Genomic DNA, 57,499 nt, shown 5'->3' with positions numbered 1-57,499 from the left:
CGCCGAAGTCTGATCCCGCAGAGAAAACCCGCGCCAAAGGATGCACCGATGATCGTCGATTTGAACTGCGACATGGGCGAGGGCTTCGGCATCTATCGCCTCGGCGACGACGCCGAGATGCTGACAGTGGCTACCTCGGCCAACATCGCCTGCGGTTTTCACGCCGGCGACCCGCTGGTCATGCACGAGACCCTGCGCGGCGCCGCCGCGAACGGTGTGCAAGCTGGCGCGCATCCGAGCTTCCTCGACCTCTGGGGATTCGGCCGGCGGCCGATCCACGGCGAGCGACCGGCCGACATCGAGAAAGCGGTTCTCTACCAAGTCGGTGCCCTCCTGGCGCTCGCCCAGGATGCCAGCTGCTCGGTGCGCCACGTGAAGACGCACGGGGCGATGGGCAACATGGCTAACGAGGATGCCGACCTCGCCCTGGCGGTGGCGCGGGCGATCCGCACCCTCGACCGCGACCTGATCTTCGTGGTGATGCCGGGCTTGGAGACCGAGAAGGCCGGGGAGAAGCTAGGCCTACCGCTCGCGCGCGAGATCTACGCCGACCGCGCCTACGCGGATGACGGCACGCTGGTGTCGCGCAAACTCCCCGGCGCCGTGCTGCACGATCCCGATACCGTCACGGAGCGCGTGGCGCGGATGCTGGAGGACGGCGCGATCACCTGCTTGTCTGGCCGGCGCATCCCGACGCGGATCGACACCGTCTGCGTCCACGGGGACACGCCCGGCGCCGTCGTTATGGGCCGCCGCTTGCGCGAGGATTGCGCGACCAAGGGGATCGCCGTGCGCCCGATGGCCGAGGTGCTCGGTGTTTGAGCCCGGCTACCGGCTGCTCGATTGCGGTGACCGGGCCCTGACGGTGGAACTGGGCAAGACGGTCCATCCCGCCGTCAACGCGCAGGTCATCGCCCTGGACGCGGCGCTCCGCGGCGCAGGGCGCTCGGGCCTCCGGGAGACCGTGCCGACCTATCGCTCGCTCCTAATCCTCTATGACCCGGACCTCCTGCCCCGGGCCGACCTCGTCGCGCTGATTGCCGCGCACTGGCCGCCCCCGGACGGGGCGGCGAGGACGCTGCGCCGCTGGCGGGTGCCGGTTCATTACGGCGGCGAGCACGGCGCCGACCTCGCCGACCTCGCCGCCGGGGCCGGGCTCAGCCCGGAGGCGGTGGTCGCCCTTCATGCCGGCCGCGATTACCGCGTCTACATGATCGGTTTCGCCCCCGGCTTCGCCTATCTCGGCGGCCTCGATCCCCGCATCCATGCGAGCCGACGCACCGATCCCCGACCCAAGACCCCCGCGGGCAGCGTCTCGATCGGTGGCAATCAGACTGGCGTCTCGCCGCCCCTGGAATTGCCGAGCGGCTGGCAACTCATCGGCCGCACGCCCGCACGCTCCTACGATCCGGCGCGGGCCGAGCCGTTCCTGTTCACGGCCGGCGACCTGATCCGGTTCGAGCCGATCGACCGCGCCGCGTTCGACGAACTCAGCGAGGCGGCCCGCGCCGGCGAGACCGTCGCCACCCTGGAGCGGATCGATGCCTGAGGGCCTGCGCGTGATCGCCCCTGGTGTCGCCTCGACCCTGCAGGATGCCGGGCGGCCGGGCTACCTCCGCTACGGCATCTCGGGGTCCGGCGCGATGGATCCCGACCTGCTGGCCCTGGCCAACGGCCTCGTCGGCAACCCGTTCGATGCCGCGGTGATCGAAATGGCGATGGTCGGCCCGACCCTCGTCTGCGAAGCTGAAACCTGCCGTGTCGCGCTAGCCGGCGCGCCCTTCGCGATGGCCCTCGGCGGCCGCATCCTCGACCCCTTCACGGCCTGTGATCTCCGGCGCGGCGACCGGCTCACCCTCGGCGCGCCGCGCCACGGCCTGCGAGCCTATCTCGCGGTCGCGGGCGGCTTTGCCGTGGCGCCGATGCTCGGCAGCGTCTCGACCCACACCCGCACCCGCCTCGGGGGCCTCGCCGGCGAAGCCCTCGCCGCGGGCGACCTGCTGCCGTTGCGCGCGCCCGTCCCCGCGGGCCGCCCCCTGACCCTGCCACTAGTCCACCGGCCGCGCCTCGGCGGGCCGATCCGAGTGGTGCTCGGGCCGCAAGCAGACGGCTTCACGCCGGAGGGCATCCATACCTTCCTGTCGGCACCCTACACCCTGTCGGCGCGGGCAGATCGGATGGGCTGCCATCTCGACGGGCCAGCGATCGCGCACGCCGACGGGTTCAACATCGTCTCGGACGGGATCGTGAACGGCTCGATCCAGGTGCCCGGGCACGGGCGCCCGCTCATCCTGCTGGCCGACCGCCACACGACGGGGGGCTACCCGAAGATCGCCACGGTGATCTCGGCTGATTTCGGCCGCCTCGCACAGGTGCGGCCGGGCGAGGCGATCCGCTTCGAGGCGGTGTCCGTCGAGGCCGCGCAGGCGCTGGCTCGCGAGGCGCGGCGGGCGCTGGCGGCGCAGCTGGCCGCGCTCGTCCCCGCCGGCGGCGGGGATCTCGACAGCGGCTTCCTGCTCGCCTGCAACCTCGTCGGCGGCGTCGTGTCGGCGACCGCCTGCGAACCGGCCGCCTGAAGGCAGGCCCACCCCCTCTCACCTACCGAAGGACAGCACCGATGCCCACGCCGTTCCACCTCGCCTACCACGTCATCGATCTCGACGAGGCGCGCCGCTTCTACGGCGGCGTGCTCGGCTGCGAGGAAGGTCGCAGCACGGACACCTGGGTCGATTTTGACTTCTTCGGCCACCAGCTCTCTCTGCATCTAGGCGAGCCCTTCGCGACCACCCGGACCGGGAAGGTCGGCACGCACATGGTGATGATGCCGCACTTGGGCGTGGTGCTGCCGCTCGACGCCTGGGAGGCGCTGGCCGCCCGCATCGAGGCTGCGGGCATCGCCTTCGACATCCCGCCGGTGGTGCGCTTCGCGGGCGAACCGGGCGAACAACGTACGATGTTCTTCTTCGACCCGAGCGGCAACCCGATCGAGATCAAAGGCTTTCGAGAGTTCGCAGGCGTCTTTGCGCACTGACGCCGGCTTGCCGTCCCCCCTCTCGGGAGACGGCAGTCTCGCTCTTCTGTAGCGACCAAAAGTCGATCAGCAGCGCCGATCGAGGGGTGTTTTCAAGCGTCCGTTTCCGGGAAGAACGGCAGGCTGCTGGAACGTCCGGCATGGGCGCAAAGCCGAACGGCCGGTTTTGCTCTCATTAGCTGCCCAGCAGGGCGTAATATGTCCGAAATCGGAATGGCGGCTTCGGGGCAAAACTGCTCGAAAGCAGATGGCCGTCTATCGACACAACGCTGCCGCTCGGACCTCGATTGATCCTCCCTCGGTTCCACGGACACCTCTGATACGCTCCTTGCGAGCTGGGAAGGTGTTTGATGGCGAAGACGAGACGGGAGTTCACGCCGGAGTTCAAACGCGAGGCGGTGGCCCTGCTGGAGAGCAGTGGCTGACCACAGACGCAGATCACGGCCGAACTTGGGATCCAACCCTCCATGCTGAGGCAGTGGCGCACGGCGTTGATGGGAGGCTCTTCACCACCACGGACAGCAGCATCACCGGGAACCGCGGCTGCGAGCCCGGTGGTTTCCCCCTCCGACCAAGCCGCCGAGATCGCTCGTCTGCGGCGTGAACTCGATCGGACGCGCATGGAGCGCGACGTCCTTAAAAAAGCGATCGGCATCTTCGCGGAGATGCTCAAGTGGCGTTCGCCTTCATCGAGTAGCATGCGAGCACCTGGCCGGTGCGCCTCATGTGCCGCGTGCTCGAAGTCTCCCCCAGCGGCTATTACGGCTGGCGATCCCGTCCCGAGAGTGCGCGGTCGGCGTCCAACCGCCGCCTTCTCGACGACGTCCGGCGTATTCATGCCGGGCATCACAGGCGCTACGGCTCGCCTCGGGTGCATGCCACCCTCTGTGCGGAGGGACGAACGGCCAGTCGCGGGCGGGTGGAGCGCCTGATGCGCCGTCATGGTATCCGAGCCCTGGGAGGTCGCCGACTCCGGCCCTGCACGACCGACAGCCGCCACGATCTGCCGATCGCCCCCGACCTCCTGAAGCAACAGTTCTTGGCGGCGTTGCCCAACACAGTCTGGCTGGCAGATATCACCTACCTCCCCATCGGCGAGGGCTGGCTCTACCTGGCCGCCGTGCGCGATCTCGCCACTCGCAAGATCGTCGGCTGGTCCATGCGCGAGCATATGCGGACCGAACTGACGTCGGCGGCCCTGATGATTGCCACCCAACGGCAACGACCGGGGGCTGGGCTCATCTGTCATTCCGACTGCGGCAGCCAGTACGCCGCCGAGGCCTATCGAAAGCAGCTCGTCGGCATGAAGGCGACGCCCTCCATGAGCCGGACCGGCTGCTGCTAAGACAACGCCCCGATGGAAAGCTTCTTCCACACCCTCAAGGTCGAACTCGTCCACCAGCGACGATGGGCGAACCGCGACGAGGCCCGGCGCGACTTGTTCGCCTACATCGAAGGCTACTACAATCGGCAGCGCATCCACTCGGCACTCGGCTACATCAACCCCCGAGCAAGCCGAACGGAACGCGAGATAAGCCCCCTGTCCGTGGAACCGGGGGAGGATCAGACCAGGCGACCCACCGTATACATAAGGCTAGGCTTTGGCCTCGTCCCTGTGTGCGATACACCGGTGCTTGCCTTGGAGGACCGCTCGCCTATTCACCCATCCTCAGCCAGCTTGAGGCCCCTGCGGCGTGCAACTTAGGCGATGCCCGTAGCAGGAGCATCGTGGACCGAACAAAGGTGTTCCCGGACCGAGCATGACGACCTTCGGAAACAGTGCATCCAGCGCCTACGACCTTCTGCTTGCTGAGCTCGAAGACGGTGCGCTGCCGCCGGGCACGCGGCTGCGTGAGGCTGACCTTGCCGAGCGGCTGCAGATCAGCCGCACCCCGGTCCGCGAAGCGCTCAAGCGACTGGAGCAGCAGGGCCTTATCGTCCACGAGCCGCACCGCGGCGCGGTTATCGCCACGCTCGATTACACGCAGGTGGCGGAACTGTACCTCTTGCGCGAGGTCCTGGAGGGGACTGCGGCTCGCCTCGCCGCCCAGCATGCGACCGCCGTGGAGATCAGCGTACTGGCCGACATGGTGGAGCGCGATCGCGCCATCGCCACGCAGCCGCGCGAGTTGGCCCGGACGAACCGCCAGTTCCACCAGCAGCTTCGCAACGCCGCGCGGAACAGGTTCCTAGATCAAACCTTGGAAAGTATGCGGCTCACGCTGGCATTGCTTGCAAACACTACGCTAGCGGCTCCAGGGCGTGGACCGACCTCCGTAGAGGAGCATGCCGCCATCGTGGCGCGCATTACAGCACGTGATCCGGACGGGGCGGAAGCAGCTGCGCGGCAACACATCCTGAACGCCTTCCGCACCCGCATCAAGGTGCATCAGCAACCGCCCCGCCCGTAGTGCTTCTAGGAGAGTGCTGGCGCCCCTTCCGGCGCCTTGGCCTTCCGACGAGACAGAATGACGGAACCCAAGCTGACCAAGGCAGCGAAGGTGAGCCACAGGGCCGGCGCGGCCCGGTCGCCAGTCTGATGGATCAGCGCCGTTGAGACCAACGGTGTCAGTCCGCCAAACAGGGCGGTTGCCAAGCTGAAGGCGAGCGAAAACCCGGCCGTGCGTACCCGCGCAGGCATGATCTCGGCCAATGTCGGGATCATCGCCCCATTGTACAATCCGAAATAGGACGAGAAGAGCAGCACGGTGGTCAGCAGCTTGGGAAAGCTAGGGGCATCAGCCAGCCAGTTCATGCCGGGGTAGGCGGTCAGGATCGCAAGCACCGGGATGAGGAGCAGGAGTGGATAGCGCCCGATTCGGTCGGAGATATGCCCACCGATCGGAAGCCAGATGAAGTTCGAGATGCCGACACAAAGCGTGACGATGAGCACACCGGTCGTATCCAAATGCAACGCTTCGCGTCCGAAGGTGGGCGTATAGGCGGTGATAAGGTAGAATATCGTCGTGGTCAGCACCGACATGCCCGCGCCGGTCAGCACGATCCGCCAGTTTTCGGCGATGATACGCAAAACTTCCGCGCCGCTATGGGCATGCTTCATTTTCTGGAATTCTTCTGTTTCTGCCAGGCTCTGGCGGAGAAACAGGATGACCGGTATAATCGCGCAGCCGATGAGCAACGGGATACGCCAGCCCCAGGCGGTCATCTGCTCGGTCGTTAGCATCGCGCTCAGCGCGGCCCCAATCAGTGCAGCGACGACCACCGCCGGCTGTTGGCTCGCGGACTGCCATGACGTGTAGAAGCCGCGTCGGCCCGGGGTGGCGATCTCAGCCAGATAGATGGAGACGCCGCCGAGCTCGGCGCCGGCGGAGAACCCCTGCAACAGCCGTCCAGCCAAGATGATCAGCGGCGCCAATATCCCGAGCGTTTCGTAGCCGGGCGTGATCGCGATGGAGAGCGTGCCCGCCGCCATTAGCCCCAGCGTTACGAGCAGACCTTTCCTGCGGCCGTGCCGGTCGATGTAGGAGCCAAGTATGATCGCCCCCAAAGGGCGCATGAAGAAGCCAACGGCAAACGTCGCCAACGAGAGCATAAGGGACACAATGGCGTTATCCGCCGGGAAGAACGTCTTGCCAATGTAAAATGCATCATAGCCATATACAAAGAAATCATACTGCTCAAGAAAATTTCCACTCGCGACGCGAAGCACATCTCCAATTTTCTTGCGGCGCTCTTCTTGAGTCAGCATGACGCTATTTCCTGCCTTGCGATAATTTTATTGCTGGCGCCGCCTTCAGCTTGGTAGGGCGAAGGTTTTCATGGCGCAGTCTTCCAAGACGGGCAAGACGTGCTTCCCATTCGAGTTCGCGTGTCGGTGCAGGCTAGTGCGACGTCCCGCTTCTCGTGCTCGCCGAGCCTTTGCCCCTCAGGACGCAGCCTTCGGCGAGGTCTTCGCCAAGGCCCGGGCGGCGGAGGGCGAGGGTTCGTGCAGGCTCTCGCGCTCCTTCGCCGAACGGACCAGGGCCGCGTAGCGGTACAGGCCGTGGACGAATTTGCCGTAGGGCATAGTGAGGAAGAAACCGAACACCGCGCCGAGGTGGATAGCGAGCAGCGTCCCCATCGCGGGGGTGGCACGGAAGACCAGCAGCGCGAGGCCGGTGACGCCGAGCGCCAACAGCATCAGGATGAAGGCCTGCTCCATCCCACGCCCGCTCTCCTCGCATAGGATCGGATCCCGGTCCGCCTTGGCGCGCAGCAGTCCTAGGGGGCCGATCACGAGGCCGATGCCGCCCAGTGTGCCGAGCACCACTGGCAGATCCCAGATGGGATAGGGTGCCTCGCGGCCGAGCAGGTAGTGATACAGCGTCGCCGTCGAGGTCGAGGCGAAGCACAGCATGAAGCCGTAGAAGGTGAGGTGGTGGTAGAGCCGACGCCGGTCCTTGGTAGGCTTTTCATCGACGTTCATGCAGCCCGCACCGCCGCCGTCGAGGTAGCGCAGGCTGAGCGCGTCCCGCGAGGCCTGGGCGTTGTAGTCGGGCACACGCAATGTCTCCCGCGTCTCGCCGATGTCCCGCCAGAAGGCCCGCAGGCCCATCCCCATGGCGACGAGGGTGTAGAGGAGGGCTGCACTAAAGACGAGCGCCATCGCGTTGTGCGGCATTAGCCGGTAGAACGCGCCTTCGCCAGTCTGCTTGCTGAACAGCGTCCCTGGGTCGTTGCTGAGCATGAACCCGAACAGGAAGACCGCTACGGACAGCGCGGCCACCGTTGCGATGGTCACGCCGTTCCGGGCGAAGGCGGGGGCAAGCGCCCGGGGCCACGCGTACCGTGCGTAGGACTCGTTGCGCACCTGCGCCAGCACCTTCGGCACGTTCACAGCAAAGGCGTGCGGCGGCGAGAACTGGCAGTCGTAGAAGCAGGCGCCGCAAGAGTGGCAGAGGTTGGCGAGGTAGTTGAGGTCGCCATCCGCGAAGGAGCGGCGCATCTCCATGGCCGGGAACACCGCGCAGAGCCCCTCGCAGTAGCGGCAGGAGTTACACACGGTCATCAGCCGGTCCGCCTCGGCAAGTGCTGCGGTGGCGTGGTGTAGCGTGGTTCCGGCTATCTTCGTTTCAGTTGCGAGCATTGCGCGCGGCCTCCCGCCCGGCGATGCGGCCGAACACGGCCCCGATGGTCATTCCGATTCCGGCGGCGTAGCCCTCGCCAAGGACGTTGCCGGCCATGATCTCGCCGGCCGCGAAAATGTTCGCGGCAGGGCGCCCATCCGCCATCAGCATTCGGGCTTCCTTGTTCACCCGGGTGCCGAGATAGGTGAAGGTGATGCCCGGCCGCACCGGATAAGCGTAGAAGGGCGCCACCTCGATCCGCCGGGCCCAGTGGGTCTTCGGAGGGCTCAATCCCTCCGTGCGGCAATCGTCGAGGATCTTGTCGTCAAAAGTGCCGGGCTGTACCGCCGCGTTGAAATCATTGACCGTTTTTCTGAGTGCGTCGGGATCGAGGCCAAGTTCGCAAGCAAGTTCGGGGATCGTCCCCGCCGCGATCGGCGGGTAGAGTGAGGGCATGAACAGCTTCAGCGAGGACGCGTCGAAGATGATGTAGGCGATCTGGTCCGGCTGGGCGGCCACGAGCCTCCCCCAGATCGCGTAGCGCTTAGGCCAGATGTCCTCGCCCTCGTCGTAGAAGCGCTCAGCGTTCTTGTTAACGACGATGCCGAACACCACGCAGTCGAGCCGGGTGATGATGCCGCCGTCGTATTTTGGCGCTCGGGCGTCGATAGCTACTGCGTGGCACTGCGTCGGGTCGCCAACCTCCTGCACGCCCTTGTCGAGGAGCAGCTTGAGGATCGTGCCCTTGTTGTTGCCGGTTCCGCGGATGAGAAAGTTGTCGGCGGCCTCGCCCCAATACTGTTTCAGCCACGTGATATTCGATTCGAACCCACCCGCCGCCGCCACCAAGGCGCCGGCCGTCACCATCTCGCCGTCCTTCATCGTCGCGGAGATGAACATGCCGTCCTCAATCACGAGGTCGGTCACCTCCGCCTCGTAGCGGATCTCGACGCCGAGCCGTTCGGCCGTGGCGTAGAGGGCGTTGAGCATGGCGCGACCGCCGCCGAGGAAGAACGAGTTCGTCCGGCCGAGCGAGAGGGTGCCGCCGAGGGAGGGCTGCCAGCGCACGCCCTGCTCGGCGATCCAGGTGAGCATCGCCTTCGACTCGTGGATCATGTGCCGGGCCAGCACCTCGTCAGTCTTGCCCTTCGTGACGCGCAGAAGGTCCTCGAAGAACTCGTCCTCCGTGTATGGGCCGGTGAGGATCTCGGTCGCCTCGTCGTGGGCGCAGCGCATGTTGCGGGTGTGGCGGGTGTTGCCGCCGCGCCAGAAGGCGCTCGACGCCTCCAGCACGAGGACCGAGGCGCCCTCGCGGCGAGCGCTGATGGCGGCACAGAGCGCCGCGTTGCCGCCGCCGATCACCAGGACGTCGTAGCGATGTTCGACCCGAGGCAGGTTGGCCTCCCGATTTTTAGTATCGTTATGCGCCTACGTACACCGCCTTACTGCACGATGGAAGACGCTGGTATTGGATTGCACTGGATTGTTTTTATTTGGAAGGTTATGGATGGGCTGGCGGCATTTTGCTGGGACTATTGACGCCGCGGCGCGCCACGGATGCCCGGAAGCGAGCCCAGGCGGAAAGGGTGCGGGCCCTGGCTCGTGCATGAGCATGCGCGCCGCCATGCAGCGGGCCGTCGACACCTGGAATATCAACCTGCTGCGCCTCTGGCGCGGCCGCAACCCCTTCGAGGCTGACGACAACGCGCGACCGGCGGCATGCCCGCCCCGGCCACCCTTCTCGCGCTGGCTTGCTGAGCCGCGGACCCAGCGCACCAGAGTTTGAAAACAGGCCTTTTTGCAAATATCATTTACAGTATTAATAAGAATGGCGGATCCAGCAGATAATGATGTCTTTGTTCTTGATTTCCGAGTTAAAACCAAGATTCGTACGGTCGCAGCAGCGCAGATGCAGCCTGGAATCTTAATCGTTCTAGCGGCGTTCGACCATCCTCAGTTAATTACCGGATAGCCGCTTTTTCCAAAGTAGTGCCCGAAAGCGGAACGACAGAAATCCACCCAACCGAGCCGTTCAGAGGCACCTGCCTATTCGACAGGAGCTGACCGGAACTGGCCGACAGCGGCCGGTCCGCTTCGGGGAAAAAGCACTGGAGAAGCGGACAGCTTTTTGATGACCCAATTCAGCTGTTCGGACGGCTGTCGGCGCTCCCCCAAGGCGGCCGTCCGTTAGCCAACTTGAAATTTCGGAAGAGGTGGACATATGAAGTTGAGTCGTTACTCGAAAGCCGACAATATACTAACGCTGTACCAGCTAACGACTGCGATCTGGCCACGAAAGTTCGGATTTTTATGTAAAATTTCTAGGCGCATCCAAAAACAATAAGTTGATTCTAAAGGGATTACTTTTGCTGGAACATCAGCAAATCGATGTAGACCGTCTGGCGCCTGGCTCGTCGAATCGGCACCGAAAGCCTTGCGATCTCATTGGAGCTATTCTAAAAAGGCTAGAGCGTCGCGGATGGCCTACGTCGTATGGTCGATCAGGAAGGCTTGTTCTGGCTCAGCGACGCGCAGTGGGCTGTCATTGCCCCCTACATGCCTAACTCAGTCGCCGAGCACCTAGACGACCGTCACACCGTGTCCGGCATCATCCATGTGTCGCTGACAGGATGCCGGTGGCCAGATTGCCCGGCAGTGTACGGTCCGCGCGGCTCCGTCTATCGACGTTTCAGTCGATGGCGCCATCGACCCTTCTGGTCGGCCATGCTGAAGAAGCTGTCCGATGCCGGGTGGACCGATGAAGCCTGCGCCCTCGATCCCGTGGCGATGGCGCGATCACGTCCACGCCGGCGTGGCCTGAGGATCGACCGCAAATGGCGCCCCCCCCCGGAGCGACCATCTGACGACCGACACACCACAGATTGAGTGGTGCGCCGCAGGCTCAACGCATGGCAGGCGAACTGCAGGAGTGTCTCCTCACCACTTATAGCTGATGCTCGCCAATACCTGTCTCGCCTGACCGTAAAAACAGGCGTTGACCGTCTGACAGGACGAGACGAAGCGCCGATCAGCGATGTTCGTTGCGTTCACCTGGAAGCGCCAACGATCCCAGTTGTAGTGAACCTGCGCGTCGAACAGCACGTACTCAGGCACGTGGAAAAGATTGGCCTGATCCGCGAAGGACCGACCGATGTAACGCGCACCGCCGCCGAACCCGAAGCCGCGCAGCTCGCCTGTCGGGAAGGTGTAGTCGAAGAACACGTTGGCGAAGTTCTCCGGGGTGTTCACCGGAACCTTACCGATGAGGGTGGGATCACCGTTCTTCTCGTTGGTCAGCCCGTAGATTGTGTACGAGGCGGACACGTTGAGGCCGCTGAACACGGTGGCGGTGAGCTGCGCCTCGAATCCGGTCGAGCGCACCTCGCCGAGCTGCGACTGGAACTGTGGGTTGGTTGGGTTCGCCGTCAGCACGTTCTGGCGGTGGATGTCGAAGCCGGCCAAGGTGACGAAGTAGCCCTGGCCCGGCGGCTCGAACTTGACGCCACCCTCGATCTGGTCACCCGTCTCGGGCCTGAACGTTCGGTTGTTGATGTCGGTGCCGATCAGAGGCTGGAATGAGGTCGAGTAGCTGACGTACGGCGCGAGGCCGAAGTCGAAGTTGTAGATCAGCGCCGTACGGTAGGTGGTCGCGGTATCATTGCGACCGTCGTTCCGGGCGCCATTGGTGAGCTTGTCGTTGATCCGGTTCTCGGCGAAGTCCTGGCGAACACCGACCAACAGGGTCAGTTGGTCGGTGAGCTTGATCTGATCCTGCCCGTAGAGGCCGAGCTGCTTGAAGGTGTCGAAGTTGACCTGGTAGGGACCCGGCGTGCCGGCGGGACCACCGTAAGCAGGGGCCAGGATGTTGAGGTCCGGCGCGGAGTAGAACGGGTTCGCGCCGAAGTTCGTGCCCTGATTGTCGCTCAGGCGGTAATCCTTGTAGTCGACACCCATGAGCAGATCATGGCGGAAGAAGCCGTCGAAGAAGCGCGCCTCTGCCTGATTGTCGACCTGGAAGATGTTGACCCGGTCCTTCACGAGGAACTGGTAGCGGGCGAGCTGGGTCTGCGTCGCGTCTCCGAAGGCGTAGCCGTTGCCGATGTACGAGTTCTGATAGCTGTCGCCGAACGAGTAGCGCAGGTTCTGACGGAACGACCACGTGTCGTTGAAGACGTGCTCGAACTGGTAGCCGAGGAACGCCTGATCGCGCTGGAAGGTGTTGAAGTCGCGATCCCCGACGTTGGTCGAGCGCAGGATGCGCAGGCCAAGCGCCTGCGGGCGAACCGTGCCGGCGTAGGGCAGGAAGTTCGCCGACACGCCGGTCGTGTCATGCTGGAATGCGGTCAGGACCGTGAAGGTCGTCGCCCCGTCCGGCTTGTAGGTGAACGCGGGTGCGATGAAGTAGCTGTTGTCCTGCAGACCGTCGATCTGCGTGCCACCGTTGCGGCCGTATCCGGTCAAGCGATAGAAGTAGTGCCCCTCCTTGTCGACCGGGCCGCCGACGTCGAAGGCGGCGTACTTCTGACCATACGAGCCGCCGCCGACCTCGACGTAGCCGAACGGATCCTCGGTCGGGCGCTTGCTGACCTGGTTGATGATGCCGCCGATCGGGCCGGCGCCGAACAGCACCGCAGCGGGCCCGCGCAGCACCTCGACGCGCTCCAGCCCGAAGGTGTCGTAGCGGAAGTAGCCGAAGCCGTAGTTCAGCGTCTGCAAGCCGTTCAGGTAGAGGCCGTAGTCGCTCGCCACGAAGCCGCGCAGGAGGAAGTAGTCCAAGCGCGTGTCGTAGCCGAACGGGCTGGCGTAGGTGCCGGCCACGTACTGCGTCGCCTGGGATAGGTTCTGCGCGTTCTGGGCGTCGAGTTGCTGGCGTCCCACGACGGTGATCGACTGCGGCGTCTCGATCAGCGGCGTGTTGGTTTTGAGAGCGGTGACGGAGCGCTTGGCCACGAAGCCGTCGATTGGCCCATTCGGGTTCTCGGGCCGGCCGGGTCCCGGTTGTCCGGACGAGACCGGCCCATAGCGCTCACCGGCGCCCCGGCTCTCGACACTCAACTCGTCGAGCTGCACGCTACCTGCGTTCGCCGAGACGCCCCGTCGCGGCGTGTTCGCCTCCTGAGCGGAGGTTCGTCCCATCGCGCCGCCGAGCACCGCGAGGGAAGCGCCCGCGAGGGCGAGCCAGCGTACCATGGTGTGTTGAGTGCTAATGATCTTCATAGCCCCGAGCCCGATCCAAGCAGCCGCCCGCGCTCGCCGCAAAGAGATGCGACGTGGCTGCCTTGTTGTTTGAAATTGTTATAAACTGCTGTTTTGCTTTACTTTTCTGCTTAACGGATACGGTTGAGACACAGGATGGACAAGACGGTTAGACCCCAACTTCGGTGGATACGGTGGACCAGTTGCAGCGAGGTCACAGCCGCGGACCGGTCACCGCACACCTCGCATCGGCAAACTTAGCGCAACGGCGTGTGAGGCTTCGGTCGCGAATAGTAAGCATCACAGGTTGATGCCACTGAAGATTCTATGCGACCGCCGAGGGTACAGCTGGCGACTAATTTATCTTCATTCATCCCATCCAGGCAGCCGTCCTAGAATCGTTGCGCCATCGCGATCACGCGACGCTGAGACCGCGCGGTGAGTTCGAGCCGCAGGGTGATGATGGGGAGGGGATAGTCATAGTTGCGAACGAGAGCGGGGCCTTCGTCGCCCAGCCACGCTGCTTGGCTGCAACCCTGCGGGCGAGGTGCCGAGCGATAGTGGCTGAGGATGCGGTGGGTTCGGTGTGCGGTTAAGTCCACGTTGAGCGGGAAGGTTTATTCCCTGGTCGAACCGTTGGTGTGGTCTGAGGCGGTTGGACGAGGTCGATGGAACGGTCAGCGCAGTCCACGGATACGTCATCGGCGGCGGCCGATGAGCATGAGGCGGTGATCGGAGCTGCCGAGGAGGCGGTCCTAGAGCCCCTGGCAGACTTCCCGCACATCGACCTGCGCTCGGGCGTGGAGCCGTGGGAGAAACGTCGCGCCGCCGGCAAGATCCTGCGCCTGGATCTACCGCATTCGGCTCATGCCGTGCTCGATCTCGCCCGCGACCGTCCCGACCCGGTCACGCTCATCGAGGCGGCCCACGACGGGCGACAGTCGCACCTGCTTCCGCTGCGGGTCGCCCGCATGGCGTCCTCGCCGTTCGCCTTCCTACGCGGGGCTGCTCAGGTCATGGCCTGGGATCTCGCACAGGGACCTCGCGGGGCGATCGACGTGGTGATGAACGGAGATGCCCATATCTCGAACTTCGGCCTGTTTGGCTCACCCCAGGGCGAGGTGGTGCTCGACCTCAACGACTTCGACGAGGTCACGGTCGGGCCGTGGGAGTGGGACCTGAAGCGCCTGTGCGCGAGCATCGAGGTCGCCGCGCGGGATGCCGACGTCCCGCCGGCCGAACGGCGGCAGGCGGTACTGAGCGCGGTGGCTGGTTACCAGCACACGATGGACGACCTCGCCCCGCGCGGTTCGCTCGACGTCTGGCAGCGCGCGGCGCGAGCCGAGGACCTCGCTTTCGCCGGCATCGAGATCGACGCGCGTTCGCAGGCCGTGGTGCGCAAGGCTGTCGAGAAGGCGCGGCGGAAGAACAACACGAGCTTGCTCGATCGAGTGGGCGAGCGGCGCACGGACGGCGGCTGGCGCTTCCGCGAGGAGCCGCCGATCCTCGTCCGCGTCGACGAGGCGACGCGCGAGGCTGTCACCACCGGCCTGGAGCGTTACGCCGAGACGCTGCCGCGCGAGCGGCGGTTCATGCTCAGCCGCTACCACGTGGTCGACGTCGCACACCGCGTCGTCGGCGTCGGCAGCGTCGGCACCCGGGCGTACGTCGCGCTGCTGTGCGGCAACTCGGACCAGGACGCGCTCTTCCTCCAGGTCAAGGAAGCTGTGCGACCGGCCCACGCGCCGTATCTACGCGGCATGCCCAAGCCCTACGCCGACCATGAGGGCGAGCGCGTAATCTACGGCCAGCGCCTGCTGCAGGCGGTGGGCGATCCGCTGCTGGGCTGGACGAAGATCGATGGTCGGCCGTTCTACGTGCGCCAGATGAAGAACATGAAGGGCGAGATTCCGGTCGCGCGCATGACCGGCCGGTCGCTGCTGTACTTCTCGCACGCCTACGGCGCCCTGCTGGCCAAGGCCCATGCGCGGACCGGGGATGCGGCGGCGATCGCGGGCTATTGCGGCCACGATGGCCGCGCTGACCTGCGGGAGGCCCTCGCCGATTGGGCGATGGCCTACGGTGACCGGAACGAGGCGGACTATCAGGCGTTCCGGACGGCCATCGCGGCGGGCAGGCTCCGAGCGGCCGACGACCCACATCTTTGATCTGGCGCATGCGTCGACGGGCTGATCACTCGGACGACGTCGTCATCCCGGATCCGTCGGCCTGATCAGATCCCAGCCCACCGTGTTGATGCTCGGCGGGATCGGCTCCGTAGAGCGTCGTCAGGAGCGCCGAGAGGTCGGAGAAGGACAGCCCGGCCTTCTGCACCACGCGGTCGGCCTGCCCGGCCAGCTGGCGGAAGTCGTCCGCCGTGACGTCCTTGGCCGTCAGAACCACCACGGGAATGTCGTACCACTCCGGGCGGGTGCGCAGCAGGCGCAGGAAGCCGAAGCCGTCGAGTTCCGGCATCATCAAATCGAGCAGGATCAACCGCGGCCGGTGCTCGCCGACCGCCGCCAGGCCCGCTCGGCCGTCCGCCGCCGTGACCACCTGCCAGCCGTCCCGGGTGAGCTGGGATGCCATCAACGCGCGCAGGTCGCCGTCGTCGTCCACGACCAGCACCGGCCCGTCATGGTCCTTCGGCCGGAACCGCTCCATCGCTTCCTTCAATTGTACCCAGTCGACCGGCTTCTGCAGGTAGTCGGTCGCCCCGAGCGAGAACGCGAGGTTCTGCTCGTCGAGCACCGTGACCATGATCACCGGCAGATCGCCGAGCTCCGGGTCGGCGCGCAGGGTGCGCAGCACGGCCCATCCATCCATGCGCGGCATGGTTACGTCCAGCAGGATCGCGCGCGGACGCCGCGTGCGCGCCTGCTCGAGCCCTGCCATTCCATCAGCCGCCGTTGCGACGTGGAAGCCTTCCTTGGCCAGGAAGCGGGCGAGCAGGTCACGGGTGGCTTGATCGTCGTCGATGACCAAGACCTCGCTGCCGGCTATCGACTCGGCCGAGGGTTGCGGCGCCCGCGGGGATCTCGCCTGCGCCTGTCTCTCCTCGCCCTCGGCCACGCTCGCCAGCAGCGTCAGGGTGAAGGTCGTACCTTCACCCTGACGGCTCTCGACCGCGATGTCGCCGCCGAGCATGTGCGCGAACGCCCGGGTGATCGCCAACCCGAGCCCCGTGCCGCCGAAGCGCCGCGTGGTCGAGGCGTCGGCCTGACTGAAGCGCTGGAACAAGCGTGACGCCTGCTCCTCGCTCATGCCGATGCCGGTGTCGGCCACCGCGAACACCAGCCGATCACCCTCGGCGTCCGTCTGCCGGCGTGCCGACAGCGTAATTTCCCCGCCTTCCGTGAACTTTGCCGCGTTGCTCAGCAGGTTGATCAGGCACTGGCGCAGCTTGGTCGCGTCCGTGTACGCACCGCCAAGCCCGTCCGCGATGTCGAGGACCAGGGCGTTGCCCTTCTTCTCCACCAGGGCTTCCACCGTGGCGGCGACGTCGCGCACGGTCGCGGCGACGTCGATACTTTCCGGGTACACCTCCATGCGCTCGGCCTCGATCTTCGACAGATCGAGCACGTCGTTGATCAGCCCGAGCAAGTGGCGCGCGTTCGCCTCGATCTTCTTCATATCGGGCAGCAGGTCCGCCTGGCCGGCGTCCTCCATCTCCTCCTGCAGCATCTCCGAGTAGCCGATCACCGCCGACAGCGGGGTGCGCAGCTCGTGGCTCATGTTCGCCAGAAACTCGGACTTCGCGCGGTTGGCCTCCTCGGCGGCGTCCTTCGCCGCCGCGAGGACGTGCTCGGAGCGCTTGCGCGCGTCGATGTCGGACACCACCACGACAGCGCCGATGAGCGCGCCTTCGGCATCCCGCATCGGCGCGCCGGCGAAGCCGACCCAGGCGCGGGCACCGTCGCCGCGCTGATAGTCGACCTCCAGCTCGGACTGTGGCTCGCCGGCGCGCACCACCTGGATCAGCGGCCACTCGCTCGGCTCGACCGGCCGGCCATTCTCGTGGAAGCCGACCCAGCGGGCCGGTCCCTCGCCGGGTTGCGCGGGCAGCACCCCGTGCCCGAGGATCGTCTCGGCGCGGGCGTTGTGGCCGGTGATCCGTCCGGACGGCGCGTCGGCGATGAGCACGCCCACCGGCAGTGTGTCGAGAACGCTCCGCAGCAGCGCTTCGCCCGCTCGGACCTGGGCCTCGGACAGGACGGCCGTAGTTACGTCCGCCACGACGAGGCCGACGCCGGTGGCCACAGCCGACCCTTCATCCTGGCTCAGCGGGTAGAAGCTCATGCGGAAGTGGCGCATCCCGCCCGGCGCGCTCTCGCTCGCCACGCTGACCGGCACGTCAGCGCTGACGAGGCCGTGGTCGCGCGCCGCCTCCAGCAGCGGGGTGAGCTGATCTTCCAGCTTAGGGAGAAGCGTCCAGATCGGTGCGCCGAGATCCGCGCCGAAGCCGCGCTCGCTCATCGTCGCCAGGGCGCGGTTCATGTGACGGATGTTAAACCCGCCGTCGAGGAAGCCCAGCCCGACCGGGGCATTGGCGAGCACGCCCTCGAACAGCCCGCTGCTGCGTTGGCTCTCGCGGCGCCGTACTATCGTGAGGCGGACCAGCAGCACGATCGCGAGGGTCGCGCAAAGCAGGCTGAACGCCGTCAGAGCGGTGTAGCGCAAGCTGTCGCGACGGTCGTTCTCCGCCGACGCCTCCGCGGCGGATCGGTTGGCCGTCGCGGTGGCGGCACGGATCGCATCCATCAGGCGCTTGCCCGCGCCGGTCTCGATCAGGGCTTCTGCGCTGTCGAACCCCTGGTCACGCCGCGCGATCACGACCCGGTCGGAGAACACCGTCTCATCGCCGATCAGCTTGCGCACGGGAGCGAGTGCCGCGATCGCTGGATCGGAAGAGCCACCGTCGAGATTGTCGAGGAAGGCGCTCTCACCGGGGATGCGGCCGAGAGCATCTGCATAGGGTTCGAGGTACTCGGGCTTGCCGGTGAGCGCGTAGCCGCGCATGCCGGTCTCCAAATCCTTCATCGTCGAGAGCAGGCGCTCGCTGTGGCCGATCAACTCTCGGCGGTGCAACCGTTCGCGACGAGCGGCATCGCCGGCCACGAAGTTCCACCCGACCGCCGTCAAGGCCAGGGCGAGCAGGGCGTAGGCGAGCGGCGAACTGGGCAGCCCGGCGAGCGGACGCGCGCCCCGCAGGCCTGGATGCTGGATCAGCGGGTGGGTGTCGGGCATGCGAGCTACCTGCGCCCTCCACGATCGGGCATCGGCAAGTCGTAGCCGGGTTCACACATGATGCGCGAGCCCTGGCATCTAATTCGAATTTGCAATCAAAGCGCCCTGCGATGGAAGCGACTACAGGGTCTCTTCGTACCTCGTACGGTCGCAGATACCCATGTTTCTAGGTCTGGCTGAAACCGGCCGGTCTGCTTCGAAGCCGTTTTGTCGGGAAAAGCGGACGACCTCCTACCGACCCGACCCTGCCGCCATGACCGTTGACAGCCTTCCCCGGCAGAGCGAGCGTACGTCTGCCATTCGGCAGGTTCGGTCTGGGGTGGAAACCGCACCCTGCTATTTCGCCCTAAAGCGAGCGCGGAGTGCAGCGTTCCAATAGGGCAAGAGCATTGGAACTGCCGCGCTGGAACGTGGCAGCTTGGACAGCATCAGCTCGACGAGAAATTCGGCTTTGTGCCGAGCATCCGATCGGCTCTATCGATCGGCAGTCGTGACGACACAGCAATAAAAAAGCCAGCTCGAAGGCTGGCCCCGCGTTCCCATGAGGGATGCGACGAGAACGGTTTACTCGGCCGCAGTCATCTCTGCGGTGAAGTGACCACACCAGTCCTCGGACGAAACCACCGGCCACAAGCCCTTCGCCTCCGGCGCCGGCTGGCTGATCGGCGGGTTGAAGCGGCACAGGCCGGCATCACCCTGAGCGGAAGCGCCGTTACCTTTGTGCTCGTCGAAAAACTTGCAGCTCTCGCAGTGCGCGTTGGCCATGTCGGTGTCCCTACTCGATGGTCGATCCGTCTTGTTGCGAATTAGAACAGATCCAATCTGGCAGGTCAACGGCGACAGCGTCAGCCGGTTCCGGTTCGGCTGAAGGCACCCTGTGGATGACATCGACGTCAGGATGGTTGTGAAAGCCCTCTCTTCTGACTGCACATTCGAGGCGTTCGCGACGCCGCAAGACGTGCGGCGGTGTGAGTACGCGACGACAGGCGGACGCAGGCCAGTTCCCTGCCGCCCGCCCGTGGAGCCTCGGTCGGGCGGTCGTGTGAGGGTCGGTGCATTGCGGGGGAGCTGGACACCGCGAGCGCCGGCCCATGGCCAACGATCGTGCAATCGGACGCAAATTCCCTTCGCGCTGTTCAGTGTTACGCAGCTGGCTTTAACCTAGTGGCGTGAGCCTGATGTCCATGGGAGAAGGCCGTCCATGGTGCGCCTCAACGAAATCAGAACCGGCGAAGTCGCAGTCGCGGCACCTGCAGCCGATGACGCCGGATTGGTCTACATCGGTCGTATCCACACCCCCTGGACCGATCGTCTCGCTTGCCCACGACAAGGCAGGTCGGATGGCCCGATCTGCCGTATCGAGCTGTTTGAACCTTGGGGCGCAGCGCTAGACGGGCTAGCAAAATTCGCTCGGATTGAGGTGCTGTACTGGCTCGATGCTTCCCGACGAGATCTTGTGCGGCAGAGCCCGGCCAACAATGGGAGCACGCGCGGCACCTTTGCTCTGCGCTCGCCCGTGCGGCCGAACCCAATCGGAACATCGATCGCCACGCTCATCGCCATCGAGGGCAACATCCTGACGGTCAGAGGCCTCGATTGCCTCGATGGCACACCACTCCTCGACCTCAAGCCAGACCGGACCCTCTTCACGCCGATCGCCCCGCCGCAACCGGGTGATTTCGAGACCGACGACTGACGCCTCGACTGGATGCCTGAAACGCATGTGCCAGGGGTGATCCTGCCAGGCTTTGGGCTATATCCGAACAGATATAGCGCTGCTCTAGCCGTCTGGAGGCATCATTGCCCGCCACCCGTCTCACCATACCCTCGCGCATCCTTCGGCAATTAGCTCTCCTCGGCTGCCTCACGCTGTCATCTACAGGCGGAGCGTGGGCTGAGCCGATGCAGGTCTATGCTGCTGGCAGCCTCGTGGCTGCGCTCAAGGACGTGATCGCTGCCTCAGGCATCCCTGCCGAGGCGGTGGCGGCACCGACCTTCGGGCCGGCTGGACTGCTGCGAAAGCGGATAGAGGATGGCGAGAAGGCAGACCTCTATCTCTCAGCCGACCTTGCCAGCCCGCGCCGCCTTGTCGATGCAGGTAGGGCAAAGGATGTCGTGCCGTTTGCTCGTAACACGATGTGTGTGCTCGCCCGCGCTGATCTTGGTCTGACCCCGGACAACCTCCTCGATCGCCTGCTCAAACCCGACCTGCGGCTGGCAACCTCGACGCCAGGCGCCGATCCTGGCGGCGATTACGCCCAGGCCGTATTCGATCGAGCCGAGACCGCACATCCAGGGTCCAAGGCTATGCTGGAGAAGAAGGCGCTGAAGCTGCTCGGCTCGCCCAATACGATGGTGCCGGTGGCGGGCCGTAGCCCCAGCGCAACCGTGTTCCTAGGCAACAACGCGGACGCGCTGCTGTACTACTGCAGTGGCCAGAGCGGTACCATGAAGGAGGCGCCCGGCCTCAGCCTCGTGCAGCTTCCGCCCAACCTGTTGGTGCCGGCGACCTACGCCATGGCACTGATCACCGACAACCCGGACGCGATGCGCCTCGCCCTGTTCCTCGTGTCCGAGAAGGGGCAGGCGATCCTCGCCCGCCACGAACTCGGGCCGATCAGCGGGCCGTGAGGCAGTCGAGACAGGCGGCCGACGCGGCTACTCCGCCGGGAGCAGATCGAGCTTGATCTGCTGGCTCGGCGCGCGGCCGATCTCGATCGTCACCGGGCCGGCGTCGAGTGCGAAACGCAGGCTCTTGCGGATCTCCGGGCAGCCGGCCTTGCCGCTGATGCGCTCGGGCTTGAGCGTCGTGCGCCCATCCTGGCTGACGTCGATCCAGGCCTCCTCCGACAGCGTCAGTTGATAGGTGCCGGCGGATGGCACCGTGGCCGTGATGAAGCCCGCGAACGTCCCTGGCTTCGCGGTCCTCTCAGATTGAACCGGCAGTGTCACCTCTGCCGCCGGCTTCAACGACACCTGCGCCGCCCCCGTCCCGCCGGGTAGAGCCGATCCAGATGCGAGCCCGGCCAAATCGGGCGCCGTGAACGCAGCACGATCCCGCGCGACCGACCATGCGAAGCCCGCACAAGCCGGCGCATCCTCAGCGACCGCCGGGCCGATGCAGCAGACCGTCAATGCGACGGTGAGGAGAACGCGGGATCCAGGCTTCATCAGTCGACGGCAACCATGACGTCGGACGCCTTGATCACGGCATAGGCCGGACCGCCCACCGTGAGGTTGAGGCTGTCGACCGCTTCGTTGGTTACGGCGGCGGTGACGACCTGGCCCGGCATGATCTCAATCTTGACGTGCGCCGTGGTGGCGCCCTTCTCGATCGCCGTCACGGTGCCCTTGATGATGTTGCGCGCGCTGATCTTCACGGTGTCCGCCTTCCTGGCCCATTCCGGATCGCTTAATTCTTGCCATCCTCGATGACGCTGAAGCCCTGAGCCTCGAAGAAGGGCTTTGCTGCTGCGCTCCGGAGGTAGTCCAGGAAGCGCTTCGCGCCGTCGCCCTTCGCGTCCGCGGTGACGGCGAACGGGTACACCACGGGCGGGTGGCTGTCCGCCGGAAACACGCCCACGACCTTCACGCCGGGATCCGACTTCGCGTCGCTCTCGTAGACGACGCCGAGCGGCGCCTCCCCGCGCGAGACCAGAGCCAGGGCCGCTCGGACGTTGTCGCTCTGAGCCAGACGAGGTTGAATGCTCCCCCACAGACCGAGCTTTTCGAAAGCGGTCTTAGCGTACTTGCCGATCGGCACCGAGTTGACCTCGCCGGTGGCCAGCCGCCCATCGGAGCCGAGCGCTTTGGCGAAGCCCTCTGGCGTGAAGGCAACCGTGTTCTCCTTGGCGTCGCGCGGCGCGATCAGGACGAGGCGGTTGCCGAGCAGGCTCACCCGCGTGTCCGGACGGATGAGGTTCTTCTTGGCGAGGTAGTCCATCCATTCGAGGTCGGCCGAGGCGAACAGGTCGGCCGGCGCTCCGGCCTCGATCTGCCGGGCGAGGGCAGAGGACGCCGCGTAGCTTGCCCGGATCTCGATCCCAGATTGTGCTGTGAATGCCTTGCCGGCATCATCGAGAGCGTTCTTGAGGCTGGCTGCTCCGAACACAGTCGTGGTCTCGGCCGCTTGGGCTGCTCCAACGGTGAGGAACAAGGTGGCGATGAGGCCGGAGCGGATCAAACTGCGCATGCGGAAGCGGTCCTCGACGTCGGATGTGCCAGCAGCGCTATATCAAGCAGAATATATCGCAGAAAGCCATCGATTGCGCTGCGTTCGCGACTGCTCCACCGGTCGACGCGTCGGTTCGTGGCATGAGGCGAGGGAGAGACCCGATGGCAAGCCTGAGCATTCGTATCGACGTTGGGCCCGACAATCGTATCGGCCCCGGTAAAGTGCAACTCCTGGAGATGGTTGCCGAGCACGGCTCGATCAGCGCAGCCGGGCGGGCGCTCGGCATGTCCTACCGGCGGGCATGGATGCTCATTGAGGCGATGAACAGCGGTTTCGGGCAGCCGGTAGTCGAGGCGCAGATTGGCGGTAAGGCGGGAGGCGGGGCACGCTTGTCTACACTCGGAGTCGATCTGGTCGCGCATTACAGGGCGATTGAGCGTGCTGCCGACCGGGCGGCCGCGCCCTTCCTAGATCGGATTGCTGCTCCCGAGCGAACCGCAGACGACCTGCCGGCTATGACCTCCCCCTAGGCAAGCCGATTGTTTTTGGACAGAGTGTTATATCCGAATGGATATAACGACTGCCGAGACGCCGATGCCGCCAATCGCTCACCTCGACGGTCCAGCGCTGCGCGCCCTCGCTTCCGTCACCCGTCCGCCGTTCGTGCCGCCGCCTGAACCCGACTCGGCGGATAAATCGCGGGACCGGATCTGGGAGCTTGCCGAGAACCTGCACTGCTCGATCGTAGGCACCTGCCTGACCAACTCTGAAGCCCGCGCGATCCTGGCCAAGCTTGGGCGTGCCGACGCTCGGACGATCAGTGAGCACCACCTGCACGGAGAGATCGTCCAGATAGCCGGTCGCAAGGACGGGGGTGGCCGTCTGCTGCAAAAGACCCTGGACCGGCGGCACGAGCGGGAGATCGAACGCTTTGCCGAGGCGCGCACCGCTGACGCGGTTCGGGCGCTCTGGAAGTCCTCGCTGGAGCGTGGGGCTATCCCTGGCGCCTATTGGGCAGCGATCACCCACCCAGCCACCGACTGGCCACTCGTGCAGGAAATCTTCGGCGAAGTGCACATGCTCTCGCACCTCGTCGGTCAGTCGAACCGGGCCGACATCCGCCGCCTGCGCCATCTCGAAGAGGAGTTGGGCCGACGCGATGAAGCGCTCGCGGCACGGGACGAGCGCATCATGGCGCTCATGCGCGAGCGCGACGATCTCAGGAAGCGCACCCGGACGATCGAAATCGAGCGTCCCATCCCGGCTACTACGACCATCGAGCCACCGTCCACGCGCGGCCTGGAGGTGCGGCTGGCCCGGGAGATCGCGCATGCGACCGCGTTGGAGGAGCGGCTTGCGGTGCTGGCTGGCGCAGCCGAACGCCTCAGCGCTGATCTAGCCACGGAGATAGCCCGCCGATCAGTTGCCGAAAGGGAACTGGCTGCCCTCGAAGCGGCTCTGGATGTTCCGAGCGTGGATACAGCCGATAGCCAAACATCGGGACGGCTAGACGGACAGGTCATCCTCTATGTTGGCGGCCGGCGGCGTCAGGTGGCCAATCTCCGCCGCTTCGTGGAGGCCAGGGGCGGCAGGCTGCTCAACCATGACGGAGGTATCGAGGACAACCTGTGCCTTCTGGCGGGGCTGGTTGGGCAAGCGGATCTAGCGGTGTTCCCCGTGAGTTGTGTCAGCCACGAGGCGAGCCTTCACCTGAAACGATACTGCGAAGCACAGGCTAAACCCTTCCACCCGGTGCGGAGCGCTGGCCTGGCGAGCTTTATGCACGTCGTCACGCCGATGGCGAGCTCGCCGTAGACGATCAAGCAGATCGCTCGGGGGTCACGGGCAGACCGGAAGAAGCTTCTAGGTTTATGTCCTCATTGCATAGCGTACATAAGCCGCTCTCCAACTTGCCGGACATGATATGACCACGTGACAGATTGGTTTGGCGATCCTGACGACGACAGCCACTCGCCCATCAAAAGTGAAAGCTGGATGCTATTGTACATCACAGCGGCTCTAATCGGCATATGTGCGCTTGGCGTGATCGGCACGATGCTACATATCTTTCCCGCGTAGAGTCCAGAGTCTGCTTTCGACCCAGGCTGTGTGAAAACGCAGGCGCGTTCCGGAATCGCAGATCAATCTTCTCTGCGCGAGGCATCCCTGCCCTCCAAATGGCGGCCTTGAAGACAGTAGGGTGCCCTTTCCGATATCGGGCAGGGAGCCGGAGAGAAGGTCCTTCTACCGCCTCCACGTTTTCACGCAGCGTCGACCCTTCTAGGACCTCGGAAAGGTCTGCTTACCGGCACTGGGGCGCTTATTGAGCAAAGCTTTCTATGCCGACCCCATACGTTCCATCGATCGTGCCATCGAAGAGGGCATTTGATCGGCCATGACGGACAAGATCCTCTCGGCCGCCGCCAGATTGAGACTGTAGCCGTCCCCTGCGACGACCTCGTCCCGACTATCGAGGAGGATCAGGCCGCCGCGGTTCCGAATATAAGACTGACGCCAGCGCGACTTCGACAACTTCAGTCCGAGGCTCTTCGCCTGCTTCCGGAGCTGCGCGAGACGAAGGGTGTCCTGGTAAGTTGGGGTCAGATCGATCTCGTACACGGCATCCTCTCACGCCCGTATCACCTCAGCCGCAGCCCGCCATGCAGCGCGCCGCGGTCGTCGTGCTGGTGTAACGGTTCAGCACTCGAATACCCAGCCGTTGAAGGGGGCGCCTCTCACCACCGGTAGATCAGGCTGCCAATGACCGTCGCCGGCTGGTTGCGATTGCAGAACCCAAACGAGCAGGTCTGATAGTTCCGATCGAAGATGTTGTAGCCGTTGAGCTGCGCACGGAAGCCCTTGTACTTCGGGTCGAGCGCCGCGAAGTCGTAGGCCACCAAAGCGTCGTAGAGCGTGACGGCAGTGTTGCGCACCGTGTTCTGATCGTCGGCGAAGCTCGCACCGATGTAGCGGATGCCACCGCCGATCTGAAGGCCGCGCAGAGGCGAGGACGGTGGGAACGCGTAGGTCAGGAACGACGCGTAGGTATCCTGGGGAATGCCCGAGACGAGGTTGCCAGCGAGCGACTGGCCGGTTGAGGAGACCGAGTTCACGAACCGGATGTCGACGTGGGTGTAGGCGATCGTCAGGTTGGTGCCTGGGGCGAGGTTGGCGGTCGCCTCGGCCTCGAAGCCCTTCGAGCGCACGGCACCGCCGGCGGTCTGGAACGCGAGGGAGGACGCGTCGGGGATCAAAATGTTCGACTGTGTGATGTCGAAGCCGGCGAACGCGGTTTGGATGTTGGTGCCGGGGATCAGGTACTTCACGCCCGCCTCGATTTGATCACCGGTCGCCGGCTTGAACGCCTGTCCGTTTCGGTCGAGGCCCACCTGCGGGGTGAAGGTCGTGGCGTAGCTGGCGTAGGGCACGAGGCCCGGCGCTAGGACGTAACCCAGTCCGACCCGGCCCGTGAACGCGCTGTTGTTCTGGCGTGAGACCGCGCTGTCGGGGGTCGTGAAGTTGTCCTGGAAGACCCAATCGTGGCGTCCGTTCAGGGTGAGGATGAAGTCGCCAAACTTGGCCTGATCCTGCAGGTAGACGCCGATCTGCTCCTGGGTCTGACGCGCGGCGGACCCGAGGGTCGGCGTGGCGATGAACTGTTGGCCGTAGTTCCGCGTGATCAGGTTCAGATCTGGGGCAAGGCCGAAGCCGAGGCGCTGGCTCAAGCTGTACCGCGCATAGTCGACGCCCCCGACCACGGTGTGAGCGATCGGGCCGGTGGCGAAGCGCTCCTCCAACTGGTTGTCCAGCGTCTGCTGCACCAAGCCTTCGCGGATGTAGCCAGTGTCGCGCGTGCCGATCGTGTTTGCGTCGTTTATGCCGTTGATATCGACGTACTTCCCGCTGAGGAAGACGCCGTAGTGCCGGAAGTTCTGGCGGAAGACCAAATCGGGCGTGATGAAATGCTCGAAGGCGTAGCCGACCCGATACTGCGTCTGGTCGAGACCGGCGAAGCGCGGGTCGCCCATATAGTACGGGCTCGCCCGGAAACCTGGGTAGTTGTAGTAGAACGTCGTGGCTGGCGTGTTGGTCGTTTGAAACTCACTCAGGAACGTGAACGTCGTGGCGGCATCGGGTTTCCAGGTAAAGGCGGGCGCGATGTTGAACCGGTCGTCGTTGGTGCCGAGGCCGATGAAGGTGCCTGCCTCGCGACGGATGCCGGTCAGCCTGTAGGCCATGGTACCGCCCGAGCCCTCGACTGGGCCACCGAAGTCGAAGTTGCCCTGGACGCGGTCGAAGCTACCGGCCTGGAACTGGACCTCGCCGAATGGCACGAAAACCGGGCGCTTGCTCGTGATGTCGAGGATGCCGCCCGGCGAGCCGAGGCCGTAGAGACCGGCGGACGGCCCGCGTAGGATGGTCACGGCCTCCGCGCCGTAGGGCTCGATGCGCGGGAAGATGAACCCGCTGCCGATTACGCGCAGGCCGTCGCGATAGGTGCCCTGGTTGGTGAGCACGTCGAAGCCGCGGATGAAGATCTGGTCGAAGCGCGGATCGAAGCCCGACCGGGCCGATATGGCGCCGGGGACGTAGTTGATCGCATCGCTCAGGGTCTGGACGTTGCGGTCGTTGAGCTGCTCCCGGGTGACGACGGAGATCGATTGCGGCGTCTCGATGATTGGCGTGTTAGTCTTCGTTCCCGCAGTCGTCACGCGGGCGGTGTAGCCGGTGATGCCGGACGGACCACCGCCACCGCCGCTGGTCGCGGCCGTGCCGCCGTCGCCCGCACTGAGGTTGAGGCCGCCGGAGCCCATCGGTCCCGGGGCAGAGCTGCCGGGTCCTGCCGCGTCGACTGAGATCTCGTTGAGCTGGATGGTCCCGTCCTGCGCGCTCGCATTCCCAGCGAGGGTGGTGGTGGCGAGAAGGACGGCGAGGAGCGAGGAACGATAAGGCATAGATCACGCTGACACGCGCCTTGAACGGCGCAACGCCCGAGTGATCACCGTTCACAGATCCTTGGGCAAGCCAAAAACGTGTTATAGATCACACACTTATAAAGGTTCAAATCTGAAGGCGTTCTAAGCTAGAGCTTATCGAGCACCTGCTGGTACTGCGCGAAAGCGAGCTGCGCCAAATGGTGTTTGACCGAGGGCGATCCTTAAAAATACCAACTGCATCACCCCGAACGACTGAGCCGGGAGCGGAGTTGAAGGTCCGCTTCCAAGCGTTACGTCAAATCCCGCTTCCCACCCGCTGCAGCCGTTGCACCCGCCTCCAAGGCGATTGCTGCAAGCTCGTGCACCGAACCCCACTACCAAAATCGGTCCAATAGGGCCCGCTCCTGTGGAACGGTCCGTACCAAGAATCATAAGCGTTCCATCGGGTGGTCTCTGCCTTTTGGAACGCAAAATCGCACACATCTGAGATCCTTCTAGAACTCGGCGGGATTGCCGCGGGACAGACACGGTGAAGGACTGTTCGGCCATGTCGGCAGCCGCTTCCGTACCGTTAGATCATCCCGTAGGCCGCTCTCCGAACGTCGGTGGTAACGTCTGCTTGTGGGAACTCGTGATAACCCATCGAATGGCCGGGATGGGCGCAAAGCCGAACGACCACTTTTGCGCTTATCGGCGATCCGGCATGGCGATGTCTGGCCGAGAGCGGACCAGCGGCTTTCAGCCCCAAAGGTTGAGACGCGGCCGCTCGGTTGCAGATCTAGGCCGACACGACGCGCGATGCGTGTTGAGTTTGACCGACTGCTGATGCCTGGCCGCCACTCTGGTCGTGGAGATCCGTTCCGGCCGTTTCCGGCATGAGCAGCGCCGCGCAGAAGGCGACCCCGTAGGCGCAGAGGGCGCAGGCGCCCATTGCCGTCCCCAGCGGCAAGCTCGCGGCCAGGATGCCCACCGTGGCGGGCACGACCGAACCGAAGCCGCGACCGCCCCCGAGGCAGAAGCCCTGGCCGCTCGCCCGGATCGAGGTCGGGAATAGCTCCGCGAAGGTCGGCAGCATGCCCGAGGCCAGAGCCCCCTGGAACGCGCCTAGGAAGAAGCTCAGGACGATGGTCGTGCTGAGGCCGATCGGCGCGAGCAGGAGAATCGCGACGTTGCCGGACTGCAGTACGAGGAAGGTCATGAAGGCGGGGCGGCGGCCGATCCGGTCCGAAAGCCATCCGAAGAGAAGCGGCCCGACGAGGGAGCCGAGGATGTTCATCGCGAGATAGCCGATGCTCGACTTGATCGAGAGGCCGAGCGCCGTGCGCAGGTAGGTCGGCAGCCACGTGATCATCACGTAGGCGCCGCCGAAGATGCCGGTCGACATAACCGCGGCCGCGGCCGTGCGGCGCAGGTGCCGGCCGGTGAAGATCGTCCAGAACGGCGGCGGCACGGCGCCGTCGCGCTGCGCCGCCCGCGTCTCGGCGTAGATGCCGGATTCAGGCACCAGCCGGCGGATGAAGAACACGAGTCCTGCCGGGATGATGCCGATGGCGAAGAAGACGCGCCAGCCCATCTCCTCGGAGAACAGGGACGCGATGACCGGCAGCATGCTGACCGAGATCGCGTAGCCGACCGCGTAGCTGCTCTGGACGGAAGCCGCGACGCGCCCACGCAGGGCCGGCCGGATCACCTCACTGATCAGGACGCCGCCGACCGCGGCCTCGCCGCCGTAGCCGAGGCCTTGGAGGAAGCGGACGAGGGCCAGGGACCAGACGTCGCTCATGAACGCCGCCAGGCAGGTGAAACCCGCGACCATTAGGATGGTGAGCTGCAGGATCCTGACCCGTCCGATCCGGTCGGCCAGGATGCCGGCGGCCCAGCCGCCGACCGCGGCCCCGGCGAGGGAGGCCGTGGCGAGGTATCCAGCCTCGGCCTGCGTCAGGCCGAGCGTCGCGATCAGTGCCGGGATGACGAGAGCGTAGATCGTCGTGTCCATGGCATCGAGGCCGAACCCCGCGAAGCAGGCCCAGTAGGTTCGGCGCTCGGTCTGATCGAGCGTGTGGTACCAGCCGAGCTTCATCATGGCGCGTCTCCTCCAGCCATACGGGATCGTGTGCCGCCCGGGCTGCCGGCCGGGCGCAGGCACGGTTCAGCCGGTGCCGTCTCTTCGCGAACGATCTGCCGGCGCCTGTCTCTCGTGTTCGTCAGTCCAGCGGGTCGTCGCGGTACTCGAGGCCGGCGGCGGCCAGCGCGTCGCGCATCCCGTAGAGGTCGAGGCCGAGCTCGCCGGCCGCGAGCCGGGCGCGCTTGGCGACTTCGTTGGCGGCCCGCGCGTCCGCCTGCGCGGCGACGGCCTCGGCGTCGGCATGGGGCACGACCACGACGCCGTCATCGTCCGCCACGATCGCGTCCCCCGGCCGGACCAGGGCGCCGGCGCAGACCACGGGGACGTTGACGCTGCCCAGCGTCGCCTTGACCGTGCCCTTGGCGGAGATCGCCCGCGACCAGACCGGGAAGCCCATCTCCTTGAGCGTGCGCACGTCGCGGCAGCCCGCGTCGATCACCAGGCCGACGCCGCCGCGTGCCTTCAGCGAGGTGGCCAGCAGGTCGCCGAACATGCCGTCGGTGTTGTCGGTCGTGCAGGCGACTACCAGGACGTCGCCGGGGCGGCACTGCTCGATGGCCACGTGCAGCATCCAGTTGTCGCCGGGCTGCGCCAGCACGGTCACGGCGCTGCCGGCGATCGCGGCGCCCTCCCAGATCGGGCGCATGTAGGTCTTCAGGAGGCCGGTACGCCCCTGCGCCTCGTGGACCGTGGAGACGCCGTGCCGGGCGAGCGTCGCGGCGACGGCCGGCGCGACGCGGGGGATGTTGCGGACGACGACGGTCCTCATGCCAGTTCCTCCAGCGTCATCGGGAAGAGGCGCTGATAGGCCTCCCCGTAGGTCATCGCGGTTCCGGAGTTGCGGCCGCCCTGGACGCCGCGGTTGAGCGCCACGCGGGTGTAGTATTCCCAGAGGTGCTTCTGGGCGGCGAGCACCTGGAACGCGCGGAACTTGGTCTCCCACACGGCATCGATGTTCAGGATGACCTGGGGCTTGAAGTTGCACTGCTCCGGCTGGTGCGGCTCGAACAGGAACACGGGCGGCGCGGCGTAGCTGCGGTCCGGGTCCGGCTTGTGCCCGGCGGCCTGGGCGATCACCCGGGCCTCCTGCGCCACGTGGGCGGCGACCGGATGGTCGAAATTGTAGGGGTCTTCCAGGGCGTGGGTCAGCACGAAGGCCGGACGCTCCTCCCGATAGACGTCGACGAGCCGGTCGAGGACGGCCTCGCCGACGCGCAGGGGATAGTCGCCGACGTCGAGGAACTCGATTTCGGCGCCGAGAATGCCGGCCGCCTCCTCGGCCTCGGCGCGGCGCTGGGCCTTCACGTCCTCGATCCGCACGCCCGCCTTCTTCCAGGCCCATTGGCTCTCGCCGCGCTCGCCGAACGACAGGCAGACGATCTTCATCCGGTAGCCCTTGCGTGCGTGCAGGGCGATGGCGCCGCCAGCGCGCCAGACGAAGTCGCCCGGATGGGCTGTCACCACGAGGCCCGATCGCGCTGCGGCCGCCATATCTCATCTCTCCCGGAGCGTGCGTCGCCTCTCGCGCACTATTGTGCATGCAGAGCTATCGCCGGCCGCCCGAGCAAACAAATGATTAGATTGAGGCTATTGATGCGCGTCATCGAATAATGCCCGCGGGTTCGGGCATGCCGGCGCGATGCCATCCGGGCGGTTCCTTCCTGCCGGGCGGGCGGCGCGGTCAGAGCGCGTTGAAGTACGCCCGGATCATCCGGGCCAAGCTCTCCGCCACCGGTGACAGGGTGTGATTGCGGCGCGTCACGATGCCGATCGTCCGCGCGATGCTCGGCGCCCGGAGCGGCACGGCGACGATCTTTCCCTCTTCGGCGGCCTGAAAGGCGAGGCGCGGCACGACGGTCACGCCCAGGCCCCCGCGCACCATGCCGATGGCGGTGGCGACGCGGTGCACCTCGTAGGCCCAGGTCACGTCGGCGTAGCGTCCCCCCAGCCCCGCCGCGATGAGCAAGTTGTTGCCGGTCTGCTCCCCGATCCTGATGAGAATTTCACGGTCCAGCTCGGACCACGTCACCACCTTTGCGTCGGCGAGCGCGTGATCGGCCCGGCACACCAGCACGAAGGCTTCCTGGTGGATCGGGGTGATGTCGAGGTCGTAGTGCTGCGCCGACATGATGGTGATGCCGAATTCGGCCTCGCCCGCCCGCACGCGCTCGATGATCGCGGTGGCTGATTGATCGAGGACGCGCACCAGCACGCCCGGGTGAGCGGCGCTGAAGCCCCGCAGGATGGCGGGCAGGTGGTGACCGGCGATCGTCGGCAGGCAGCCGAAGCGGACGACGTCCTGGCTCTCGCGGCCCTGCCGCCGCAGGGTTCCGAAGATCTGGGACAGCTCGTCGACGATGCGCTGCGCGCTCGGCAGAAGCTCGACGCCGGCGGGCGTCAGCGTCACCTGCCGCGTCGTCCGTGCGACGAGCCTGACGCCGAGTTCGTCCTCCAGCTTCTTCAGGCGGTGGCTCAGGGCGGCCTGCGAGAGGCTGAGGCTGGCCGCGGCCCGGTTGAAGCTCCCCCAGTTGGCGATGCTGAGGAAGGCCTGAAGGCCCAGGAAGTCGATCCGCTCCATCACCCCTCGCCGTCGAAACGCGGCGCCAGCATTCGCACGGACGGAGAGGCCGCCGATACGGATCGGCCCGCTGCCGGCCGACCACAAGGCGACGCCGCGGATGCCGCCGAGGCTCAGGCGAAGAGGCCGGTGCAGACCGCGCGCATGTCCGGGACCGCCTCCAGGTTTCGGACGGCGGACACGATTCGCCCGACCCGGTCGCGCGGCAGCCCGGCGAAGTCGGCGCAGCCCTCGAACTTGGCCACGGTGTCGTCGAAGCTCATCGGCTTCTCCGGGCTGCCGCGGGCGAAGTCGCCCTGACCCGAGACGGCGCGCCCGTCTGTCAACTGCACCTCGACGTAGCTACGCATCTTGTCGGCGCCGGCCGCGTCCGCGTCCGGGTTGTTGTAGAAGGTGACCCGGTCGATCATGGCCTGCAGCTCTGGCCGGTTGACCACGTCGTCCTGGAACTGCCCGAGCCCCGCCTTGCCGAGCACCAGCAGCACGGCCATGCAGTACTCCATGCTGAACTTGGCCTGCAGGCCCGTCCTGGGCCGGTGGTGGATCAGCGTGTTGAGCATCTGCCGGTTGGCGCCGACCCGGACCTGAGCCACCTCCTGCGGCCGGATGCCGTGCTGCGCGATGAGAGCCGCCATCACGTCCATGGCGGGGTGCGTGAGCGAGCCCGAGGGATACGGCTTGATCGACACGCCGGGCGAGAGCAGCGACCACGGCCGGCCCAGGCGGCCGACGATTGCCCCGGGATCCCAGCCGCCCCCGAAGGCGGCGAAGAAGCCGCGTTTGGCCTCGAGGATGTCCTCGGCCGCCGTCCAGCCCAGGGCCGCGAGGTCGGCCGCCACGATGCCCGCCTCGGCGCTGTGGCCGGCCTGGAACGGCTTGGTCATCGTGCCGAAATTCTCACGCAGGCCGCCGGCCTCCGCGCCGACCACCCCGAAGGCGTTGCGCAACTGCTTGGCGTCGAGGCCGCGCAGCTTCCCCGCGGCCGCCGCCGAGCCGAACACTCCGCACATGCTGGTGGAGTGGAAGCCGCTCTCGTAGGAGCGGGGCGCAATCGCCTCGGCGAGCTTCGTAGCGACCTCGACGCCGAGATGGTAGGCCAGCATGAAGTCGCGGCCGGACTTGTTCAAGGCTTCCGCCAGTGCCAGGGCGGGAGGCAGAGTCGGCACCGTGGGGTGGGTCAGCAGACCGTAGACGCGGTCCTTCGCGACGGCGAGCTGCGTGTCGTCGAAATCGTCGGCGTGGATGGCGACGCCGTTGGCGAAGGCGGCGAAGCGCGGGGCGGCGTGCTGATCCGTTCCGAGCACGGTGGACAGCCCGTTCAGGACGCCGAGCTCGGCGAGGTAGCGATGCACGATCGGGCCGGTCTCGGCCTTCTGGCCGGCGATGGCGAGGCCGAGCGCGTCGAGGATGTGCTGCTTGCCGAGCGCGATCAGCTCCGGCGGCAAGTCCTCGTAGCAGGTCGCAGTCACGAACGCGGCTGTCTCCGCCGTCACCTCGGCGGTGCCGGCCGGCGCGGCCGGCGTGTCGGCGGCGAAGGCCCGTCGGGGCGCGACGGGCAGGAGACTCATCCCGGCGCCGAGCGCCGCCAGGCCGGACAGGAATCGCTTGCGGCTCAACGTCATCGTCGGATCCTCCTGGCTCAGCTCTCGTCGCCTGGCGCGGAACGCACCGCCCCTGATGCGCTCATGGGTTCGCTCAGCTCAGGCGCAGCAAGGCCGCGACATCGCGCATAGTCCCAACCGTCTCGAGGGCGAGGACGGCTTCGATGAGCCGGGACGTCTTGTCCGCGCCGAGGACCGGCGCCATTAAGTCGCGGCACTTGGTGATCACCTCCGCGCGCGGCATTGGGTTGTCGGCCGTGCCGCGGACCGCGAGCACCTTGTCGGTCAGCACCGTCCCGTCGTTCAACACGATCTCCACGATGGCAGCGCGCGCCGGTTCGAGGCGCTCCAGCTCGTCGCTCGGGATCAGCCGGACCTTGGTGCGCAGACGTAGGACCGTCGGATCGACCATGCGGTCCTTATCGTGCGCCGCCTGGAACGAAGCCGTCCCATCGAGCAGCATGATCGCCACCATGTGCTGGAGGCAGATGTCGGGCATGTCGCGGTTGTCGACGACCCGCGCCTCGGTGTGGGCCACGCGGACGGCAACCGAGGTCACCGCTTCGGGGTCGATGCGACGTCGCTGCAGGATGTTGCTCAGGGCATCCAGCGGCGCCTGGATCGGGGAGCCCACGGTCCATTTCTTGATGTTGGTGCGGGCGATCTCGTAGCGCGCGCCGAGTTCGGCCGTCAGCTCATCCAGGCGGGCATCGGGCGCGTAGGCTAGGAAGTAATTGTCGGCACCCGAGAAGATGTCGTCGATGCCGGTGCATCCGGCCTTCACCATCAGCGCCGCGGTGAGGCCGCTGCGCGCGGGCATGCCGGCGAACACGAAGGATTTCTCGATGTGCTGCGTGTCGCGCGTCCAGGCGCCGATGCCGGAGGATTGCTGGGCCGCGTAGTCAAGCACCCAGCGCATCCGCTGTGCGTCGAGCCCGGCGGCGCAGGCGGCGGCGGCCGCGGCCCCGAAGGTGCCCGCGATAGCGTGGGTGCTCTTGTGGCTGGTGTTGCGGAACGGGATCGCGTCGAAGCTGAGGGTGACCCGCGGGCCGACGTCGTAGCCCAGCGTCACGGCGCGCAGGAAGCGCGTTCCGTCGATCCCGAACTTCTCGGCGGCGGCAAGGGCCGCCGGCACGATCGGCGCGCCCGGATGAGATTGCGAGAACTCGTTCGAGTCGTCGGTCTCGTCCGAATGCGCCAGCATGCCGTTGACCAGGGCTGCCACGAGTGGGTCGGCCGTCGTTTTGGCAGCAACGAGGGTAGCCTCGCCCGAACCGCCGTAAGAGGCCGCGAAGTTGTAGGCGGCCTTGGCCGGCAGCAGGCCGGAGCCCGACACCATGGCGGCGAACGTGTCGAGGATGTGGTGCTTGGCCGCCTCGACGACCGCGTCTGGCAAGGCCCGGTCCCCGGCCTCGGCCATGTAGGCGCTGAGCTTCGCCATGACCGGACTGATCGTGCCTGTGGCCGCCAGGGCGCGCAACGGCGCGGTTCCCAGGATGGCAGCGGCGGCGCCGCGCAGCAGGGCCCGGCGGCTCGCCTGCATCGGATTGGTTCTCGGTGACATCGGGACTCCGGGCGGTTCGTGCAGCGCGCGGCTCAGGCGCGCTCGGGGATCGGCGAAAGGACGGGCTCGCCCGCGAAGAAAGCGGCGAGGTTGGCCACGACCTGATTGATCGTCGCCTCCAGAGTCTCTGGCGAGCGGCCGGCGATGTGGGGCGACAGCACGACGCTCGGCAGCGCGCACAGGGCTTCCGGCACCGCAGGCTCGCCCTCGATCACGTCGAGGGCCGCCCCGGCGAGGCGGCCCGCCCCCAGGGCCTCGATCAGGGCCTCGGTGTCCACGACCGAGCCGCGCCCGACATTGACGAGGAAGCCTGTAGGGCCAAGGGCGTCGAGGGCCGCGCGGCCGACGCAGTGGCGGGTCGCGGCGCCGCCCGGCAGCGCCACGAACAGCACGTCCGCCCAGGCACAGAGATCGCCCAGGCTCGACGCGTAGTCCCACGGCGCGTCAGGGACAGGCCGGCGGTTGTGGTAGCGAACCGCCATGTCGAAGCCGGCGCAGCGCCGGGCGATTCGGCTGCCGATCCCGCCAAGCCCCAGGATCCCGGCGCGCTTGCCCTGCGCCCCCGGCCGGGCGGTCCCGCCCTCCCGCCAGCGGCCCGCCCGCACGGCGGCATCGAACCGCGGAATGTCGCGCAGCACCGCCAGGAACAGGCCCAGCGCGTGATCGGCCACGCAGGCCGCGTTGGTGCCGGTGCCGTGCGTGATGACGATCCCGCGCGCCCGGGCCGCCGTCAGGTCGACACCCTCGTAGCCGACGCCCTGCGCGCAGATGATGCCGAGATCCGGCAGCGCGTCGATCAGGCCGGCCGGGATCGGCGTCGTCCCGTTCGTCACGATGGCCCGGATGCGTTCGCCCGCCCGCGCGGCGACCTCAGCGCGGGCCTCGGGCGTGAGGGCTTGGTGCACGGTGAAGTGCGCCTGCAGCCGGTCGAGGGCGAAGGCCGCGAGGTCGATCGCCAGCAGCACGTCCGGCCTGAGCTCGTCCGCCTTGTCCCGTGATGCTTCACTGCTCATGTGCTTCGCCGCCTCGGAGGTTCACGGGGTCGGCCCGACGGGGATCCGGTGCAGGCGGTCGGGTCCGAGTTCGGACAGGGTGTTCACGCTGAGCAGGCCCATGTTGCGGACGACTTCGTCCTTCAGGATCGCGATCGCGCGCTCGACCTCGGGCTGGCCGCCGACCGCGGCGGCGTAGAGGAACGGCCGTCCGACGAACACGAAGGCGGCGCCCAGCGCCAGCGCCTTCAGCACGTCGGTGCCGCGGCGGAAGCCGCTGTCGATCATCACCGGGATCGTGCCGCCGAGCGCCGCGACGACCGCCGGCAGGGTGCGAAAGGGCGAGACCGTCGCGTCGAGCTGGCGGCCGCCATGGTTCGACAGGATCACGCCGTCGGCCCCGAGATCCCGGGCCACGACGGCGTCGGCTGCCGCCATGATCCCCTTGATGACGAGCCGGCCGCGCCAACGCTCTCGCACCAGCCGCAGGTGGTCCCAGCACAGGTGGTCACGGTTGCCGAAATCCCGCAGCACCGAGGCGGACAGGATCGGCGCCCCCCGCACCGCGTAGGAGTTCTCGAAATGCGGCATGCCGTGGCGCACCAGCGTGCGCAGGAACGTGCCCGCGGTCCAGCGCGGGCGCGAGAGCCCATCGAGGGCCAGCCGCAGGCTCGGCCGGAGCGGCGTCGAGAAGCCGGTGCGGGTGATGTTCTCGCGGTTGCCGGAAATCACGGTGTCGACGGTCACGACCAACGTGCCGAAGCCCGCCTTCGCCACCCGGTCGACCAGGGCCGCGATCCGGTCGGGCTCGGCGGGCAGGTAGGCCTGGAACCACGCGTCCGGGTTGTGCGGGATCACGTCCTCCATGCGGATGAGGGAAGAGCCGCTCATGATCATCGGCATCCGCGCCGCCCGCGCGGCCGCGGCCAGCACGATGTCGCCGCGATAGGCGGCGAGCGCGCTCAGGCCCATCGGAGCGATGCCGAACGGCGCGGCATAGTCCCGGCCGAGCAGCGTCGTGGCGGCCTTGCGCGCCCCGGCCCCAACCAGGACCCGTGGCACGAACCCGACCTCCCGAAGCGCCCGCCGATTGTCGTCGAGCGCCGCGTTGGTCTCCGCGGCGCCCGCGATGTAGCCGAACACGGGCCGCGGCAGGTGTCGCCGCGCCGCCGCCTCGTAATCCGCCAGGGCCAGCGCGACGGGCTTGCCGCGCCGGCGCGTGCCGGCGGCCGTCTCGGTGGCCGCCGTGCCGGGGATCGCTTCCGTGTGGCCGGGCAGTTTCTGGGCGCCTGACGCCATCGATCTTCCGTTCGGTGCTGGGCCGGTTGTCCCGACGCCCGCAAGACAGCCAAGTCTGAGCCCGTACTTCACAAGTGTGTAAGATTGGCTGCCCGCTGTCTATAGGTGCAGGCGTCCCGGCGCCGTCGAGGCATGCGGCGAATGACGAAGCGGGACACCCGTTTGGGCGTCAGTACCTGTAACAGAGCCGAATCTTTGCTGATCGACGGTTCGTTGTAGACAGAAGCCGGCTTTTCCCTCGGCGCTGCCGAGGCTGCATCAAAAAATTCATATCCGTGCATTGCGGCCGCATCCGAGGCGAGCCATCAAAGGCGCCGGAGTCAAGCCGGAGGACGCCGATGAGCCGCGACTGCCTCGCCCCGAAAGTCCCCGAGCCGCCGACCTTCGCGCTGCCGGACGGCGCCTGCGACAGCCACACCCACGTGTTCGGGCCCTACGCCCGCTACCCCCTGGCGGAGGACCGCAGCTACACACCGCCGGAGAACGACGGCGCGGCCCTGCTGCGTCAGCTCGACGCCATGGGTCTCGCGCGGTGCGTGATCGTCACCGCCAGCGCCTATGGGGTCGATAACCGCGCCATGCTGGATGCACTCGCGCTGGCCCCCGACCGCCTGCGCGGCGTCGCGGTCCTGGCCGAGGGCGTCACCGAGGCCGAACTCGATGCCCTGACGGCGGCTGGCGTGCGTGGCGTGCGCGTCAACCTGTTCCGGCGGGACGGCCATCAGGTCTACCGCAACGGCATGGGGCTGGAGGTTTTGAGGGCGCTCGCGCCGCGGCTGAAGGCGCGGGGCTGGCATCTCCAGGCCTGGCTGCACGCGCCGGACCTGCCCGAGCTCTGGCCGGCGCTGGCCGCTTGCGGCATGCCGGTGGTGATCGACCATATGGGCCGCATGAGCACGGCCCGGGGCATCGACGATCCGGGCTTCGCACGGCTGTGCCGGCTGGTGGCGGACGGGGTGGCCTGGACCAAGATCTCGGGGGCGGACCGCCTCACCGTGGCAGGTCCCCCCTACGACGACGTGGACCCCTTCGCGGCCGCCCTGATCGCGGCCAATCCGGAGCGGCTCGTCTGGGGCAGCGACTGGCCGCACATCAACTATTTCGGCGGCGCGACCGACCGGGGCGTCCCGTCGGATGTGGATCTCCTGCGGGCGCTGCGGCGCTGGACGGATGACCAAACCCTGAGCCGCATCCTGGTGGACAACCCGGCCGCGCTCTACGGCTTCCCGTGAGCGGCGATGCTACCGGGACCCCGCGCCTTCCGGTATCAACGGCTGGTCGGCGGGCGGACAGGCCGGATCATGCGTTTCATAGATGTGAATAATCGCAGCGCGGTGCGGCCCTCGTGACCCTGCGCGCGGACATCCCGCCCGAGGCGCAGGGCGCGGCCGTCAAGTCGGCCCGCCGCGTGGTCGAGGTGCTGGAGCATTTCGATCGCGTCCAATGCCCGCAATCGCTCACTGAGATCGCCCTGGCGCTGGGCTACCCGGCCTCCAGCACCCTGGCCCTGCTCAAGAGCCTACTCGCCCTCGATTATCTCTCGTACGACTTCGAGCGCCGCACCTACAGCCCGACCATGCGGGTCGCCATGCTGGGCGCCTGGGTTCAGGCCTGCGTGTTCCGCGACGGGGTGCTGATCCGCCTGATGGAGGCGCTGCAGGAGGCGACCGGCGAGACCGTCGTGCTCGGGATGCAGAACGACCTCCACGTGCAGTACATTCACGTGGTCCAGGCGCGCCATCTCCTGCGCTATCACCTGCATCCCGGCACGTTCCGGCCGATCCACTCCACAGCCGCCGGGCGCATGCTGCTGGCGCACCAGTCCCGCGACGCGATCGCCCGCCTCGTCCGTCAACTCGACCGGCGCGCCGGGGTGACGCTGGACCTTGATGCCTTCTGGGACGGCCTCCAGGAGGTCCGCGCCGCCGGCTTCGCGTGGTCGGCCAATCAGGTGACCGAGGGCGCCGGGACCATGGCGGTGCTCGCACCCAAGATGGCCGACGGGCGGGCCACCGTCCTCGGCGTCGCCGGCCCCCTGTCGCGGCTCGAGCCGAACCGGGAGCGGATCCTCGCGAGCCTGCGCACCATCGTCGGGCCGCCTCTCGCCGATCCTAAAAATTCACGGTTGTAAATTTTTTGGAAGTAAGCGACCCTCCGGTCAACGCACGCTGATGCGCCGGATCCCGCGGGACCCGCGCCGGACAGACGGGAGGAGCGGATGACGAGCGGCATCGCCGAGCTTCAGGGGAAGCGCTACGACCTCGACCTGCCCTCGATGCGCGATCGGGTCTCGCCCAAGGAATGGGAGGCGCGGGTCAACCTCGCGGCCTGCTACCGGCTGGTCGCGCTTTGGGACATGACCGACATGATCGCGAACCACATCTCGGTTCGCGTCCCCGGCGAGCCGGAGCACTTCCTGATCAACGCCTACGGGCTGCTCTACGAGGAGATCTCGGCCTCGAACCTCGTCAAGATCGATTTCGACGGCAACATCGTCGACAAGCCCGATTTCGATTACGGCGTGAACCGCGCCGGCTTCGTGATCCACAGCGCGGTCCACCGTGCCCGGCACGAGGTCGATTGCGTGATCCACACGCACACACCAGCCGGCATGGCGATCTCCGCCATGAAGTGCGGCCTCCTGCCGATGACCCAGACGGCGATGCGCTTCTCGACCGTCGCCTACCACGATTACGAGGGCGTGGCGGTCGATCTCGACGAGCAGAAGCGCATCGTGGACGATCTCGGCGAGGCCGACCTGATGATTCTGCGCAACCACGGCCTGCTTGTGGTCGGGCCGACCGTGCCGCAGGCCTTCAGCAACATCTACCGCGCGGAACTCGCCTGCAAGGCGCAGCTCATGGCGATGGCGGCGAGCACCGACCTCGTCCTGCCGTCGGATGAGGTCATCGCCAAGACCAACCACCTCTACCGGCCCGAGGTGCGCCGCCCGTTCGGCGTGCTCGAATGGCCGGCGCTCCTGCGCAAACTCGACCGGATCGACCCGACCTACCGGGATTGATCGCCGTGACCGCGGCTCACCCCGGCACGGTGATCGAGGCGCTGGCGGATTACGCGGCCGCCGAGTGCGAGCGATCGCTGCCGGCGGACGTACTGCACCACGCCAAGCGCGCCCTGATCGACTGGTTCGCCGCGCTCCTGCCGGGCGCGCAGCTCCCGCCCGCGACCCTGCTGGCCGCGGCGCTCGCGGACGAGTTCGGGGCGGAAGGCGGAGCCGTGGTGTACGGCACCGGGCGCCGAGGGCCCTTACGCACGGCGGCGCTGATCAACGCCACCGCCTCGCACATCATCGAGTTCGACGACATCTTTCGCGATGCGATCTACCATCCCGGCTGCCCGGTGATCGGCGCGGCGCTCGCGGCCGCGCAGGCATCCGGCGCCGACGGCGCGGCTTTGCTGCGCGCCATCGTGATTGGCTACGAGGTCTCGACGCGCATCGGCGTGGCGGTGCAGCCGTCGCACTATCGCTACTGGCACACGACCGGCACGATCGGCACCTTCGGGGCCGCCGCCGCGACCGCTGCCCTGCTCGGCCTCGATGCCGGGCGCATGGCCCACGCGCTGGCCACCGCCGCCACGATGGCGGCCGGGCTTCAGCAGGCCTTTCGCTCCGACGCCATGTCGAAGCCGCTCCATGCCGGGCACGCCGCGGAGGCCGGGGCGCTCGCCGCCCTGGCGGCCAGCCGCGGCGTCACCGGCGCCCTCGACGTGCTGGAGGGTGAGGCCGGGTTCGGGGCCGCGATGAGCCGGGGCGCGGACTGGGCGCGCGCCGTCGAGGATCTGGGGCGCCGCTACAACATCTGCGCCATGACGTTCAAGAACCACGGCTGCTGCGGCCACGCCTTCGCGGCCATCGACGCCGCCCTGGCGCTGCGGCCGGATCTCGACCTCGACGCCATCGCGGCGATTACCATCGGCACCTACCGGACGGCCCTCGACGTCACCGACCGGCGCGCGGTCGCAACGCCCTTCGAGGGGCGGTTCTCGACGCCCTTCACGGTGGCGAGCGCCGTGGTCCACGGCAGCGTTCGGCTCGATGCGGTCTCGCCGGAGCGCCTCGCCGATCCGCGGGTCCAGGCGCTGATGCGCCGCGTCGCGATGGTGGTCGATCCGGAGTGCGAGGCCGCGTTCCCGGGACGGCGCTCGGCCGTGGTGACCATCACACTGACGGACGGGCGCCGCCTCACGCAGCGGCAGCCGACCCGCAAGGGCGACCCGGACGCGCCGCTCACCGACGACGAGCTGGCCGACAAGTTCCGCGAACTCGCCGCGCCCGCCGTGGGCGCGGCGGCAGCGGCCGATCTCCTCGCGACCCTGCGGACCCTCGACACGGCCCCGGCCGAGGCGGTGTCGCGGCTCGGGCTCGGACCGCCGGGGCCGGACTAGGCGTCCGCGCCGCCAGAACACACCCGCCAGAGCCGCGAGATCGGCCGGCGGCCTCCAGGGAGGAGAGCGCATGGACACGCGGGCAATCCCCGCCGGCCTCGCCGTACAGGACGGCATGCGGTCGGACGCGGTGACGGACCTGGAGCGTGACACGATCCGCCGGATCAACCGACGGTTCATGCCGATCCTCGTCGTCGCCTACATGGTCTCGTTCATCGACCGGGTGAATGTCGGCTTCGCGGCGCTGACGGCCAACCGGGAGCTCGGCCTCTCGGCCACCGCCTACGGCTGGGGCGCCGGGATCTTCTTCCTCGGCTACTTCCTGTTCGAGTATCCGAGCAACGTGATGATGGGCCGGGTCGGCGCCCGGATTTGGCTGTCTCGCATCATGATCACCTGGGGCTTCATCTCGGCCGGGATGGCGCTCGTGACCGGGCCGGTCTCGTTCTGCATCGCCCGGTTCCTGCTCGGCGTCGCGGAGGCCGGGTTCTTCCCCGGCCTGCTCCTGTTCGCCTCGCTCTGGTACCCGAAGGCCTACCGCGCCCGCTGCATCGGCATCATGCTGGTTGGCATGGCGGTCTCGAGCCTCGTCGGCGCGCCGATCTCCGGGCTGCTGCTCGGCCTCGACGGGTGGCTCGGCCTGTCCGGCTGGCAGTGGATGTACATCATCGAGGGGCTGCCGGCCGTTGTCCTCGGCGTGCTGCTGCTGTTCGTCCTGACCGACACGCCCGACAAGGCCGAATGGTTGAGCCGCGAGCAGCGGGACTGGCTGCGCCGGACGCTGGCCGCCGAGCCGGTCCGGGCGCACGCCGCGCGGAACGTCTGGGCGACGATCCGCGATCCGCGGGTGCTGTTCTACGCGCTCCTGTTCTTCAACGTCACGACGGCGAGCTACGGCCTGAGCCTGTGGCTGCCGCAGATCATCAAGGCCGCCGGCCTGACCAACGCCCAGACCGGTTTCGTGACCGCGATCCCCTACGCGTTCGGCACGCTGGCCATGGTGCTGGGCGGCTGGTGGTCGGACCGGCACGCGGACCGGATCGTGCCGACTGCCGCCATGACCTTCCTGGTCGCCGCCGGCCTCACGGCCTCGGTCTGGCTCGCCCAGCCGCTCGCGCAGTTCGCCGCGATCTGCGTGGTGATGATCGGGATCTACGGGCTGAAAGGCCCGTCGCTCGCCCTCTACACGGAGAGCTTTCCCGGCCCGGCGGCGGCGGGCTCGATCGCCATGGTGACGGCGCTCGGCAACCTGTCGGGCTTCCTGCCCCCCTACCTCGTCGGCTGGATCAAGGACGCGACGGGGCACTTCACCTACGGCCTCCTATTCCTGGCCGGAGTCGCCTTCCTGGGGGGCGTGCAGGCCCTGCTCGCCCCCGCCTTCGAGCGGCGCTGCGCTGCCTCTGCGACACGGTAACGGAGGATCCGCGATGCTCGCCACGGACACCGCCCTCGGGGAGGCGCGCCCTGCCCTTCACCACCGCGTCGCCTCGATCCTCGGCGGGTCGGTCGGCAACCTGATCGAGTGGTTCGATCTGCACATCTACACGGCGTTCTCGCTCTACTTCGCGCCGCAATTCTTCCCCGGCGACTCGCCGAACGTGCAACTCCTCAACGCGGCCGGGATCTTCGCCCTGGGCTTCCTGCTGCGGCCCCTCGGAAGCTGGATCTTCGGCGTCTACGCCGACCGGCACGGGCGGCGCACCGCTTTGAGCCTGTGCGTGACCCTGATGTGCGCGGGCTCCCTGCTGATCGCGGTCTGCCCCACCTACGCGCAGGCCGGCATCCTGGCGCCGGCCGTTCTGCTCCTCGCGCGCATGCTGCAGGGCTTGTCGCTCGGTGGCGAGTACGGGGCGAGTTCCGTCTACCTGACGGAAATCGCGGATCCCCGCCGCCGCGGATTCTTCAGCAGCTTCAACTACGTGACGCTGATCTCGGGCCAGCTGCTGGCAACCCTCCTGCTCGTCGTGATGCGGAGTCTCCTGAGCACCGACCAGATCGCCGCCTGGGGCTGGCGCATCCCGTTCGCCATCGGGGCGGCCTGCGCGGTCATCGGCTACGCCCTGCGCCGGAAAATCGACGAGACGGACCAGTTCAAGGCGCTTAAGCGCAGGGGTCTGCCCGAGCGGCCAACCCTGCGGCTCCTCTCCAACCCGCGCGCGCTGGTGCTGGTCGCCGGCATGACGGTCGGCGGCACGGTCGCGTTCTTCACCTACACCGTCTACATGCACCGCTTCCTGTCGAACTCAGCGGGGCTGACGCGGGACCAGACGACGCTGGTCTCCTGCACCACGCTGTTCGTGTTCGCCCTGCTTCAGCCGCTGCTCGGGGCGCTGTCGGACCGGATCGGGCGCAAGCCCCTGCTGCTCGCCTTCGGCGTGCTCGGGACGCTGGGCACCGTGCCACTGATGACCGCGATGACGCGCGTCCACGACGCGTGGTCGGCGTTGGCCCTCCTGATGATCGCGCTGGTCATCGTGTCCGGCTACACCTCGGTGAACTCGGTGGTGAAGGCGGAGCTGTTCCCGACCAGCGTGCGGGTGCTGGGCGTCGGCCTGCCCTATACCCTGGCGACATCCCTGTTCGGCGGGAGCGCCGAGTATGTCGGCCTTTGGTTCAAGCATCTCGGCTACGAGAGCTTGTTCTTCTACTACGTCAGTGCCTGCATCGCCTGCACGTTCATTACGACGCTGTTCCTGAAGGAAGGCGGCACCGCGAGCCTCGATCCGGAGCGGGTCGCGGGAAGCCTTACAGGCGGGGACGACGCGCGCGACCGGTTCCCGATCCGTGACGATCACAGCCAAACCAACCGAGGACTGATTCCATGGCAGACCCCCAACTCATCGTGCAGCGGGACGGGCCGATCGGCTGGCTGATCTTCAGCAATGTCGCCAAGCACAACGCCATGACGTTCGAGATGTGGGGTGGCGTGCCCGAAGCGATCGCCGGCCTTGCGGAGGATCCGGAGATCCGCATCGTCGCGCTGAAGGGCGCGGGCGAGAAAGCATTCGTGTCCGGCGCCGACATCTCCGAGTTCGAGACGAAGCGCGGCTCCGGTGAGGCCCAGATGGCCTACAACGCCGCCGCCGACGCGGCGACCGCGATCATCCAGACCTGCTCCAAGCCGACGCTGGCCATGGTGCGGGGCTACTGCATCGGCGGCGGCCTCGCCCTGGCGCTGGCCTGCGACCTGCGCTTCGCCGCCGAGGGCACGCGCTTCGCCATTCCCGCGGCCAAGCTCGGGCTCGGCTACCGCTACGCCGGCATGCGCCGCCTCGTCGACGTGGTCGGGCCCTCGCGCGCCAAGGACATCTTCTACTCGGCGCGCCAGTTCGACACCGCCGAGGCGCTCGGCATGGGGCTGATCAACCGGGTCGTGCCCAGGGAGGCGCTGGAGGAGGAGGTCCGCGCCTATGGGACCGGCGTCGCCGCCAACGCGCCGCTGACCATCGCGGCCGCCAAGCTCGCCATCGACGCCGCCACCACCGAGCCCGGCCCGGACGCGCTTGCCGCCATCGACTGGGCGATCAAGGCCTGCTTCGCCAGCGAGGATTACCGGGAGGGTCCGATCGCCTTCCGCGAGAAGCGGCCGCCGAACTTCAAGGGCCGCTGAGCGGCGCCCGACCTCCACGTCACGCGAAACCGGGAGACGCCCATGCCCTCTGCCACCGCGCTGAGCCGCTTCACGGTACTGGATCTTACCCGCGTGCGCTCGGGGCCCACGGCCGTGCGCCAGCTCGCCGATTGGGGCGCCGACGTCATCAAGATCGAGCCCCCCGGGGGCGACCGGATCGGCGGCAACCGCGACGGCTCGGATTTCCAGAACCTGCACCGGAACAAGCGCAGCCTCACCCTCGACCTGAAGCACCCCGAGGGCGTCGCCGTGCTGAAGCGGCTCGTCCGGTCGGCCGACGTCCTCGTCGAGAACTTCCGACCGGACGTGAAGGACCGCCTCGGCATCGGCTACGCGGATTTGGCGGCCGAGAACCCCCGGCTCGTCTACGCCAGCATCTCCGGCTACGGGCAAGACGGCCCCTACCGCATGCGCCCCGGCCTCGATCAGATCGCGCAGGGGATGGGCGGGCTGATGTCGATCACCGGCGAGGTCGGCGGGGGGCCGGTGCGGGCCGGCATCGCGGTGGCCGATTCGAGCGCCGGCCTGTACTGCGCCCTCGGCATCCTGACGGCGCTCCTAGAGCGGGAGCAGTCGGGCCAGGGGCAGTGGATCCAGACCTCGCTGCTGCAGGCCCAGATCGCGTTGCTCGACTTCCAGGCGGCGCGCTGGACCATGGACCACGAGGTCCCGCCGCAGATCGGCAACCACCATCCGACCGCGAGCCCGATGGGCGCGTTCCCGACCGTCGACGGACACGTCAACATTGCGCCGATCGGCGAGGCCATGTGGCGGCGCCTGTGCGGCGTGCTGGGCCATCCCGAATGGGCCGAGGATCCGCGCTTCGCCGACCAGCCGGCCCGCAGCCGCAACCGCCACGACCTCGCCGAGGCGATCGCCGCGGTGACACGGACCCGGAACGCCGCCCAGTGGGTCGAGGCCCTGAACGCCGCCGAGATCGCCTGCGGCCCCGTCTACACGATGGATGAGGTCTTCTCCGACCCGCAGGTGCAGCATCTCGGCATGGCCGAGACGGTGGAGCACCCGCGCCTCGGGCCCATCGGTCTGGTCGCCCAGCCGATCCGGATGTCCCGCTCGGAAGGGCACGTGCGGACAGCGGCGCCCGATCTCGGCGCGCAGAGCGACGCGATCCTGAACGCCTTCGGCTTCGACGCGCAGGCGGTGGCGGACCTGCGGGAGAAGCGCGTGATCTGATGACCCGCCAGCCCGGCGCCGAGACCGGGCGGCCATCAGGGGAGGACACCATGCCGGATCGGAGACGTCCATGGACCGCTTGAGCCTCGCCGCGGTCCCGGACCGCACGCCCACAGCCGCACGGATGACATCGAGCACCCGGGTTTTCTGGATCACCTGGGCGGGCTGGATGCTCGATGGCTTCGACTCGGCCATCTACATCTTCGTGCTGGTCCCGGCGGTGTCGGACCTCCTCGCGGCCGGCGGCATAGAGCCCGCCCGCGGCACGATCGCGCTCTATGGCGGCTACTTCTTCTCGATCTTCATGCTCGGCTGGGCCTGCTCGATGTTCTGGGGCTGGCTCGCCGACCGGATCGGGCGCGTGAAGGTGATGTGCCTGACGATCCTCGTCTACTCGGTGTTCACCGGGCTCTGCGGCCTCGCGGGCGGGCTTGTCTCCTTCGCGGTGTTCCGGTTCTGCGCGGGGTTCGGCGTCGGCGGCGAGTGGGCGGCCGGCACGCCGCTGCTCCACGAATCGGTGAGCGAGCATCAGCGCGTGCGCCTCGCGGGCTGGCTCCACACCGCGACGCCGACCGGCCTGCTGCTGGGCGCGGCCGCTTCGTTCCTCGCCCCGGTGATCGGCTGGCGGGGCATGTTCTTCCTGGGCGTGCTGCCGGCCCTCCTCGTGGTGGCGATCCGCGCCACCGTGCAGGAGCCGCCGCGGGCACAGCAGGCGCGGACCGAGTCCGGCCCTGATCAGCCGGGCCTCGCCGCCATGTTCACGGGGCCGCAGGGCCGCTCCACCTGGGCGGCCGGGCTGATGATGTCCTGCATCATCCTCGGCCTGTGGTCCTCGACCTACTGGGCACCGACCCTGGTGATCAGCAAGCTCGTTGCCGCCGGCTCGACGCCCGCCGCCGCCCAGAAGGTGGCGGCGATCAGTGGGATCATCACCAACATCGGCACGCTGATCGGCTGCCTCGCGATGCCGTTCATCGCGACATGGTTCGGCAGCCGCCGCCGGACGGCCACGGCCTTCTTCCTCGGCGCCTTCACCATCAACCTCGTGGCCTATCTCGGCGCCGCCGTCTGGCTCGACAGCGTGACGCTGTTCATCGCGCTGCTGCCGCTCGTCGGCTTCTTTACCAACGCGGTGTTCGCGCTCTACACGATCTGGCTGCCCGAGCTGTTTCCGACGCGCCGCCGGGCCTTCGGGTCCGGCTTCGCTTTTAGCTTCGGGCGCATCCTAGGCGCTCTCGGGCCGACGATCGTCGGCAGTCTCGTGGTCGTGACAGGATCGTATCCGGAAGCTCTGGCAATCATCTCGCTAATCTATCTCATTGGCTTGCCGACAATCTGGATGGCTCCTGAGACCGCGAATAAGGAGCTTCCTGTCTGAGAGCGGAATTATCTCCTAGATCCAACGATCTGGCAGGTCTGGATGTTTCGTCCGGGCATTATGGGGAAAGTCTACACTATCGTATAGAATGCAAGCATCTGGTGCTGAGGATTGATTACCTTAATTGGTCCGCTTGGTCTGGTCTAATATGGTTGCGGGGCGCGCAAGCCAGCAATTGATAGAGGAAACGATGCGCCGCTGGATCAGCGGCTAAAATTCAGGAGCCAACTGTCACCCGATGTACATTGCTGCCTGTAGGGCATGATTGACGGGCACCCCGGCCGGGGACATCCTCGCGATCAATCCGCGGCCTAGAAAAATGGGCCGAAGAACAAGTGGTTGGCCAGCCAATAGGCCTGCCTAGGGAACGAGGGAACGTCCTTGATCAGTCGCCGCACGTTCGCAGGTGCCGTCCTCGGCGCGCCGGTAGCTCTGCCGTTCCTGGCACGATCGGGCTTCGCCGCAACACCGACCCACACACTGAAGCTCACCTTCGCCGACACGCAGGCGCATCCGCTTTACGCTGTGCTGAAGCGCTTTGCCGAGAACGTAAACAAACGGACGGACGGCGCTGTAGAAATCCAGGTGTTCAGCATCGGTCAGCTCGGCAGCGGCACCAACATCATGACCGGCATGCAGACCGGCATCATCGATCTTTGTGCGCACACCTCTGGGTTCATCGGGCCGCTCTTCCCACGGTTTCAAGTGGTGGACTTGCCCTTCCTCTTCCCCGATGCCAAGAGCGCGGAGCGCGTCCTGGACGGGCCGATCGGCGGCCAACTCCTCGACCTCATGCCCGCCAAGGGCATTTACGGGTTGTCCTACGGACACTGGGGTTGGCGCGTCGTATCGACCGTCGAGCGAAAGGTGCCGGAGCCGACTGATATCAAGGGGCTCAAGATCCGCGTCCAACCCGGCGCGATCTTCGCGGCGATGTTCCGCACGCTCAGCGCGAACCCGATCGCAATCGACCTCACGGAAGTCTATCTCGGGCTATCGCAGCACACGATCGAAGCTATCGAGACGCCGATGATCTCGGTCGCGGCCGGCAAGCACGATGAGGTCGTGCGAACGATCAATACGACCAATCACGTCTACAACGTCGGGGTCCTCATGGCGAGCAAGGCCAAGCTCGACGCGTTGCCCGAGCAAGCGCGAAGCGCGATCAGGGCGGCGGCGCAAGATCTGACGGGCGATTGGCGCACCACGATCGCGGCGGCGACCGACGAGACCGCCGCACGCTTCAAGGCGAAGGGCCTGGCGATCCTGCCGGTGGATCAAGACGCGTACCGCAAGCAGGTCGAGCCCGTGTACAAGCAGTTCCGCGACATCATCGGGCCGGATCTGGTCGATGCCGTGATGAAGGAGGTCAGGAAGGGTTAGCCCCGTGGCCGCCGGAGAGCCCGCGCTGGCCCGCGGTGCGATCGAGCGGACACCGACCACGCTCGCCCTGTCGCCCTACGCCGCGCTCCGCCTGTACGGTCGAGGGCTCGACCTCGTCGAGTGGCTCTGCCGCACCCTCCTGGTCGTGGCGCTCGTCGGCGAACTCGGGATCATCCTCTGGGACATCACCGCCCGCTCGACGATCGATCTGTCCCTGTTGTGGGCGGACGAGGCAGCCAAGCTCTGCCTGACGACGCTTGCCTTCATCGGGGGCGCCTTAGCTTACCGGGCCAAGCATCACACCACCGTCGAGTTCGTGCGCCAGCTGCTGCCGCCCGGTTGGCGCGAGCCCGTCGCGATCGCGATCGACGGTCTCGTCCTCGTGACCGCGGCCACGGTCGGCTACGTCTCCCTCGACCTTCTATCGATCACCGCACTGTCCACGACCCCGATCCTGCAGATTAGCGCCGCGTGGTTCGTCGTACCGCTCAGCGTCGGTATGGGGCTCGTCGTCCTGTTTGCGATCGAGCGGTTCGCGACGGATTACCGCCCTGCCCTCGCCTGGCGCACGCTGTCCGGCGTCGCTGTCACTGTTTCGATCGTGCTCGCCATCACCGCGCTGCCGGCCATCCCGCGCCCCGGTCCACAGGCGGCGCTCGGCCTGATGCTGGTCCTGTTCTTCGCCGCCGTCCTCCTCGGTCTACCGGTCAGCTTTGCGATGCTGCTCGGCTCGCTGTTCTTCCTCCAGCTGACCGGCACGGCGCCGCTGATCGCAGCAGCGCAGAACACCGTCGACGGGACGGGCAATTTCATCCTGCTGACCCTGCCGTTCTTCATCTGGACGGGCCTCATCATGGAACGCGGCGGGATTAGCCTCCGGCTGGTTCGCTTCGCGATGGCGCTCGTCGGCCATTTGCGGGGCGGTCTGCTCCAGGTCGTCGTCCTGACGATCTACCTCGTGTCCGGCATCTCCGGATCGAAGGTCGCCGACGTCGTCGCGGTCGGCTCGGTGCTGCGAGGCGAGCTGAAGAAACAGGGCTACGGGCCCGAGCGGAGCGCGGCGGTCCTGGCAGCCTCTGCGGCGATGTCGGAGACGATCCCGCCGAGCCTGGCGATGCTGGTCCTCGGCTCTGTCGCGCCGATCTCCATCGGGACACTGTTCATCGCCGGCCTCTTACCCGCGGCCGTGATCGCCGTTCTTTTGATGATCTTGAACTGGGTCCTGGCCGTGCGTGAAGGGGCACCGCGCATGCCGCGCGCGACCGGACCCGAACTCGCCCTGGCGGCCGGGGCGGCCACGCTGCCGCTCGTCATGCCGGTCCTGATGGTCGTCGGCATCCGCTTCGGTTTCGCCACCCCGACGGAAATATCGGCGGTCGCCGTGCTCTACGGTCTCATCCTGGCCTGCGGCGTGTACCGCGCCTTCGGGCTGCGCGATCTCGTGCGGATCGTCGTGGAATGCGGGGTGCTGTCCGGGATGGTGCTCTTCATCATCGCCGCGGCCGGCTCGTTCGCCTGGACGCTCACCGCAGCGAACCTGCCGGTCGCCCTGATCTCGCTCCTGCACGCGCTGGGCGACAGCCGGGCGGCGTTCCTGATCGGCTCGCTCGCGCTGCTCGTCGTGGTCGGATCGCTGCTCGAAGGGCTACCGGCGCTGATCATCCTCGGGCCGCTGCTGATCCCCATCGCGGGCCAGTACGGGATCGACAGCATCCACTACGCGATGGTCATCATCCTCGCGATGGGGATCGGCATCTTCATCCCACCGATCGGCATTGGCTTCTACATCGCATGCGCCGTCGCCGAGAGCCGCATCGAGGCGGCCAGCCGGGCGATGATCCCCTACCTCATCGTGCTCGTCCTCGGCGTGCTCGCCGTGGCGTTCATACCCTGGTTCACCCACGCCCTGCCCAACCTCGTCGGATCGCGCTGAGCCCCATGACGGACGATACCTGCCTCGCCCCCGATCCGGACGTGCGTCCCCCGACCTTCCGGATGCCGCCTGGCGCGACCGACACGCATTTCCACATCTTCGGTCCGAACCGCCTCGAGCGACTCGTGCCGCAGCGTGACTACACGCCGCCGGAAGCCGCGGCTGCGAGCGCGCGCCGGCTGTTTGACGCACTCGGCATCGAGCGGATCGTCGTTGTCCAGGCGAGCGTCTTCGGCCTCGACAACCGTGACCAGCTCGAGGAGGGCGCCGCAATCGGGCTACCGATGCGCGCGGTCGTGGTGGTCGGTCCGGATGCCTCCGAGGCGGAGATGCGTGCCTTGCACGAGCGAGGCGCGCGCGGCATTCGCTTCATCATGGCCCATCCGGGCGGTCTCGAACCGTCCGGGATCGAGCGGGCCGCGGCCCGGGCCTCCGAGATGGGCTGGCACCTCCAGTTTCTGCTGAAGCCCGCGCACCTCGTGAAGCTGGAGCCGCGCCTGCGGCAGCTCTCTTGTCCGGTGGTGATCGATCACATGGGGTTTCTCGCGCCTGAGCAGGGGCTCGAGCAGCCGGGGTTCCAGGCCCTGCGGCGCCTCATCGAAGCTGGGACGGGGTGGGTCAAGCTGTCGGGCGCCTATCGCCTGTCTCAGGGAGGCCCGCACTATCCGGAGCTTCGCCCCTATGTGGAGGCCCTCCTCGCGCTCAGACCCGATCGTCTCCTGTGGGGGAGCGACTGGCCGCATGTTGGGTTGAGAAGCGGGATGCCCAACACGAGCGACCTCTTAGAACTGTTTGGTTCCTGGGTTTCCGACGAGGCTGACCGTCGGCGCATTCTGGTCGACAACCCGGATGCGCTCTTCGGCTTTTGAGCGCCTTGACAGGGCGGCATCGTCGGTCGCGATGGATTGGTCCACCGCACCATCGGCCTCCGGGGTGAGGAACGGTCTTCCCTCCCCGTCCCCCGGGACGGAAAGGCCGGAGTGGGGTCGACCGTCGCCTTACGGAGCTTCAGGCGCGCGGATCGGGCAGGGACGCGAACTCCATCCTCTCCGGGGATCGCCCCGAACTCAGGCGCCTACCCAATGGGTCAGCACGTTTCGCTGCGCGGCCTGGATGTGCTGACGGGCGCTGGCCTCCGCACGTTGACTGTCGCCGTCCGCGATGGCCGCCACCAGCGCGGTGTGCTCCTGCTCGGCTTCGACCACGCGGTTCGCGTTGCGCCGCCGCGTGTTGCCGACGAGCGCCAACAGGGCCGCCATGGAGCTGAGATGCTCGGCGAGGTACCGGTTCCGGGCACAGGTGTGGATCGTCAGATGAAGATCGCGGTTGTGCCGTGCGCCGGCCACGGGATCGGCCGCAGAAGCGCGCTCCTGTTCTAGGATATGCCGCATCCGCGCGATGTCGACCGGCGTCGCGTACCGCGCGGCCAATGAGGCCGCGGCGCCCTCGGCCCATTCGCGCGCCGTGTACAGCTCCGAGACCTGCTGCTGATCCAGTGCCGCGATCCGGATGCCGCGATGCGACTGCATGCTCAGCAGTCCCTCCGCCTCCAGGCGCTGCAGGGCATCCCGGAGCGGCGTGCGGCTCATCTCAAGCCACGTGGTCAGATCTGCCTCGCGCACGAGCGAACCCGGCGCCAGCTGACCGTCCTGAATCGCCGTGAAGATCGCGTCGTAGGCGCGGCGGCTCAGCGGCCGGTCACCACCTGGACTTCCGGGCAGCCAGGATTTCTCAGCCTCCGACCGCAGTTGCCCCTCCATCACACTCCCGCTTCCCGCCTCGAACCCTAACGTCGCCTCGCGCTGGACTCAACCGTATACAATTGTATATGAATTGACGGGCACTGGTTGGATTCGCGTGCAGCGGCCCGTGAAGCCTTCCGAGTGTGGTCCTGCCATTTCGGGATTTGCGGGCCTCCATTCCTGGCCGTTCGACCCGGTACGCCAAACGAGAGCGACACACAGAAGGTCGCCGCCCTGCACGATCCGGCCCGTAACGCGCGGGCCTGGAGTAAGTGAAACATCACTCGGGAGTAGACATGCCGTTCAGGCGAGGTTGGATCGCGCTGCTCCTGTTCGCGCTCGCAATGATCAATTATATTGATCGCGTAACGTTATCTTTTGCTGCAGGGCCGATCGCGAAGGAATACGGGCTGGATCCGGTTTCTTTGGGGTATCTATTTTCGTCGTTCCTGTGGACATACGCGCTGTTTCTGATCCCGATGGGCCTGCTGGTCGACCGGTTCGGTGCCAAGCGCATCGCGGGTTTCGGGCTCACGCTCTGGTCGCTGGCGACGGCGGCGACCGGCCTATCGACCGGCTTCGCCTCGCTTCTCGCGACACGTCTCGCGATGGGGGCGGGTGAGGCGACGAGCAATCCCGCGGGCGCTCGCGTCATTCGCGAATGGATGCCGGCCGGCGAGCGTGGGGCCATGAACGCGGCCTTCAACAGCGGGTCCTACGCGGGGCCTGCCCTGTGCGCGCTCGTGGCTGGTCCCATCATCGAGCACTTCGGCTGGCGCGCGCTCTTCTTCGCCGCCGGGGCGATCGGGCTGCTTTGGCTGATCTGCTGGCTCAGCTTCTTCTCCCGCCCGGAGGACGCGCGCTGGCTGAGCGAGCCTGAGCGGGCCAAGATCCTGGCCGAGCGGACCGGCAACACGGCGGCCGCGGGCAACCGCACGGGCCTGATCGGTATGCTGTCATCCGGGCCGACGCTGTGGGGGCTGGCCCTGACGATGGGCTGCAACGTCTACTCGCAGTACCTCTTCCTGACATGGCTGCCGAGCTATCTGCAGGCCACCAAGGGGCTCACGATCGCCAAGACCGGTCTCTACGCCGCGATCCCGTACACGGTGGCCGTGGTGCTCTGCATCGTGATCGGATTTCTCAGCGATCGTATGATGCGGGGCGAGGTCGGTGGCGGTCGGCGCCGGTACGTCATCGCGTCCACGATGATGCTCGCGGCCACCGTCCTATTCGCGCCCTTCGTCGACGCCGTGTGGCTGATCCTGGCGCTGATCGCGGTATCCCTGACCGGCATCGCCTCGACGACGTCGCTGACGTTCTCCCTGGTCAACGACCTGCTGCCGAACCCACGCGATATCGGCGTCGCCATGGCCTTCGTCGTGGTCGGCGGCAACGTCTTCGGGCTGATGGCGCCGATCGTGACCGGGTACGTCATCCAAGCGACGGGCAGCTACGACGGCGCCTTCTACGTCGCCGGTGCCCTCCTCATCTGCGGCGCGGCCTCGGTCCTGACGCTCACCCGCACGCCGATCGGCGCGCGGCGATCCGAAGCCGAGTCCGAGGTCGCTCCCCTGTCGCAGCGGATCTGAGGCCATCATGTTCGCTTTCGTCGGATCACGCACGACGGTCGAGCGCAAGGCGCGCGGCGAGGGTCTGTCGGTCTACGCGGTCCTGCCCAGCGGCACCTGGGAGCTGCGCCATGTGCTGCGTGGTCTGACCAACCCGTCCTATCTCGCCCTGAGCCGAGCGGCGGATCGGCTCTACGCCGTGCACGGCGACGGAGAGAGCGTCAGCGCCTTCGCGGTCGCGCGGGACGGTGCCGTTTCGCTCCTCGGCACACGAGCGACCGAGGGGCTAAACCCCGTCCACCTCCTGATCCACGAACACGCGCGCTCGCTCCTCGTCGCGAATTATGCCACCGGGAGCCTCGCGCGCCTGCCGATCCGCGCGGACGGCACGCTCGGCTGCGTGGACCAGCGCCTCGAACTGCCGGGTCAGACGGGCCCGCATCGAACCCAGCAGACGGGGTCTCATCCCCACCAGGTCGTGCTGGACCCGACCGGCGACCGGGTCATCGTGCCGGACAAAGGCTTGGACCGGGTGTTCGTCGTCGCCGTCGGACGCGATGACGGCCGCCTCGCACTCACTCCGGACGGACCGCCACCCGGCCGCGAGGGCGCCGGGCCGCGCCATGCCATCTTCGATCGTTCCGGCACCATCCTCTTCGTGGCGAACGAGCTCGACTCGACGGTCACCCGCTTCGCCTATGAGGCGGGCAGTGGCCGGCTCTTGCCGCTCGAGGTCGTCTCCACGCTGCCGCCCAGCTGCCTCAAGACCAGCCACGCCGCCGGCATTGCGCTGACCCCGTGCGGGCGCTGGCTCTACGTGTCGAACCGTGGCGACGACAGCATCGCGGTGCCTGACAGCTTCGGTGAAGCGCGTGCGCCATGCCTCGCTTTCGCCCCTGCTAACGTCGGCCGGCGTTGGCAGGTCTCCGCGCGCGAATGTCGTCTCGAGCGTGACCACGAGCAGCATGGCGACGCGCCAGATCGCGTCGACGGCGGCGGTCTCCTTCAGCCATGCCGCCTGACGGTCTCCGATACCGCTGCGGATTAGCGACACCGTGTCGAGGGCGACGAATGCCTGTGCCGAAACCGAATAGAAGGGCTGACGAAAGCGGAAGTAGAACAGCACCGGATAGAAATGGTGTGCCTCCTTCATCTCTGACATGGAAGCCGCCAGGTCGGCCAGGTGGGTGTAGCCTGAACTGAACTGTCCCTGCGGCCCGAGCCGTGCCAGGAGCTCGGCCGCATCGGTGCTCTCGCCCGTCAGGAGATGCAGCTTCAGCCCGAGGGCGTTGCGCTGCCGAAGCGCGCTGTAGACCTGCATCACGTAGGTCAGGACCAGGGACGTCGCCGACATGCCGACGAGGGAGTTCACGAGATAGAGGACGCGGTAGCTGTCGGTGACCGGCTTGAAGTCGCTGGCCCCCACGATGGCAATGCTGCTGCCGCCCGCGTAGAGGGCGGTCATGAAGTCGGCTGGCGTCTCGCCGCCGCTCGCCCGAACCGTCACGCCGAGCGCGGGGTGGATGATCAGGCCGGCCCCGAGGGTCAGCCCCAGGGCCCAGAGCAGGACGTAGACGATAAGGATGACCGGGCCGCAGAAGGACAGCACGGCGGCCCTCTTCCGTCCGGCCGCATTGGCGGCGGAGCGGAAGATCGCCCAGGTGAGATGGGCGATCCTGTCCGCGATCAGGCCGGTCCCGATGCGCGCGTAGAGTACCGTCAGGAAGATGTCGGCGAGGACGAGGCCCATGACGAGCACGCCCGATGCCTGTTCGAGGGCGGGTGGGATCAGGCCAGCCATCGTTCCGACCTCAGGCGTTGATCAGGGTCCAGGGACGCATCGCCTCCGGGCCGATGATATCGAGCGGCGGTTGGAAGTCTTGTGCCGCCCCCCTCATCGCCTCCGTACGACGGCGGAAGCCGCTGCGGCGGCGATAATCGCGTCGGACCTTCTCGGACGGAGCGAGGGGGGCTTCCGATAGACCCCGCGCACAGATCACGTCGACCGCGGTGACGCCGGCCAAAGCCACGAGGGCGACCAGCACGTTGTCCTTGTGCGGATTATGGTCCTCAAGCCCGGGCAGCACCGTGGCGATATCGAGCGCGTCCCCGGCCACGCGTGCCGAGATCCACGGGGTCGGGTCGCTGGCGCCTAAAATCCCGACCCCCTGCAGGATCTCGCGCATGCCGTAGGCTCGGATGATCGGTGCCGAACGCGGCATTCCGAGCCAGCGCGCGATGGCGCCGCCGCACGCCACCTCGGTAAGCCCGAGACCGATCGAGAACCAACCCAATCCTTGGGCAAGCTCCCTAGAGCCGGTCCCGGGCCGGTTGCGACGGGTTTGCGGGTGGCGCGTTGGTGGGTGAAGGAGCTTGCTCATGCCTTCACCCCTGTCTGTGGACCTGCGCGAGCGTGTCGTGGCTGCGGTGGTGGCGGGTGCCTCCTACCA

Annotated in this window: 48 protein-coding genes and 1 pseudogene (1 of these 49 cut by a window edge); 28 read left to right on the top strand and 21 right to left on the bottom strand. The window is 67.1% G+C overall.

All coding sequences use genetic code 11. The features are described 5' to 3' along the window. The 7 genes and pseudogenes from MKK84_RS25070 to MKK84_RS25040 form a co-directional block, all read left to right on the top strand. On the top strand, positions 1-13 hold the end of the coding sequence (locus MKK84_RS25070; protein WP_243924746.1) for a Zn-dependent hydrolase. It extends 1,271 nt beyond the left edge of the window; 13 of the gene's 1,284 nt are visible here — the last part of the coding sequence; its start codon lies beyond the left edge, outside the window; its stop codon occupies positions 11-13. Positions 14-48: 35 nt separating this feature from the next. Then, positions 49-822, top strand: coding sequence for a LamB/YcsF family protein (locus MKK84_RS25065; RefSeq protein WP_243924745.1), 774 nt, complete (start codon positions 49-51; stop codon positions 820-822). Continuing rightward, complete coding sequence (pxpB, locus tag MKK84_RS25060; protein ID WP_243924744.1) at positions 815-1,549, top strand: 5-oxoprolinase subunit PxpB; 735 nt, start codon at positions 815-817, stop codon at positions 1,547-1,549. The genes MKK84_RS25065 and pxpB overlap by 8 nt, the downstream gene beginning before the upstream one ends. Next, on the top strand, positions 1,542-2,576 hold the full coding sequence (locus tag MKK84_RS25055; RefSeq protein ID WP_243924743.1) for a biotin-dependent carboxyltransferase family protein: 1,035 nt from the start codon (positions 1,542-1,544) through the stop codon (positions 2,574-2,576). The genes pxpB and MKK84_RS25055 overlap by 8 nt, the downstream gene beginning before the upstream one ends. 41 nt (positions 2,577-2,617) lie before the next feature. Continuing rightward, positions 2,618-3,031, top strand: a complete 414-nt coding sequence (locus MKK84_RS25050; protein WP_243924742.1) for a VOC family protein — start codon at positions 2,618-2,620, stop codon at positions 3,029-3,031. A 350-nt stretch (positions 3,032-3,381) separates the two neighbouring features. Continuing rightward, a pseudogene (locus tag MKK84_RS25045) lies at positions 3,382-4,566 on the top strand (IS3 family transposase). Between the two features lie 225 nt (positions 4,567-4,791). Next, on the top strand, positions 4,792-5,442 hold the full coding sequence (locus MKK84_RS25040; RefSeq protein WP_243924741.1) for a GntR family transcriptional regulator: 651 nt from the start codon (positions 4,792-4,794) through the stop codon (positions 5,440-5,442). Positions 5,443-5,447: 5 nt separating this feature from the next. Here MKK84_RS25040 and MKK84_RS25035 read toward each other — a convergent pair whose 3' ends face one another. The 3 genes from MKK84_RS25035 to tcuA form a co-directional block, all read right to left on the bottom strand. Then, positions 5,448-6,740 carry an MFS transporter gene (locus MKK84_RS25035; RefSeq protein ID WP_279599703.1) on the bottom strand — a complete coding sequence of 431 codons (1,293 nt, stop codon included), beginning with the start codon at positions 6,738-6,740 and terminating at the stop codon, positions 5,448-5,450. A gap of 177 nt (positions 6,741-6,917) precedes the next feature. Further along, positions 6,918-8,117, bottom strand: a complete 1,200-nt coding sequence (tcuB, locus tag MKK84_RS25030) for a tricarballylate utilization 4Fe-4S protein TcuB (RefSeq protein ID WP_279599702.1) — start codon at positions 8,115-8,117, stop codon at positions 6,918-6,920. Further along, complete coding sequence (tcuA, locus tag MKK84_RS25025) at positions 8,104-9,492, bottom strand: FAD-dependent tricarballylate dehydrogenase TcuA (protein ID WP_243924766.1); 1,389 nt, start codon at positions 9,490-9,492, stop codon at positions 8,104-8,106. Before tcuA ends, tcuB begins: the two co-directional genes overlap by 14 nt. 1,098 nt (positions 9,493-10,590) lie before the next feature. Between tcuA and MKK84_RS36000 the strand changes: the two genes are divergently transcribed. Next, complete coding sequence (locus MKK84_RS36000; RefSeq protein ID WP_409566543.1) at positions 10,591-10,983, top strand: transposase; 393 nt, start codon at positions 10,591-10,593, stop codon at positions 10,981-10,983. 51 nt (positions 10,984-11,034) lie between these two features. Here MKK84_RS36000 and MKK84_RS25020 read toward each other — a convergent pair whose 3' ends face one another. Next, positions 11,035-13,314, bottom strand: coding sequence for a TonB-dependent siderophore receptor (locus MKK84_RS25020; RefSeq protein WP_243924739.1), 2,280 nt, complete (start codon positions 13,312-13,314; stop codon positions 11,035-11,037). Between the two features lie 647 nt (positions 13,315-13,961). Between MKK84_RS25020 and MKK84_RS25015 the strand changes: the two genes are divergently transcribed. Next, the gene (locus MKK84_RS25015) at positions 13,962-15,461 is read left to right on the top strand and encodes a DUF2252 domain-containing protein (protein WP_147939983.1); all 1,500 of its coding nucleotides are present in this window, start codon (positions 13,962-13,964) and stop codon (positions 15,459-15,461) included. A gap of 25 nt (positions 15,462-15,486) precedes the next feature. Here the strand turns inward: MKK84_RS25015 and MKK84_RS25010 are convergent, their stop codons facing one another. After that, the gene (locus tag MKK84_RS25010) at positions 15,487-18,540 is read right to left on the bottom strand and encodes a response regulator (protein ID WP_243924738.1); all 3,054 of its coding nucleotides are present in this window, start codon (positions 18,538-18,540) and stop codon (positions 15,487-15,489) included. Between the two features lie 564 nt (positions 18,541-19,104). Next, entirely contained in the window at positions 19,105-19,305 is a 201-nt protein-coding gene (locus MKK84_RS25005) for a hypothetical protein (protein WP_147940008.1), read from the bottom strand. Positions 19,306-19,741: 436 nt separating this feature from the next. On the opposite strand from MKK84_RS25005, the gene tsaA reads away from it, so the two are divergent. Further along, entirely contained in the window at positions 19,742-20,236 is a 495-nt protein-coding gene (tsaA, locus tag MKK84_RS25000; RefSeq protein WP_243924737.1) for a tRNA (N6-threonylcarbamoyladenosine(37)-N6)-methyltransferase TrmO, read from the top strand. A 206-nt stretch (positions 20,237-20,442) separates the two neighbouring features. Further along, positions 20,443-21,171: a substrate-binding domain-containing protein gene (locus MKK84_RS24995; protein WP_243924736.1), complete on the top strand. Its 729-nt coding sequence runs from the start codon at positions 20,443-20,445 to the stop codon at positions 21,169-21,171. Positions 21,172-21,198: 27 nt separating this feature from the next. Here MKK84_RS24995 and MKK84_RS24990 read toward each other — a convergent pair whose 3' ends face one another. The 3 genes from MKK84_RS24990 to modA are packed head-to-tail and all read right to left on the bottom strand — an operon-like array spanning position 21,199 to position 22,732. Beyond that, positions 21,199-21,711, bottom strand: coding sequence for a hypothetical protein (locus tag MKK84_RS24990; protein ID WP_243924735.1), 513 nt, complete (start codon positions 21,709-21,711; stop codon positions 21,199-21,201). After that, complete coding sequence (locus MKK84_RS24985) at positions 21,711-21,920, bottom strand: molybdopterin-binding protein (protein ID WP_147939988.1); 210 nt, start codon at positions 21,918-21,920, stop codon at positions 21,711-21,713. Before MKK84_RS24985 ends, MKK84_RS24990 begins: the two co-directional genes overlap by 1 nt. Before the next feature lie 32 nt (positions 21,921-21,952). Continuing rightward, positions 21,953-22,732 (bottom strand): molybdate ABC transporter substrate-binding protein, encoded by a 780-nt coding sequence (gene modA / locus MKK84_RS24980; protein ID WP_243924734.1) that lies wholly within the window; start codon positions 22,730-22,732, stop codon positions 21,953-21,955. 143 nt (positions 22,733-22,875) lie between these two features. On the opposite strand from modA, the gene MKK84_RS24975 reads away from it, so the two are divergent. Together MKK84_RS24975 and MKK84_RS24970 are read left to right on the top strand one after the other, a co-directional pair. Next, positions 22,876-23,244 (top strand): winged helix-turn-helix domain-containing protein, encoded by a 369-nt coding sequence (locus MKK84_RS24975; protein ID WP_243924733.1) that lies wholly within the window; start codon positions 22,876-22,878, stop codon positions 23,242-23,244. Positions 23,245-23,308: 64 nt separating this feature from the next. After that, positions 23,309-24,529, top strand: coding sequence for a DUF2325 domain-containing protein (locus MKK84_RS24970; RefSeq protein ID WP_243924732.1), 1,221 nt, complete (start codon positions 23,309-23,311; stop codon positions 24,527-24,529). Positions 24,530-25,051: 522 nt separating this feature from the next. Here MKK84_RS24970 and MKK84_RS24965 read toward each other — a convergent pair. From MKK84_RS24965 to MKK84_RS24920, 10 genes are all read right to left on the bottom strand, one after another. Continuing rightward, positions 25,052-25,333 carry a hypothetical protein gene (locus MKK84_RS24965; RefSeq protein ID WP_243924731.1) on the bottom strand — a complete coding sequence of 94 codons (282 nt, stop codon included), beginning with the start codon at positions 25,331-25,333 and terminating at the stop codon, positions 25,052-25,054. 116 nt (positions 25,334-25,449) lie between these two features. Continuing rightward, on the bottom strand, positions 25,450-27,669 hold the full coding sequence (locus tag MKK84_RS24960; RefSeq protein WP_243924730.1) for a TonB-dependent siderophore receptor: 2,220 nt from the start codon (positions 27,667-27,669) through the stop codon (positions 25,450-25,452). A 760-nt stretch (positions 27,670-28,429) separates the two neighbouring features. After that, entirely contained in the window at positions 28,430-29,734 is a 1,305-nt protein-coding gene (locus MKK84_RS24955; protein ID WP_243924729.1) for an MFS transporter, read from the bottom strand. Between the two features lie 121 nt (positions 29,735-29,855). After that, entirely contained in the window at positions 29,856-30,545 is a 690-nt protein-coding gene (locus MKK84_RS24950) for a 4-carboxy-4-hydroxy-2-oxoadipate aldolase/oxaloacetate decarboxylase (protein ID WP_243924728.1), read from the bottom strand. Beyond that, entirely contained in the window at positions 30,542-31,267 is a 726-nt protein-coding gene (locus MKK84_RS24945) for a PIG-L deacetylase family protein (RefSeq protein WP_243924727.1), read from the bottom strand. The genes MKK84_RS24950 and MKK84_RS24945 overlap by 4 nt, the downstream gene beginning before the upstream one ends. Positions 31,268-31,457: 190 nt before the next feature. Beyond that, positions 31,458-32,354 (bottom strand): LysR family transcriptional regulator, encoded by an 897-nt coding sequence (locus MKK84_RS24940; RefSeq protein WP_243924726.1) that lies wholly within the window; start codon positions 32,352-32,354, stop codon positions 31,458-31,460. 113 nt (positions 32,355-32,467) lie between these two features. Continuing rightward, positions 32,468-33,976, bottom strand: a complete 1,509-nt coding sequence (locus tag MKK84_RS24935) for an MmgE/PrpD family protein (RefSeq protein WP_243924725.1) — start codon at positions 33,974-33,976, stop codon at positions 32,468-32,470. 73 nt (positions 33,977-34,049) lie between these two features. After that, positions 34,050-35,519 (bottom strand): MmgE/PrpD family protein, encoded by a 1,470-nt coding sequence (locus MKK84_RS24930; RefSeq protein WP_243924724.1) that lies wholly within the window; start codon positions 35,517-35,519, stop codon positions 34,050-34,052. 32 nt (positions 35,520-35,551) lie between these two features. Then, positions 35,552-36,532: a 2-hydroxyacid dehydrogenase gene (locus MKK84_RS24925; protein WP_243924723.1), complete on the bottom strand. Its 981-nt coding sequence runs from the start codon at positions 36,530-36,532 to the stop codon at positions 35,552-35,554. Between the two features lie 21 nt (positions 36,533-36,553). After that, positions 36,554-37,810 carry an alpha-hydroxy acid oxidase gene (locus tag MKK84_RS24920; protein WP_243924722.1) on the bottom strand — a complete coding sequence of 419 codons (1,257 nt, stop codon included), beginning with the start codon at positions 37,808-37,810 and terminating at the stop codon, positions 36,554-36,556. A gap of 338 nt (positions 37,811-38,148) precedes the next feature. On the opposite strand from MKK84_RS24920, the gene MKK84_RS24915 reads away from it, so the two are divergent. The 12 genes from MKK84_RS24915 to MKK84_RS24860 all read left to right on the top strand — a co-directional run bounded on the left by MKK84_RS24915 (position 38,149) and on the right by MKK84_RS24860 (position 52,605). Then, the gene (locus tag MKK84_RS24915) at positions 38,149-39,042 is read left to right on the top strand and encodes an amidohydrolase family protein (RefSeq protein WP_243924721.1); all 894 of its coding nucleotides are present in this window, start codon (positions 38,149-38,151) and stop codon (positions 39,040-39,042) included. A gap of 113 nt (positions 39,043-39,155) precedes the next feature. Further along, positions 39,156-39,941, top strand: a complete 786-nt coding sequence (locus tag MKK84_RS24910) for an IclR family transcriptional regulator (protein ID WP_243924720.1) — start codon at positions 39,156-39,158, stop codon at positions 39,939-39,941. 87 nt (positions 39,942-40,028) lie between these two features. Next, on the top strand, positions 40,029-40,832 hold the full coding sequence (locus MKK84_RS24905) for a class II aldolase/adducin family protein (protein WP_243924719.1): 804 nt from the start codon (positions 40,029-40,031) through the stop codon (positions 40,830-40,832). 5 nt (positions 40,833-40,837) lie between these two features. After that, positions 40,838-42,217, top strand: a complete 1,380-nt coding sequence (locus MKK84_RS24900) for an MmgE/PrpD family protein (RefSeq protein WP_243924718.1) — start codon at positions 40,838-40,840, stop codon at positions 42,215-42,217. Between the two features lie 70 nt (positions 42,218-42,287). Then, a complete protein-coding gene (locus tag MKK84_RS24895) occupies positions 42,288-43,631 on the top strand; it encodes an MFS transporter (RefSeq protein WP_243924717.1) in 1,344 nt (447 codons plus the stop codon). Positions 43,632-43,644: 13 nt separating this feature from the next. Next, positions 43,645-45,090 (top strand): MFS transporter, encoded by a 1,446-nt coding sequence (locus MKK84_RS24890; RefSeq protein ID WP_243924716.1) that lies wholly within the window; start codon positions 43,645-43,647, stop codon positions 45,088-45,090. Next, entirely contained in the window at positions 45,039-45,827 is a 789-nt protein-coding gene (locus MKK84_RS24885) for an enoyl-CoA hydratase (RefSeq protein ID WP_243924715.1), read from the top strand. The genes MKK84_RS24890 and MKK84_RS24885 overlap by 52 nt, the downstream gene beginning before the upstream one ends. A 42-nt stretch (positions 45,828-45,869) precedes the next feature. Next, positions 45,870-47,042, top strand: coding sequence for a CaiB/BaiF CoA transferase family protein (locus tag MKK84_RS24880; protein ID WP_243924714.1), 1,173 nt, complete (start codon positions 45,870-45,872; stop codon positions 47,040-47,042). A 70-nt stretch (positions 47,043-47,112) separates the two neighbouring features. After that, entirely contained in the window at positions 47,113-48,420 is a 1,308-nt protein-coding gene (locus MKK84_RS24875) for an MFS transporter (RefSeq protein ID WP_243924713.1), read from the top strand. A 381-nt stretch (positions 48,421-48,801) separates the two neighbouring features. After that, the gene (locus MKK84_RS24870; protein WP_243924712.1) at positions 48,802-49,803 is read left to right on the top strand and encodes a TRAP transporter substrate-binding protein; all 1,002 of its coding nucleotides are present in this window, start codon (positions 48,802-48,804) and stop codon (positions 49,801-49,803) included. Positions 49,804-49,807: 4 nt separating this feature from the next. Continuing rightward, entirely contained in the window at positions 49,808-51,736 is a 1,929-nt protein-coding gene (locus MKK84_RS24865) for a TRAP transporter large permease subunit (protein ID WP_243924711.1), read from the top strand. A 62-nt stretch (positions 51,737-51,798) separates the two neighbouring features. After that, the gene (locus MKK84_RS24860) at positions 51,799-52,605 is read left to right on the top strand and encodes an amidohydrolase family protein (protein WP_243924710.1); all 807 of its coding nucleotides are present in this window, start codon (positions 51,799-51,801) and stop codon (positions 52,603-52,605) included. Positions 52,606-52,803: 198 nt separating this feature from the next. On the opposite strand, the gene MKK84_RS24855 is transcribed toward MKK84_RS24860, so the two are convergent. Next, positions 52,804-53,496, bottom strand: coding sequence for a GntR family transcriptional regulator (locus tag MKK84_RS24855; RefSeq protein ID WP_210025778.1), 693 nt, complete (start codon positions 53,494-53,496; stop codon positions 52,804-52,806). A gap of 278 nt (positions 53,497-53,774) precedes the next feature. Here MKK84_RS24855 and MKK84_RS24850 point away from each other — a divergent pair, with 278 nt between their 5' ends. The 3 genes from MKK84_RS24850 (at position 53,775) to MKK84_RS35990 (ending at position 56,871) form a co-directional block, all read left to right on the top strand. After that, positions 53,775-55,070 (top strand): MFS transporter, encoded by a 1,296-nt coding sequence (locus MKK84_RS24850; protein ID WP_243924709.1) that lies wholly within the window; start codon positions 53,775-53,777, stop codon positions 55,068-55,070. Between the two features lie 7 nt (positions 55,071-55,077). After that, a complete protein-coding gene (locus MKK84_RS35995) occupies positions 55,078-56,097 on the top strand; it encodes a lactonase family protein (RefSeq protein ID WP_409566542.1) in 1,020 nt (339 codons plus the stop codon). 219 nt (positions 56,098-56,316) lie between these two features. Further along, complete coding sequence (locus MKK84_RS35990; protein ID WP_409566541.1) at positions 56,317-56,871, top strand: hypothetical protein; 555 nt, start codon at positions 56,317-56,319, stop codon at positions 56,869-56,871. Here the strand turns inward: MKK84_RS35990 and MKK84_RS24840 are convergent. Beyond that, the gene (locus MKK84_RS24840) at positions 56,861-57,430 is read right to left on the bottom strand and encodes a cyclase dehydrase (protein WP_243924705.1); all 570 of its coding nucleotides are present in this window, start codon (positions 57,428-57,430) and stop codon (positions 56,861-56,863) included. The two genes, MKK84_RS35990 and MKK84_RS24840, sit on opposite strands and share 11 nt — an antisense overlap. Between the last annotated feature and the right edge of the window lie 69 nt (positions 57,431-57,499).

It is taken from the genome of Methylobacterium sp. E-065 (assembly GCF_022829605.1).
Taxonomy (GTDB): Bacteria; Pseudomonadota; Alphaproteobacteria; order Rhizobiales; family Beijerinckiaceae; genus Methylobacterium.
This window is presented reverse-complemented; position numbering and strand designations above follow the sequence as displayed.

Excerpts from the sequence above, each read along its gene's own strand:
- MKK84_RS25065 (WP_243924745.1), top strand. The coding sequence starts at position 49 with ATGATCGTCGATTTGAACTGCGACATGGGCGAGGGCTTCGGCATCTAT.
- MKK84_RS25055 (WP_243924743.1), top strand. The coding sequence starts at position 1,542 with ATGCCTGAGGGCCTGCGCGTGATCGCCCCTGGTGTCGCCTCGACCCTG.
- MKK84_RS25050 (WP_243924742.1), top strand. The coding sequence starts at position 2,618 with ATGCCCACGCCGTTCCACCTCGCCTACCACGTCATCGATCTCGACGAG.
- MKK84_RS25040 (WP_243924741.1), top strand. The coding sequence starts at position 4,792 with ATGACGACCTTCGGAAACAGTGCATCCAGCGCCTACGACCTTCTGCTT.
- MKK84_RS25035 (WP_279599703.1), bottom strand. The coding sequence starts at position 6,740 with ATGCTGACTCAAGAAGAGCGCCGCAAGAAAATTGGAGATGTGCTTCGC.
- tcuB (WP_279599702.1), bottom strand. The coding sequence starts at position 8,117 with ATGCTCGCAACTGAAACGAAGATAGCCGGAACCACGCTACACCACGCC.
- MKK84_RS36000 (WP_409566543.1), top strand. The coding sequence starts at position 10,591 with ATGGTCGATCAGGAAGGCTTGTTCTGGCTCAGCGACGCGCAGTGGGCT.
- MKK84_RS25020 (WP_243924739.1), bottom strand. The coding sequence starts at position 13,314 with ATGAAGATCATTAGCACTCAACACACCATGGTACGCTGGCTCGCCCTC.
- MKK84_RS25015 (WP_147939983.1), top strand. The coding sequence starts at position 13,962 with ATGGAACGGTCAGCGCAGTCCACGGATACGTCATCGGCGGCGGCCGAT.
- MKK84_RS25010 (WP_243924738.1), bottom strand. The coding sequence starts at position 18,540 with ATGCCCGACACCCACCCGCTGATCCAGCATCCAGGCCTGCGGGGCGCG.
- MKK84_RS25005 (WP_147940008.1), bottom strand. The coding sequence starts at position 19,305 with ATGGCCAACGCGCACTGCGAGAGCTGCAAGTTTTTCGACGAGCACAAA.
- tsaA (WP_243924737.1), top strand. The coding sequence starts at position 19,742 with ATGGTGCGCCTCAACGAAATCAGAACCGGCGAAGTCGCAGTCGCGGCA.
- MKK84_RS24995 (WP_243924736.1), top strand. The coding sequence starts at position 20,443 with ATGCAGGTCTATGCTGCTGGCAGCCTCGTGGCTGCGCTCAAGGACGTG.
- MKK84_RS24990 (WP_243924735.1), bottom strand. The coding sequence starts at position 21,711 with ATGAAGCCTGGATCCCGCGTTCTCCTCACCGTCGCATTGACGGTCTGC.
- modA (WP_243924734.1), bottom strand. The coding sequence starts at position 22,732 with ATGCGCAGTTTGATCCGCTCCGGCCTCATCGCCACCTTGTTCCTCACC.
- MKK84_RS24975 (WP_243924733.1), top strand. The coding sequence starts at position 22,876 with ATGGCAAGCCTGAGCATTCGTATCGACGTTGGGCCCGACAATCGTATC.
- MKK84_RS24970 (WP_243924732.1), top strand. The coding sequence starts at position 23,309 with ATGCCGCCAATCGCTCACCTCGACGGTCCAGCGCTGCGCGCCCTCGCT.
- MKK84_RS24960 (WP_243924730.1), bottom strand. The coding sequence starts at position 27,669 with ATGCCTTATCGTTCCTCGCTCCTCGCCGTCCTTCTCGCCACCACCACC.
- MKK84_RS24955 (WP_243924729.1), bottom strand. The coding sequence starts at position 29,734 with ATGATGAAGCTCGGCTGGTACCACACGCTCGATCAGACCGAGCGCCGA.
- MKK84_RS24950 (WP_243924728.1), bottom strand. The coding sequence starts at position 30,545 with ATGAGGACCGTCGTCGTCCGCAACATCCCCCGCGTCGCGCCGGCCGTC.
- MKK84_RS24945 (WP_243924727.1), bottom strand. The coding sequence starts at position 31,267 with ATGGCGGCCGCAGCGCGATCGGGCCTCGTGGTGACAGCCCATCCGGGC.
- MKK84_RS24940 (WP_243924726.1), bottom strand. The coding sequence starts at position 32,354 with ATGGAGCGGATCGACTTCCTGGGCCTTCAGGCCTTCCTCAGCATCGCC.
- MKK84_RS24935 (WP_243924725.1), bottom strand. The coding sequence starts at position 33,976 with ATGACGTTGAGCCGCAAGCGATTCCTGTCCGGCCTGGCGGCGCTCGGC.
- MKK84_RS24930 (WP_243924724.1), bottom strand. The coding sequence starts at position 35,519 with ATGTCACCGAGAACCAATCCGATGCAGGCGAGCCGCCGGGCCCTGCTG.
- MKK84_RS24925 (WP_243924723.1), bottom strand. The coding sequence starts at position 36,532 with ATGAGCAGTGAAGCATCACGGGACAAGGCGGACGAGCTCAGGCCGGAC.
- MKK84_RS24920 (WP_243924722.1), bottom strand. The coding sequence starts at position 37,810 with ATGGCGTCAGGCGCCCAGAAACTGCCCGGCCACACGGAAGCGATCCCC.
- MKK84_RS24915 (WP_243924721.1), top strand. The coding sequence starts at position 38,149 with ATGAGCCGCGACTGCCTCGCCCCGAAAGTCCCCGAGCCGCCGACCTTC.
- MKK84_RS24905 (WP_243924719.1), top strand. The coding sequence starts at position 40,029 with ATGACGAGCGGCATCGCCGAGCTTCAGGGGAAGCGCTACGACCTCGAC.
- MKK84_RS24895 (WP_243924717.1), top strand. The coding sequence starts at position 42,288 with ATGGACACGCGGGCAATCCCCGCCGGCCTCGCCGTACAGGACGGCATG.
- MKK84_RS24890 (WP_243924716.1), top strand. The coding sequence starts at position 43,645 with ATGCTCGCCACGGACACCGCCCTCGGGGAGGCGCGCCCTGCCCTTCAC.
- MKK84_RS24885 (WP_243924715.1), top strand. The coding sequence starts at position 45,039 with ATGGCAGACCCCCAACTCATCGTGCAGCGGGACGGGCCGATCGGCTGG.
- MKK84_RS24880 (WP_243924714.1), top strand. The coding sequence starts at position 45,870 with ATGCCCTCTGCCACCGCGCTGAGCCGCTTCACGGTACTGGATCTTACC.
- MKK84_RS24875 (WP_243924713.1), top strand. The coding sequence starts at position 47,113 with ATGGACCGCTTGAGCCTCGCCGCGGTCCCGGACCGCACGCCCACAGCC.
- MKK84_RS24860 (WP_243924710.1), top strand. The coding sequence starts at position 51,799 with ATGCCGCCTGGCGCGACCGACACGCATTTCCACATCTTCGGTCCGAAC.
- MKK84_RS24855 (WP_210025778.1), bottom strand. The coding sequence starts at position 53,496 with ATGGAGGGGCAACTGCGGTCGGAGGCTGAGAAATCCTGGCTGCCCGGA.
- MKK84_RS24850 (WP_243924709.1), top strand. The coding sequence starts at position 53,775 with ATGCCGTTCAGGCGAGGTTGGATCGCGCTGCTCCTGTTCGCGCTCGCA.
- MKK84_RS35995 (WP_409566542.1), top strand. The coding sequence starts at position 55,078 with ATGTTCGCTTTCGTCGGATCACGCACGACGGTCGAGCGCAAGGCGCGC.
- MKK84_RS35990 (WP_409566541.1), top strand. The coding sequence starts at position 56,317 with ATGCAGCTTCAGCCCGAGGGCGTTGCGCTGCCGAAGCGCGCTGTAGAC.
- MKK84_RS24840 (WP_243924705.1), bottom strand. The coding sequence starts at position 57,430 with ATGAGCAAGCTCCTTCACCCACCAACGCGCCACCCGCAAACCCGTCGC.